Origin of the sequence: Caenimonas koreensis DSM 17982 (assembly GCF_009646335.1) — a bacterium.
In the GTDB taxonomy this organism is placed as follows: Bacteria; Pseudomonadota; Gammaproteobacteria; order Burkholderiales; family Burkholderiaceae_C; genus Ramlibacter; species Ramlibacter koreensis.
Window position 1 is genome coordinate 171,642 of the sequence record NZ_WJBU01000008.1, and the last position, 56,986, is coordinate 228,627.

Genomic DNA, 56,986 nt, shown 5'->3' on the forward strand with positions numbered 1-56,986 from the left:
ACATGCAGAACTTCGCAACGCCCGGCTACCTCATGCCGCGCTGGTACACGCTGCGCCAGCACATCGACTTTGTGCGCGCGCGCCTGTACAAGGGGCGCGGCCGATGAAATCCGCCGCCATGCTGCGCCTGTACCGCCAGCGGTGGGGGCTGTGCTACATCCCGATTCTGTTGACGTGCGCCCTGGCAATCTGGGTGGCCGCGCACTGGATCTACCCGTTGCCACCGAAATCCCTCGTGCTGGCCGCGGGTGTGCCGCAAGGCGGCTTCTCGCAGATGGCGGAGCAGTATCGCGACGAGCTCGAGCGGCGCGGCATTGCCGTGGACATCGTCAGCTCAGCCGCAGGCGCACTGGGCCCGTTGCAGCACCTGGCTGTTGCCAACGACCCGGTGCAGGCCGGGTTTGCGCACGGCCTGCTCGCCGAGCGCGGGGCCGAGGCGCGCGTGCAGGCGCTGGCCGTGATCGGCAAGCAGCCCGTGTGGGTGTTCACGCACCAGTCGGGCGCCACCAGCATCTCGCAGCTGCGCAACCTGACGATCGCGGCCGGGCCGCCGGGCAGCGCTACGCGCGAGGTGGCCGTGCAACTGCTGGCGCAGGCACAAGTCAAACCCGGCGAAGTGACCTGGGACGACGTCCATCAGGGCATGGCCGCTGCGAGCGAGCTGCTCGAGCACCGGGTGGACGCGATGATCACCATCGGCACCGGCGACGCACCGACGATCCGCCTGCTCAGCCGCTCGCCGGGAATTCACATGCTCGGTCTTGAGCGTGCCGATGGCCTGGCAGCGCGCGAGCCGCGGCTGCATCCGTTCATCCTGCCGCAAGGCGCCATCGAGCTGCGGGGCGATGTGCCGCCGCGCGACCTGACGATGCTCTACACCAGCACCAACCTGCTCGTGCGCGAGACTATGCATCCTGCACTGCAGCGCGCCATGCTCGATGCCGCCAGCGACATTCATTCGGTGCCGACCTTCCTGCAGCGGCTCAATGAATATCCGGACTACCAGTCAGACTTTCCGCTGTCGCCCACGGCCCAGCTCTACGCCACCGGCCAGCGGCCCTGGCTGGAGACCGCGCTGCCCTACTGGTGGGCACAGCTCGCGGGCCTGCTGCTCTACGCCGTGCTGCCGATCCTGCTGTTCACCGGCGCGGCGCTGGTCTGGATTCCGCGCCTTTTCAGCCTGCGCGTCGATGCTGTGCTGGCACATTACTACGGCGAGCTCAACTTCCTTGAAAACGATCTGGAAGCGGCCGCGAGCGAAGCGCCGATCAAGCTCAAGGGCATGCTCGGCAAGCTCGACCGCATGGAGCAGGAAGTGGCGTCGCTCGATCTGCCCGACCGGTTTTCAGACAGGTGGTACACGCTGCGCGAACACCTGGTGGATGCGCGTGAAAGGCTGTTGAAGTTGCGGTCGCGCTAGCCTCGCGATGGAACCAGTTGTCTCGGGCGGTCACGCAGTATTCATGTCAATACTGAAGGCCTGAAGGCATGAAGGCATGAATTCCAACACCGTACCCAGCCCGCGCGGCGCGCTTGCAGCGGCATACCCAAACGACCAAGCCGAATCCGGCGCAGTGCATCAAGCGACGACTCCATCGCAGGGCCCGCTTGAGATACCGCCGCGGGCACCGGGCCAGCCGGGCGATGTCATGCCGTTGCAGCAAGCGTCGGGCGAACTCACCGCTTCTGACTATGCCGCCGTGAAAGACGGCGTGGCCAGGAGAGCCGTGAGTGTCAACGACCCCAAAGCGAACAAGCGCGTGCATGAAGCGATAGAGGCCATGTACGAGTTGGCGCGGGCCAGCAAGAGCCTCTGCAGATTCGACGACGCATTGCGGTGGCTCGACAAGTGTGTGGATCTCTATTCGTTGATCGGTGATGTCGTCGGTTGCGCACTGGTCGATGAAACCATGAGGTCAGTCACTGAAATGGGTGTCGAAATTTTCACCGCTCAAGCGGTTGCCGACCGGTTTGGCAGTGGCGACCTGACGATCGATTGCGAGCTCTACCTGCGAAGCACGCTTTGGGATGCCTACCGTGGCATTGAGTGTCCGATCGATATTCGGCAGATCAACTATTTGGGTCGTCGATACACAGTGACCTTCCCATTTGAGAGCCTGCCGGATGTTTCCGCCCAGATGGCCCGGAAATTTCTTGCTGACGCCCGCTTCGCCAGGCAATTGCCCGAAGGCGAACCCCGCAATCGCGTCGTGGCTGCGCTTGAAGCTGTGGTGGGGCAGGCCAACGATCGCGAATCGGCGCGCGTGCTGATGAATGGATTGCTTGGCCCCGATGGCGGCCCGTTGATTCCACCTGCACATCAGCCCCTGCTCGGCACCGAACAACAGGCGACCTACGATGCCTCTGGCAATTTGCTAGAACGTCGTGTGCCGACGCCGCAAGTCGTTGCCGATTTGATTGCCGGCTACTTGGTTGGCGACTAGCCCGGGCCGCAATCGCTGCGGCTACAATCGCGCTCGTCAGGAGAGAGCTCTTCAACTGGAGCCACCGAAGGCGCAGGCACCCAGCCGAACGCTCAGGTAAAAAGGACTGACAAGGCGCTTCGAAGTCTGGAGCGTTCACCTTGCTGGAGAGAGGCTTCAACCATCAGGCTGGAGTCCACCGAAGGAGCAAACCTGCAGCGCATGCGCATGGCTGCAGGTGAATCTCTCAGGTAAAGCGGACAGCAGGGGCAACCCAAAGTGCACACGCCGTGTGCATGATGGTTCCGGGCCTGTGCGCAGGCCCTGCCCCTTGCGACGGAGTGCCGCTTTTTGTCTGACCTTCTCACCACGCCGCTTGCCGGCCTGCACGCCGAACTCGGCGCGCGCATGGTTCCATTTGCCGGCTATTCGATGCCGGTGCAATACCCCCAGGGCCTGATGGCCGAACACAAGCACACGCGCGAAGCAGCGGGCCTGTTCGACGTGTCGCACATGGGGCAACTCAAGCTGTCCGGCCCCGATGCCGCAGCGGCCTTCGAGTCGCTGATGCCTGTCGACGTGATCGGCCTGGGCGTCAACAAGCAGCGCTACGGGCTGCTGCTGACCGACGACGGCACCATCATTGACGACCTGATGTTCGTCAACCGCGGCGACCACCTGTTCGTGATCGTCAATGGTGCGTGCAAGGTGGGCGACATCCAGCACATGAAAGATCGAATCGGCGCGCGTTGCGACGTCACGCCGATGCCTGAACGTGGCCTGCTCGCGCTGCAGGGGCCAAAAGCTGTCGATGCGCTCGAACGCGTCGTGCCGGGTGTCAAAGCCCTCGTGTTCATGACGGGCTCGCCATTCCAGTTCCATGGCCAGGACATCTTCATCACCCGCAGCGGCTACACCGGCGAGGACGGCTTCGAGATCTCCGTGCATGAATCGCAGGCCGACGCATTGGCGCGCGAATTGCTCGCACAACCTGAGGTCAAGCCCATCGGCCTGGGCGCGCGCAACTCGCTGCGCCTTGAAGCCGGGCTGTGCCTGTATGGCAACGACATCGACACGACGACAACACCCGTGGAGGCCGGCCTGAACTGGGCAATGCAAAAGATTCGTCGCACCGGCGGCGAGCGGGCGGGCGGCTTCCCCGGCGCGCACAAAGTGCTTGGCCAGCTGGACGACGCAACACAAGTCAAACGCAAGCGCGTGGGCCTGATTGGCATCGACCGCGTGCCGGTGCGCGAGCACACCCAGCTGCGGGACATGCAGGGCAACCCCATCGGCGAAGTGACGAGCGGTTTGCTCGGCCCCACGATCGACAAACCCGTGGCTATGGCGTACGTCGATGTGGCACACACAGCAGTCGGCACACGCGTGAACGCTATCGTGCGCGGCAAGCCCGTTGCAATGGAAGTCGCACCCATGCCCTTCGTGCCGAACCGCTACTACCGCGGCTGATTGCCCAGCAACGCAAGCATCGAAATCGGAATCTGACCCCCATTTAAAGGAGAAGCGCCATGACCATGAAATACACCGAAGATCACGAGTGGATCCAGCTTGAAGACCATGAGGCCGCTGTCGTCGGCATCACGCTGCATGCGCAGGATGCGCTGGGCGATGTGGTGTTCGTTGACCTGCCGGAAGTTGGGCGCACTTACGCCAAGGGCGAAGTCGCGGGCGTGGTCGAGTCGGTGAAGGCCGCAGCTGACGTGTTCATGCCGATCGCCGGCGAAGTGACCGAGGTGAATGAAGACCTGCGTGCCGATCCGTCGCTCGCCAACACTGACCCGCTGGGCAACGGCTGGTTCTTCAAGATCCTGATCAAGGACATGGAAGAGTTCGACCAGCTGATGGACGAGCCCGACTACGTGAAATTCTCCAAAGCAAACGGCTGACCCTTCATGTTGATGCAATCTGCCCGCCCGCTCGTCGAGCTGGAAAACACATCCGAATTCATCGCGCGCCACATCGGCATTGAAGCGGCCGACGAGCAGCACATGCTGTCCGTGATTGGCGAAGCGTCGCGCCGCGCGTTGATCGAAAGCATCGTGCCGCGCTCGATTGCGCGCACGAACCCCATGCAGCTGCCGCCCGCCGCGACCGAAGCAGCCGCGCTCGCTGAGCTCAAGGCCATTGCATCGAAGAACCAGCTCTTCAAGTCGTTCATCGGCCAGGGCTATCACGGCACCCACACGCCTGGCGTCATCCTGCGCAACGTGCTGGAGAACCCCGCCTGGTACACCGCGTACACGCCCTACCAGGCCGAGATCAGCCAGGGCCGCATGGAAGCGCTGGTGAACTTCCAGACGATGGTGTGCGACCTCACGGGCATGCCCATCGCCAATGCGTCGATGCTCGACGAAGCGACCGCTGCGGCTGAGGCCATGACGCTCGCCAAGCGCAGCGTGAAGAACAAGAGCAACACGTTCGTCGTGGCGGGTGACTGCCATCCGCAAACGATCGAAGTGATCCAGACCCGCGCGAAGCCGCTGGGCATTGATGTGCTGCTGGCAAATTCGCATGACGAATGGACCAAGGCGCTGGAGGGCGAGTACTTCGCGGTGCTCGCGCAGTACCCGTCCACCAGCGGCCGTATCGACGACTTGCGCGCTGACGTTGAGAAGGCACACGCCAAGGGCGCCGCCTTTGCTGTAGCAGCTGACCTGCTCGCCTTGACGTTGCTCGTGCCGCCTGGCGAATTCGGCGCGGACATCGTTGTCGGCACGACGCAGCGATTCGGCATGCCGATGGGCGCAGGCGGCCCGCACGCGGCGTACATGGCCTGCCGCGACGATTTCAAGCGCTCCATGCCGGGCCGGCTGGTGGGCGTGAGCGTGGATTCGCATGGCAAGCCCGCGTATCGCCTCGCGCTGCAAACGCGCGAGCAACACATTCGCCGCGAGAAGGCGACATCGAATATCTGCACAGCGCAAGTGCTGCCCGCCGTGGTGGCGAGCATGTACGCCGTCTATCACGGCCCGCAGGGCTTGAAGCGCATTGCGCAGCGCATCGCCAGCTACACGGCGATCCTCGCGAAGGGCCTGGAACAGCTGGGCTTCAACGCACGGCGCGACAGCGCCTTCGACACGATCAGCCTGAAGACCGACGCGCAAACGCAATCGATTGCAGCCCGCGCGCGCTCGATGGGCGTGAACCTGCGCGTGTACTGGGGCGACTTCATCTGCATCTCGCTCGACGAAACGACCACGCGCGACGACATCGCCCTGCTGTGGAAGATCTTCGCCGCTGAAGGCCAGTTGCTGCCTTCATTCGATGCCTTCGAAAAGGGCATCGAGCCGATGATCCCGGTGGAGCTGCGCCGCACGAGCGCCTTCCTCACCCACCCGGTGTTCAACACGCATCATTCCGAGACGGGCATGCTGCGCTACATCCGCGCGCTCTCCGACAAAGACCTCGCGCTCGACCGCAGCATGATCCCGCTGGGCAGCTGCACGATGAAGCTGAACGCCACGAGCGAGATGATCCCCATCACCTGGCCCGAGTTCGCCAATGTGCATCCGTTCGCGCCGCGCGACCAGCAGCAAGGCTACGCACAGCTCGACGAGCAACTGCGTGCGTGGCTGTGCCAGGCCACGGGCTACGCGGGCATCAGCCTGCAACCCAACGCCGGCTCACAAGGCGAATACGCTGGCCTGCTTGCGATCAAGGCTTTCCACGAAAGCAAGGGCCAGGGGCACCGCAATGTGTGCCTGATTCCCTCGTCGGCGCACGGCACCAACCCGGCCAGCGCGCAGATGGTCGGCATGCAGGTGGTGGTCACTGCCTGCGATGCAAACGGCAACGTCGATCTGGCTGACCTGCAAGCCAAGTGCGAGCAGCACAGCGACAAGCTCGCCGCGGTGATGATCACGTATCCGTCCACGCACGGCGTGTTCGAGATGCAAGTCAAGGAACTGTGTGCGCTGGTGCACCAGCACGGCGGCCGCGTGTATGTGGATGGCGCGAACATGAACGCGCTGGTCGGCATCGCGGCGCCCGGCGAATTCGGTGGCGACGTGAGCCACCTGAACCTGCACAAGACGTTCTGCATTCCGCACGGCGGTGGCGGCCCGGGCGTGGGGCCTGTGTGCGTGGTCGAAGACCTCGTGCCCTTCCTGCCCGGCCATGAGGCCGGCGGCATCACCGGCCATGCTGTCGGTGCTGTCAGCGCCGCGCCGCTGGGCAACGCTGCCGTGCTGCCCATCAGCTGGATGTACTGCCGCATGATGGGCGCTGAAGGCCTGCAGCAGGCCACTGAGGTCGCGATCCTGAGCGCCAACTACATCAGCGCGCGCCTGAAGGACCACTACCCCACGCTGTACGCAAGTGCCAACGGCCACGTCGCACATGAGTGCATCCTCGACTTGCGCGCGCTCAAGGACACGAGCGGCGTGATGGCCGAAGACGTTGCCAAGCGCCTGATCGACTACGGCTTTCATGCGCCCACGCTGAGCTTTCCGGTGCCCAACACGCTGATGGTCGAACCCACGGAGAGCGAAACGCTCGATGAGCTCGACCGCTTCATCGGCGCGATGATCGCCATCCGCGAAGAGATCCGCTGCATCGAGCGCGGCGAGTGGCCGCAGGACAACAACCCGCTGAAGAACGCGCCGCACACGGCTGGCGCGCTGATGAAGGCCGATTGGCCGCACCCGTATTCGCGTGAAGCCGGCGCAGCGGGGCTGGGTGACATGCGGCACGCCAAATACTGGGCGCCTGTCGGCCGCGTGGACAACGTGTACGGCGACCGCAACCTGTTCTGCTCGTGCGTGCCGATGTCGGCCTACGAGTGAATTGGAGCCCTATCTCGCCATCGTTCTCGGGGCAGCCCTTGCCGGCTTCGTCCAGGGGCTGACGGGGTTCGGCTTCGGGCTCACGGCGATGTCGCTGTGGGCCTGGACGCTGGAGCCCCAGCTCGCCGCGGCGCTCTCGGTGTTTGGCGGGCTCACGGGCCAGGTCATCCAGGCCGTGACGGTGCGGCGCGGGTTCGACTGGCGGCGGCTGCTGCCCTTCATTGCGGGTGGGCTCGTTGGCCTGCCGCTCGGCCTGTGGCTGCTGCCACGGCTCGATGTGCCGACCTTCAAGGCGCTCTTTGGCGCCTTCCTGGTGGTCGTGTGCCCGCTCATGTTTTTTGCGGGCAAGCTGCCGCACATCGAACGCGGTGGCCGGGCGGGCGACGCCGCCGCTGGTGCGCTGGGTGGAGCGATGGGCGGGCTGGGCGGCTTCACCGGCATCGCGCCCACGCTGTGGTGCTCGGTGCGCGGCTTCGACAAGGACGAGCAGCGATCGGTCATCCAGAGCTTCAACCTCACGATGCTCGCGGTGACATTCGCCAGCTATGTCGGCACCGGCATCGTCAACGCCGGCCACCTGCCGCTCTTTGCCATCGTGGCGCCCGCCATGCTGATTCCGTCTTTGCTGGGCGCACGCGTTTACGTCGGCATCAGCGGCGCGGCATTCCGCCAGATCGTGCTGGGGCTGGTGGGCTTGTCGGGCGTGGCGCTGCTCGCAGCCTCACTACCGGTTCTTCTGTTGCGCTGGAACGGGTGATTTTCCTAGGCGCGCAGCCACCGCTGCACGGGCGATTGCGCTCACAATCGCAACAGGAGTTTCCAATTGAGTGTCAAAGCTTTTGTGGTGGAAGACAACGCCGCGATCCGCGAAGGGCTGTGCGAAGCTTTGTGGGAGATGGCCGGCATTGAGACTGCCGGCGTGGCCGCCAGCGAAAAAGCGGCCGTCGCCTGGCTGACCGACGAAGCGAACGACTGGGACATCGCCATCGTTGACCTCATTCTCGAGCCGGGCGGCAGCGGCTTCGGCGTGTTGCACGCCCTGCGCAACCGCTTGCCGGGCCGCAGGATGGTGGTGTTGACAGGCTTGGCCAGCGCGGACGTTCGCGCCAAGTGCGAGGCCCTGGGCAGCGATGGCGTGTTCGACAAGGCCATCGAGACGGAAGCCTTGATGGACTACTGCCGCAGCCTCGCCGAAGGCCACGCACCAGGGCCGGCACCGGCATCTGACCCTGCTTGAGCAGAACCCCGGTCACTCAATCCTTTGCTTATTCGCCTGCACCGCGCGCGCAACCCCGTGCGAGAATCCTCGCCCATCAGGGGAGATTCCGGCAACGCACCGGACAGCTGCGCAACCTACTGGGCACGTACATGAACCACCCCACGATCCTCGTGGTGGACGACAACCCCGATCACCTCGAACTCACGGTGATGGCTCTGGGCGAGTGCTGCGCCCCCGACAGCATTGCAACCGCCTGCGATGGGGTGGAGGCACTCGACTTCCTGTTCGGCCGCGCCAAGCACACCGGACGCAACCAGGACATCCAGCCGCGCCTCGTCATCCTCGACATGAAGCTTGTGCGGCTGCACGGCCTGGAAGTGCTCAGGGCCATGCGACAGAACCCGCGCACCGCGATGCTTCCTGTCGTGATGCATTCATCTTCAGTCGAGAGAAGCGACATCGCCGCCAGTTACGCCTGCGGCGCGAACAGCTACGTTCGCAAAGCGACCGACTACGACGAGCTGCGGCGCAAGATGCGGCAAATCTACGACTTCTGGGTGAATGCCAACGAGCGATGCGAGCCAGCCGGCGCCTGAAGTGCGACGCGCGTTGGCCTGCGTTGCGCGCTGCTAGGGCGCGATGCCCTCAGCCGCAATCTGCCTGAGCGCCTGCTCGAACACCTCGGGCGGCTGGCCGCCCTGTATGAGGTGGCGGTTATTCACGATCACTGACGGCACGGCGCTGATGCCGTGCTGCCGGTAGAACTCCTCGCGTTCCCTGACCTCGGCCGCATAGGCATCGCTGTCGAGGATGCCGGCGGCATGCCTGGCGTCCAGGCCCGCCTCGGCCACGGTTTGCAGCAACACATCGCGCTCCTCCAGCGCACGACCCTCGCCGTGATACGCCTTGAGCAACGCCATCTTCAGGTCGCGCTGCTGCTGCGGCCCCTGCAGGCCCGCCCAGTGCAGCAGACGGTGAGCGTTGAATGTGTTGTAGACGCGGCCACGACCTTCCTTGCGGAACTCGAACCCCACGGACGCGCCACGCTCGCGAATGGCTTCACGCGCGGTGGCTTGCTGCTGCGCGGTCGATCCGTATTTCTGCGTGAGGTGCTCCGTCACATCCTGGCCGCCCGGCGGCATCGCGGGGTTGAGCTCGAAAGGCTCGAAGTGCAGTTCGGCCTTGATCTCGCCGCCAACGCGATCAAGCGCCTGTTCGAGGGAGGCCAGGCCGATGGCGCACCAGGGGCACGCCACGTCGGAGACGAAGTCGATTTTGAGGTTCGTGGTCATGGGTGGATGCTAGTCAACTTTTAAGATCCCTGCGGTGTTCGGGGTGGGCCACGGCCGTCCGGTGGCCTGGACAGTGCGGTTGAGGCTCAACTCGGTCATTACCACTGCGCCATTTCCCTGCGGCAATGGTTCACAACGAGTGCCTGCGCAACGTGTGCGCGCATACATCAGGCAGAGCCGGTATCACCGAGTTGATCGTTCATCGCTCTGATCAGACTGCGAGCGGTGGGCGGCCTTTTCCCGCAGGTAAAGAAGGGAGCCCGGCCCCGCGCCAGTAGGGCGCGCTTCGCGCTTTGGCCGGCGGAATGACACGGAGGGAAAAGGCCGCCCACCGCTCGCAGTCCACCCCTGAACGCGGAGAGAACGCCCCCGCGTCATGAGAATTACAAACGCGCAGCAGGCACAACAGCAACAGGCGCAACCACATCGCCGTTCTGCGCACGATGACGCAGCGCGTGATCGATCACGACGAGCGCCAGCATCGCTTCTGCAATCGGCGTCGCACGGATGCCAACGCACGGATCGTGGCGGCCTTTGGTCACAACTTCGGCGGGCTGGCCCGTGATGTCGATCGTCTCGCGCGGCGTGAGGATGGAGCTGGTCGGCTTGATCGCAATCGACACCTCGAGGTCTTGCCCCGAGCTGATGCCGCCGAGCACGCCGCCCGCGTTGTTGGTACGAAAGCCTTCGGGCGTGGGGGAATCGCCGTGGGTGGACCCGCGCTGCGCAACGCTTGCAAAGCCCGCGCCGATCTCGACGCCCTTCACGGCATTGATGCCCATCATGGCGTAGGCGATATCGGCATCGAGCTTGTCGAACAGCGGCGCGCCCAGGCCCACAGGCACCGAAGACGCCATGACGCGGATGCGTGCGCCGCAGGAGTCGCCGCTCTTGCGCAGTGCGTCCATGTACGTCTCGAGTTGCGACACGTCGGCAACAGGCGCGAAGAACGGGTTGTGGGGCACGTGCTCCCAGCTCTCGAATCCGATAGCGACATCACCGATTTGCTGCATGCAACCGCGAAACACCGTGCCGTACTTCTGCGCGAGCCACTTCTTGGCGACTGCGCCCGCAGCCACCATCGGCGCTGTGAGTCGCGCCGACGCCCTGCCGCCGCCGCGCGGATCGCGCAGGCCGTACTTCTGCAAATAGGTGTAGTCGGCATGGCCGGGGCGGAAGGTCTTGGCGATATCGCTGTAGTCCTTGCTGCGCTGGTCGGTGTTGCGGATCAGCAGGCAGATGGGTGTGCCGGTGGTGTGGCCTTCGAACACGCCCGAGAGGATTTCGACTTTGTCTTCTTCCTGGCGCTGCGTCACGTAGCGGCTGGTGCCGGGGCGGCGGCGGTCAAGATCGGGCTGGATATCGGCTTCGGACAATGGCATGCCGGGCGGGCAGCCGTCGATCACGCAGCCTATGGCGGGCCCGTGCGACTCGCCGAAATTCGTGACTGCAAACAGGGTGCCGAAGGTATTGCCGCTCATGGGTGGCGATTATCCCAGACGCACTTGCAAGCCAGCCCCACGCCCTGCGCACGCTTCATGCTTTGACGTGCGCACGGTGCCCCTACCGCACCGAAGGAGAGCACATGCTGGATCGAACCACCACCGCTTTCTCGCACGTCAAGCCCGGCGACACGGGCTTTGTCTCGGGCGGGCTGCGCGACTTCTTTCTCTACCGCGACCTTGGCGTGGCCGATGCCACGCACGGAAAGGTGATTGCGCACCTTGTCAAGGCGAACGAAGCGCCGGAACAGGGCACGGGCTGGCACAAGCACGAGGCGGACTTCCAGATCGTGATCATGCTCAAGGGCTGGGCGCGCTTCATGTACGAAGACAAGGAGACGCTCGTGTCGGCAGGTGACTGCGTGCACCAGCGCCCGGGCATCCGCCATTACCTCTTCGACTATTCGCCCGACATGGAATACCTGGAGATCGTCTCGCCAGCGGATTTCAAGACGATTGACGTCGAGCCGGTGTGCGCAATACCGGCCCCGACGCCGTGGGCGAGCGCGTAGCGCTTTGCCCTAGAACTCCGCGTCGAGCTCGTCGATTTCGTCGGGCTCTGCCACTGCAGCCGCAACCCATTCCTTCATGGCGGGAAGCTCCATCACCCGCTTGCAATAAGCGGCTGCGGCCTTGTCGATCGCCACGTCGTAAGTGATGAAGCGCGTGACGACCGGCGCATACATCGCATCCGCAATGCACGGCTGCTTGCCAAAGAGAAACGGCCCGCCGTAGGTGGTGAGGCACACCTTCCATATGGCGAGCACACGGTCGATATCGCCCTGCGCGCGCGACCACACCTTGAACGACTTGAAGCGCGCCTTGATGTTCATCGGCAGCGCGCCGCGCATCGACGCAAAGCCCGAGTGCATCTCGCCGCAGATCGAGCGGCAATGGGCGCGTGCCTTCGCATCAGCAGGCAGCAGCCCTGCCTTGGGCTTGATTTCGTTGAGGTATTCGCCAATGGCCATCGAGTCCCACACCTGGATGCCGTTGTGCTCCAGCGCGGGCACGAGCACGGATGAGGACAGCAGCAGCATCTCGGCCTTCATCGCCGGATCGTCCGGTGGAATGACTTTCTCGGTGAAATCGAGCCCGGCCAGGCGGGCCATCAGCCAGCCGCGCAACGACCACGCGCCATAGTTCTTGCTGCTGATCGTGAGAACCGCTTTGCGGGTGGCCATGAAGTCTCCTGGGGCCGGTGCGGCCTGCACAAGGTTGGAGCAAGCCCTGTGCCACGGAAGGACAGTCATGGCCCGCATGGCAGCCAAACACTGGCGCGTAACTTGCCTGCACTCTTCGCATGCTCTACCACGCCTACCAGGCCCAGTCCGACTTGATGTCACCGTTGCGCCTGCTGGCGCAACACACGGGCGCTGCGCTATGGCTGCGGCAGACCGAGGGCACGGTGGTGCGCAAGATTGCTGCCATGTCTGAAGTGTTTTCGCGCATGCGCCTGACGCACAGCCGGCCCGCGTACAACATCGCGTCGGTTCAGGTTGCAACGGGCGAAACACGCGCCGTGGTGGAAGAAGCCGCCTTCACCCTGCCCTTCGGCACGCTGCTGCACTTTCGCAAACCGCACAGCGCGCCGCAGCCGCCCGTGCTGCTCGTCGCACCCCTGTCGGGCCACTTCGCCACACTCTTGCGCGAGACGGCTCGCACGCTGCTGGCCGACCACGACGTGTACATCACCGACTGGCACAACGCGCGCGACGTGCCCTTGCGCGACGGCGAGTTCGGTCTGGACGAGTACATCGACTACATGATCCGGTTCATCGAGGCGATTGGCACCGGCGTGCATGTGGTCGCGGTGTGCCAGCCGTGCGTCGCAGCGCTGGCTGCCGTTGCGATCATGGCTGAGGACGACAACCCGGCGCAGCCGCGCAGCCTCACGCTGATGGCAGGGCCAGTCGATTGCCGCATCAACCCCACGGGCGTGAACGCGCTGGCCACCAGCAAGCCCATCGAATGGTTCGAGCAGAACCTGATCAGCCATGTGCCGTTCCCGCACAAGGGGCACATGCGGCGCGTGTACCCCGGGTTTGTGCAGCTCTCGGCGTTTTTGAGCATGAACCCCGAGCGGCACAAGCAGCAGTTTCGCAACCTGTTCGACCACATCGTGCGCGGCGAGGATGACCAGGCCGACACCATTCGCGTGTTCTACGACGAATATCTGGCCGTGAACGACTTGCCTGCGAAGTTCTACCTGGAGACAGTCGAGAAAGTTTTCCAGACCTACGACCTGGCCGCCGGCAAGCTGATGTGGCGCGGCCGCAAGGTGGACCCGGCTGCGATTCGCCGCACGTGGCTCTTCACGGTGGAGGGCGAGCGCGACGATATATGCGCGATGGGCCAGACGCTGGCCGCGCACGACCTGTGCAGCAGCATCAGGCCGTACAAGAAATCACATCACATGCAAACCGGCGTGGGGCACTACGGTGTGTTCAGCGGCAGGCGCTGGAACCGGCATATCTACCCGCGGCTGCGGGACATCGTGCATTCGGCTTCGGAGTAGGCCTGCGCAACAGCCCCGGCTCAAAGATGCGTGCCGGGCGTCTGGTCTTCTTCGGCTGAAGGCCAGTCGCGGATGTAGGCCTTGAGCATCTTGTTCTCGAAATTCTGGCTGTCCACCACGGCCTTGGCCACGTCGTAGAAGCTGATCACGCCCATGAGCATGCGCTTGTCCATCACAGGCATGTAGCGGGCATGGCGGTCCAGCATCATGCGGCGCACTTCATCGAGTTCAGTTTCGTAGGAGCAGGTGAGCGGATGGTCGTCCATGGCGGTGCGCACGAGCGTCTTGCCAACGGTGCCGCCGTTCTTCACGACGCACAAGATCACTTCGCGGAAGGTGAGCATGCCGACCAAGTCGCCATGCTCCATGACGACGAGCGAGCCGATGTCGCGCTCGGCCATCACTTCAACCGCCTTTGACAACGGCTCGTCGGGCGATGCCGTGTAAAGGGTGCTCCCCTTCACGCGGAGGATGTCGCTGACTTTCATGCCTGTCTCCTGAAGTCCCTGCCCCCTGGCGGGTCTGCAATGAATATAGCCCACAATCATGGGCGGTTCCATAGCGATACAAGAGGAGACACAACGCATGCCCGGCTACTCCGACCCCGGCTTCGACACGCTGGCCCTGCACGCCGGTGCACGGCCCGACCCGGCCACCGGCGCGCGCGCTGTCCCGATTCACCTCACCACCTCCTTCGTCTTCGAGTCGAGCGACCACGCCGCCGCCCTGTTCAACCTCGAGCGCGCAGGCCACGTCTATTCACGCATCAGCAACCCGACCAACGCCGTGCTGGAGCAGCGGATTTCGGCGCTGGAAGGCGGCGTTGGCGCCATTGCTACGGCCAGCGGGCAGGCCGCGCTGCATCTGGCGATTGCCACGCTCATGGGCGCGGGCTCGCACATCGTCGCGAGCACGGCGCTCTACGGCGGCTCGCAGAACCTGCTGCACTACACGATGAGCCGCTTCGGTATCTCGACCACCTTCGTCAAGCCCGGCGACATCGACGGCTGGCGCAACGCGATACGGCCCGACACAAAGCTGCTGTTCGGCGAAACGGTCGGCAACCCCGGCCTCGACGTGCTCGACATTCCGGTGATCAGCGCCATTGCGCATGAGGCAGGTGTGCCGCTGCTGGTGGACTCGACCTTCACCACGCCTTACCTGATGAAGCCGTTCGACCTGGGCGCTGACCTCGTCTACCACTCGGCCACCAAGTTCCTGTCGGGCCACGGCACCGTGATTGGCGGGCTGCTGGTCGATGGCGGCAGCTTCGACTGGGACAAGTCAGGCAAGTTCGCGGAGTTGACGCAGGCCTACGAAGGCTTTCACAACATGGTGTTCAGCGAAGAGTCCACCGTGGGCGCCTTCTTGCTGCGGGCGCGCCGCGAAGGCCTGCGCGACTTCGGCGCATCGATGAGCCCGCACACGGCCTGGCTGATCTTGCAAGGCATAGAAACGCTGTCGCTGCGCATGGACAGGCACATGACCAACACGCGCAAGGTGGTGGAGTTTCTGGCCTCGCACCCACTGGTGGGGCGCGTCGGGCATCCGATGCTCGAATCTCACCCGAGCTACGCGCTGGCGCAAAAGCTGTTGCCGCGCGGCGCCGGCTCGGTGTTCAGCTTCGACATCAAGGGCCATCGCGAACAAGGCAAGAAATTTGTCGAAACGCTGAAGGTGTTCAGCCACCTCGCCAATGTGGGCGACTGCCGCTCGCTGGTGATTCACCCGGCGAGCACAACGCACTTCCGCATGAGCGACGACGCGCTCGTGAACGCTGGCATCACGCAGGGAACGATTCGCCTGTCGATTGGCCTGGAAGATGCCGACGACCTCATTGAAGACCTCAAGCGCGCGCTGAAGGCCGCTGAGAAGGCGGGCGAAAGGGCGGCCTGACATGTACCTCAACGTCAACGGCCACAACACCTTCTGCTACACGGGCGGCAAGCCCTTCGATGCGGCCAAGCCCACTGTGGTGTTCATCCACGGCGTGCTCAACGACCACAGCGTGTGGATCTTGCAGACGCGCTACTTCGCGCACCACGGCTGGAACGTGCTCGCACCCGACTTGCCGGGGCACTGCAAAAGCGAAGGCGAGCCGCCGCAGACGGTGGAAGAAGCAGCGCAGTTCATCCTCGCCTTGCTCGACGCAGCGGGCGTGAAGCGTGCGGCGCTGGTGGGCCACAGCTTTGGCTCGCTCACGGCGGTTGAGGCTGCCGCCATGGCACCGGATCGCGTGACGCACCTTGTGATGGTGGGCACTGCTTTCCCGATGAAGGTGTCGCCCGCGCTGCTCGACAGCTCGCTGAATTCGCCGATGAAGGCGATCGACATGGTCAACACGTTTTCGCATTCGATGCTGGCGCCGCCGCCGTCATCACTCGGGCCGGGCACGTGGCTGTATGGCGGCTCGCGCGCGCTGATGCGCCGCGTGCTGGCGAGCAATGCCAAGGTGAATGTGTTCCACCGCGGCTTCAAGGCGTGCGACGACTATCGCGGCGGTGAAGTGGCGATGGAGAAGGTGAAGTGCCCCGTGCTTTTCATCCTTGGCAAGAGCGACTCCATGACGCTGCCGCGCATGGCGCAGCCGCTGCAGGCGAAGGCGCCGGCTGCCGAAACGGTGCTGCTTGAAGCGGGCCACCAGCTGATGACCGAAGCGCCGGACGGCGTGCTGTTCGCGCTCAAGGACTTCATCAAGCCGTGACGACTCACGCAGCCGTCATCGCCACGCCCGCCATGCCAGCCGCGCGCGCGATCGAGATCGCGTCGGGTTTCGACTTGCGCGCACTGCCGGCCGACTTCTATGCGAATCCGTATCCGGTGTATGCGCACCTGCGCGAGCACGAGCCGGTGAAGCGCATGCCCGACGGATCGCTCTTTCTCACGCGTTATGACGACCTGGTGGCTGTGTACCGCGACGCGCAGCGCTTCAGCTCCGACAAGAAGGTGGAGTTCACGCCGAAGTACGGTGCGGGCTCGCCACTGCTGGCGCATCACACAACGAGCCTCGTGTTCAACGATCCGCCGCTGCACACGCGTGTGCGCAAGCTGATCATGGGGGCGCTCACCCGCCGCGCGATCAGCGACATGGAGCCGGGGCTCGTGCAGCTGGTCGACCGTTTGCTGGATGGCATTGAAGCCAAAGGCGGCGGCGACTTGATCGAAGACTTTGCGTCGGCAATTCCGGTGGAGATCATCGGCAACCTGCTGGGCGTGCCGCACGCTGACCGCGCGCCGCTGCGTGGCTGGTCGCTGGCGATTCTGGGTGCGCTGGAGCCGAAGTTGTCTGCACAGCAGGAAGCGTTGGGCAACCGCAGTGTCGAGGAATTTGTGCTGTACCTGAAGGGACTCGTGGCCGACAGGCGAAAACACCCCGGTGACCCGGAGCATGACGTGCTCACGCGGCTCATCCAGGGCGAGGCAGCGGGCGAGCAACTGAGCGAAGCGGAGTTGCTGCAAAACTGCATCTTCATCCTCAACGCCGGTCACGAGACGACGACGAACCTGATTGGCAATGCGCTCGTGGCGCTGCAGGAGTGGCCGCAGCAAAGGCAGGCGCTTTGCGCATCGCTCAAGGCCCACGCTGGCGACACCGCGGCGACGGAAGTGCTGATGACGCTGGCCGTCGATGAATTCCTGCGCTTCGAATCTTCCAACCAGCTGGGCAACCGCCGCGCGCTGGCGCCCTGCGACGTGGGCGGCGTTGCGCTGGAGGCCGGCGCGCTGGTCACGCTGTGCATTGGCGCGGCCAATCGCGATCCGGCGCAGTTCGCAGATGCAGACCAGCTGCTGCTCACGCGCGAGAACAACAGGCACCTGGCTTTCGGCTTTGGCATTCACCAATGCGCGGGCTTGAGCCTGGCGCGGCTCGAAGGCCGCATCGCGATCGGTCGCTTTCTCACGCGCTTTGCGGACTACCGCCTCACAGCACCGCCTGTGCGCGGCGGGCGGGCGCGGTTTCGCGGCTTCTTGCACGCGCCCTTCTCGGTCGCCTAAACTGCGTCGATCACCAGGAGACAGCCATGGACACAACGGCCACCGCATCCACCTCTGCTGCCACCGCGAACCCCGTGGACCCACGCAGCTTCGCGAGCTTTTCCGAGTTCTATCCGTTCTACCTGACGGAGCACAGCAACCTCACCTGCCGCCGGCTGCACTTTATCGGTTCCAGCCTGTCGCTGTCATGTCTTGCGCTGATATTCGTCACCGGCAGCGCCTGGTGGATTTTGGCGGGGCTGCTGTGCGGCTACGGCTTCGCGTGGATCGGGCACTTCGGCTTTGAGAAGAACAAGCCCGCCAGCTTCAAGCGGCCGCTCTACAGCTTCATGGGCGACTGGGTGATGTACAAGGACATCCTCACGGGCAAGGTGAAGATCTGAGGCTTGCGCACCCGGGCGTCAGAGCACGTCCTTGACCAGCACTTGCGACAGGCGGGCACTCGCCCACAGCTTGTCCGTCGCGTCGGACGACGTCACCAGCAGCTGGCGCATCAGCGCTTCGAGCGGGGTGGTCTGCACGTCAACCAGCAGCAGGTAGCGCGTGTTTTCTTCGTCTTCGATCTCGTTGAGGCGGCCAACCCAGTCGAGATCGACCAGCGCTTCCATCACCGGTTCGAGTTGCAACACCTCGACCTGCAGCGCCTGGCCCAGCCCCGCCAGGCTCAAGCCGCGATGCGGCTCGCCCCGTGCGTTCTCCAGTTCGCGCAACACCTCGATGGCAAGCTGGAACTGCCAGCCATTGACCAGCGGCCGGCGGCTCGTGCCGGCCAGCAGGCTCGGCATGTACGCGGTGAACACAGCACCCAGCAGCACGATGATCCACACCAGGTAGATCCACACGAGCAGGATTGGAAAGGTCGCGAACGCACCATACACCAGCGAGTACGTCGGCACCTTGCCCAGGTACGCCGCCAGCAACTGGCGCGCGAGCTCGATGCCAACGCCAGCAAAAATGCCGCCTGCCCACGCATGGCTGCGGCGCACCGGCGCGTTCGGCACGTAGCGATACAGCGCCGCAAGCGCCGATGAAAGCAGGACGAATTCGAGCACATCGAACAGCAGTTGCACCGTGCCCGGTATCGCCGCCACCACACCGCGCGACGCCGAAATCACATAGGAGCTGAAACTCAGCGATGCCGCCAGCAGCAGCGGGCCCAGCGTCATCACGGCCCAGTAAATCAGCACGCGCTGCCCGAGCGGCCGCGCACGCTTGACGCGCCAGATGTTGTTCAGCGTCCGGTCGATCGTGAGCACCAGCGCCAGCGCTGAGGCGAACAGCGCGGCCAGGCCCAGCGCGCCCAGCCTGCTCGCCTTGCCGGAGAACTGCGTGAGATAGCCGAGCACCTGGCGCGAGATCGAATCGGGCACCAGGCTTTGCACCAGCCAGGCCTGCAACGCGCCTTCGAGCTTGCCGAACATCGGGAACGCGGTGAACACGGCCAGCGCCACGGTGAAGAACGGCACGAGCGCCATCGTCGTGGTGAACGTGAGGCTGCTGGCGGTGAGCGCAATGCGGTCCTCACGAAAGCGCTCGCCCAGCGTCAGGGCGGTGGCCTTCCAGGGCACGTGGGCAAGATCGGCGAAGGCCTGACTCCATTTCATCGCCGCTATGATGCCATCGCACCTTATGACCGATTCCGCACAACCTTTGAGCAACGCCGTTTCCGCCACCCGTTGGCTTGCTGTAGGCAGCCTGCTCGGGCTGATCGTGCTGGGTGTGGCGTGGGAGCTGTGGCTCGCGCCTTTGCGCCCGGGTGGCACCTTGCTCGCGCTCAAGGTGTTGCCGCTGTGCATTCCGCTCGCCGGGATTCTGCGCAACCGCATGTACACCTACCGCTGGGTGAGCCTGGTGGTGTGGCTCTACTTCATCGAAGGCGTGGTGCGCGCATGGAAGGCGGATGCTGCGACCACGGCTTGCGCACTGGCGGAGGTTGCGTTGTGCCTGTGCCTGTTTGCCGCCTGCGCGATGCATGTGCGGCTGCGCCTTGCCAAGGCGCCAGCATGAGAGCGGCAACATGAAGGCACTGCTGGATCAATTGCGGTCCATCGCCGGTGAAGCAAATGTGCTGACCGAAGGCGATTTGAGTGCGTGGGAGCATGACTGGCGCAAGCGCTCGCAGGGCAAGTCGCTTGCAGTCGTGCGGCCAGCCACCAACATGCAAGTCGCGCAAATCGTCCAGGCGTGTGCTGCTGCCAGCGTGACTATCGTGCCGCAGGGCGGCAACACGGGGCTTGTGGTGGGATCAACGCCTGATGAGTCAGGCACGCAGATCGTGTTGAGCTTGCAGCGCATGAACGCCGTGCGCGAGATCGACGCGGCTAACCTCACCATCACCGTTGAAGCCGGCTGCGTGTTGCAGGCCGTGCAGCAGGCCGCGCAGGCCGAAGGCTTGCTCTTTCCGCTCAGCCTTGCCGCAGAAGGCAGCTGCACGATCGGCGGCAACCTCTCCACGAACGCAGGCGGCACGCAAGTCGTGCGCTACGGCAACGCACGCGATCTGTGCCTGGGCCTTGAAGTGGTCACGGCCGGTGGCGAGGTGTGGAATGGCCTGTCGAGCCTGCGCAAGGACAACACCGGCTACGACCTGCGTGACCTGTTCATTGGCAGCGAAGGCACGCTGGGCATCATCACGGCCGCGACGATGAAGCTGTACCCCCTGCCCGCGTCCACGCTCACGGCATGGGCCGCAGTGCCATCGCTGGAGTCCGCCGTTGAACTGCTCGGCATGGCGCACCGCCACCTGGGCGCGGGGCTGACGGGTTTCGAAGTGATGGGCCAGTTCGCATTGAGCCTTGTGGCGCGCCACTACCCGCAGATGCGCGTGCCGCTCTACAAGCAGTGGCCCTACTGCGTGTTGATCGAAAACTCCGACCACGAGTCCGACTTGCATGCACGCACGCAGTTCGAGCGCCTGCTGGAGTCGGCGATGGAAGAGGGCTTGGTCACGGATGCCGTCGTCGCCGAAAACCTCACGCAGGCACACCAGTTGTGGCACATCCGCGAGAGCATTCCGCTCGCGCAGGCCGAAGAGGGCTTGAATATCAAGCACGACATTTCCATTCCGGTGTCGCGCATTCCCGAGTTCTGCGAAGTGACCGACACCCTGCTTTCTGCGGCGATTCCCGGCGTGCGGCTGGTGAATTTCGGCCACCTGGGTGATGGCAACTTGCACTACAACGTGCAGGCCCCTGCGGGTGGCGACAACGCGGCCTTCCTGCGTGAATGGGAAGAGCGCGTGAACACGATCGTGTTCGACTCCGTGCACAACTTCAGTGGCTCGATCTCGGCGGAACACGGCGTAGGCAGCCTGAAGGCCGGCAAGCTGCTGGACCACAAATCACCGGTGGCGCTGGAGATGATGCGGTCGATCAAACGCGCGCTCGACCCGAACAACACCATGAATCCGGGCCGGGTGATCCGCGCTTGAGATAATCGCGCCATGACTGCCGACAGCCGCCCTGCCCGCTCGCAATACGAAGACTTCATGCGCCATGTGTACACGCATGGCACACCCAAAACCGATCGCACCGGAACCGGCACACGCAGTGTGTTCGGCTACCAGATGCGCTTCGACCTGAACGAGGGGTTTCCGCTCGTCACGACGAAGAAAGTCCACCTGAAGTCGATCATTCTTGAACTGCTGTGGTTCCTCAAGGGCTCGAGCGACAACAACTGGCTCAAGGAGCGCGGCGTTTCCATCTGGAACGAGTGGGCGCGCGAAGACGGCGACCTGGGTCCCGTGTACGGCGTGCAGTGGCGCAGCTGGCCCACGCCCGATGGCGGGCATGTGGACCAGATCGCCGAAGCAGTCAAGACGATCAAGACCAACCCGGATTCGCGCCGCATCATCGTGAGCGCGTGGAACGTGGCCGATATTCCGAAGATGGCGCTTGCGCCGTGCCACGCGTTTTTCCAGTTTTACGTGGCTGACGGAAAACTCTCCTGCCAGCTCTACCAGCGCAGCGCCGACATCTTCCTGGGTGTACCGTTCAACATCGCCAGCTACGCACTGCTCACGCACATGATTGCGCAGCAGTGCGACCTGGGCGTGGGCGACTTCATCTGGACGGGTGGGGACTGCCATATCTACAACGATCATGTCTCCCAATGTGAGCTCCAGCTGTCGCGCGCGCCCTATGCGTACCCGCTGCTGAACATCAAGCGCCGGCCAGCATCGATCTTCGACTATGAATTTGAGGACTTTGAGGTCCGCGACTACCAGTCGCATCCGCACATTCCAGGAAAAGTGTCCAAGTGACAGGCGCGACCCGAAAGCCTCGACTGTTCATCGGCTCGTCGGTTGAAAGCCTGGAGATCGCCTACGCCATCCAGGAGAGCCTTGACCACGATGCCGAATGCACCGTCTGGACACAAGGGGTCTTTCGTCCGACCAGGCAGGCGCTGGACAGTCTCATACAAACACTCGACACAGTCGATTGCGCGGTTTTCGCGTTTACACCGGATGACATCGCCATCATCCGGGGTGAGCAGCACCGAATCGTCAGAGACAACATCATCTTCGAACTCGGCCTGTTCATGGGTCGACTCGGCGCCGCAGGCTGCTTCCTTGTGGCGCCCCGCAGCAGCCCCGCCTTGCATCTGCCTTCCGATTTGCTCGGGCTGACCGTACTGACCTATAACGACCAGCGCAGCGACAAAAACAATTTCGCGGCTCTGGGTGCCGCCTGCAACGCGATTCGGCGTGAGCTGCCTGCCGTCGCCAGACTTCGTCGCGAGGCGTCGCTCGACGCGTTGCCGGTCGAAACCGTGCAGGATAAATACCTGCGCTTGGAAGCGCTTTGGAATGGCGACGAGCTCAAGCGCGACAGGGCGATCCTTCGCGCAGGAATTCCGCTGTCGGCGCTGGAAGACGAAGACGGTGTCGCTACCGCTGCGCTGGAACGTGTTTATTCGTTTCTCAACGCAGTCGCCGACACTCTCCTGAAAGACCCTGGCCTTGCGCTTCGAGCGCGACCTGTTTTTGCTCAAGCAGTGCGCTCTGTTTGGGAGCGCGTGTTCGCCTACTTCACGCCACCCTCCGCTGACTCCTCAGAGGTGTGGGGCTCAGACCTGCCTCCAGTTGCGAAATTGAATCTGCTATGGGCGCAATGAAACTCGGCCTGATCTACGCGCAATCGCGCAACGGCGTGATCGGCAAGGACGGCGTGATGCCGTGGCACTTGCCTGAGGATCTCGCGCATCTGAAGAAGATGACGATGGGCTGCCCCGTGATCATGGGGCGCAAGACTTGGGAGTCATTGCCACCGCGCTTTCGGCCCCTTCCGGGCCGCACCAACGTCGTGATCACCCGGCAGGCCGACTTCGACGCACCGGGGGGCACTGTTGTCGCATCACTGGACGACGCTATTGCGCACTGCAGGGCACTCGTCCCAGCGAATGACACGGTGTGGATCATCGGCGGTGCGCAGATTTATGCGCTGGCCGCGCCCTTCGCCGATATCGCTGTCGTCACCGAGATCGACGCTGACTTCGACGGCGACACGTTCGCGCCAACGCTCGGCTCGAACTGGGTCGAGACGCAGCGCGAGCGTCACGAATCGTCAACGGGCGTGCGCTACAGTTTCGTCACTTTCAAAAATACAAGTCGAGGAGACTGATATGTCCGGAGCCGGATTCCACGTGCATGGCCCGCACGACCACGAGCTGGAGCACGCCACGCAACATGCGGCGCATGAAGCGGGCGGCGGCATGATCAACCAGATTGCGATGTTCACTGCGGTGATCGCCACCATCGGCGCGATCTTCTCGTACATGGGCGGTGCAACGCAGGCGAACGCGGGGCTTTACAAGAACAACGCTGCGATCAAGAAGACAGAGGCGTCCAACCAGTGGAACTACTTCCAGTCCAAGAGCACGAAGCAGTCGCTCGCTGAAATCTCGCGTGACCTGACGCCGGTGCAGGCCGACAAGGACAAGTACCAGGCCAAGATCGATCGCTACGAGAAGGAAAAGAACGAGATCAAGCTGGTCGCCGAAGGGCTTGAGAAAGACTCCACGCAGTGGGACAAGCAAAGCGATGAGCAGATGCACTTGCATCATCGCTGGGCGCAGGCAACGACTGCGCTCCAGGTGTCTATCGCGCTCGCAGCCATCGCACTGCTCACGAAGAAGAAGTGGCTTGAGTACGGCATGTTCGCCATGGGCGCTGTTGGCGTAGCAATCGGCGCGGCGGCTGTGCTCCATATCTAGGCTGGTCGTGAAGATCACCACCTGGAACGTCAACTCGCTGACAGCGCGGCTGCAGCACGTGCTCGACTGGACCGCCGCAAACCCTGTCGATGTGCTGTGCCTGCAAGAGTTGAAGATGACGGACGACAAGTTTCCGTTCGAGGCGCTGCACGCGGCCGGCTATGAGCATTGCGCCATGTTCGGGCAGAAGACGTACAACGGTGTCGCGATCCTGAGCCGGCAGCCCTTGCGCGATGTGGTGAAGAACATCGTCGGCTTCGAAGACGAACACTCACGCGTGATTGCGGCGACTGTTGATGGCCCTGCAGGCGAGGTGCGCGTCGTCAACGGCTACTTCGTCAATGGCCAGGAGCCGGGCAGCGAGAAGTTTGCGTACAAGATGAACTGGCTGCGCGGGCTTAATGGCTATCTGCGTGACGAGCTGGGCAAGCACGAGCGGCTTGTGCTGCTTGGCGACTTCAACATTGCACCGGAAGACCGCGACTCGTACGACCCGGTCGGCTTGAAGGACACGATCCATCACACGGTGCAAGAGCGCGAGCACTTCAGGCAGTTGATTGAACTCGGCCTGGCCGACAGCTTCCGCATGTTCGATCAGCCCGAGAAGAGTTTCAGCTGGTGGGACTACCGCATGCTGGGCTACCAGAAGAACCGCGGCCTGCGCATCGACCACATCCTGGTGAGCGGCAAGCTCAAGCCCGAGGTAAAGGGCTGCACGATCGACCGCGTGCCACGGAAGTGGGAAAAGCCGAGCGATCACGCGCCAGTGACGCTGGAGATTTGATGTCTTGCCCCTTCCCCCTCCGGGGAAAGGTTGGGATGGGGGCATTTCAGCGGCTGGCGTGCCCCCACCCCTGCCCTCCCCCGGAGGGGGAGGGAGAAAGTCATTCCAGGCCCAGCTCCTGGATCTTTCGCGTGATGGTGTTGCGGCCAATGCCTAGCTTTTGCGCCGCCTCAATCCTGCGTCCGCGTGTATTGGCAAGCGCCGTGAGGATCAGCTTCGACTCGAAGCGCTTGGTGAGCGCTTCCCATACGTCGTGCCTGCCGCTCACGAGCAACGCGAGGGCTTCAGCTTCGAGGCCGGTTTCCCATCCCGCCGAACCGGTCGTTGCCACAGCAACTGCAGGCTCGCTGGCTGCCACATGAATTTCTTCAGCGGCGGCCCGGGGGATTTCAACTGGCGGCGCCGCAACGCGCACGCCTGAGGTTGAGGCCTGCGCATGCGCGGCGATCACTTCCGGCGGCAGGTCTTTCGGCTCGATCACCTGCGCAGGCGCCATCACCGTGAGCCAATGGCAAATGTTCTCGAGTTGCCGCACGTTGCCGGGAAAGCTGAACGTGGAGAGGCTGACGAGTGCTGAATCGGAGATTCGCTTCGGCTCGACGCCCAGCTGCTTGGCGCTGACTTGCAGAAAGTGCCGCGCGAGCATCGGGATGTCTTCAAGCCGCTCGCGCAAGGGCGGCAAGCGCAGGCGGATCACGTTCAGGCGGTGGAACAAGTCCTCGCGGAAGGCGCCTTCCTTGACGCGCTGCTCCAGGTCCTGGTGCGTCGCGGCAATCACGCGCACATTGGCCTTCACGGCGTTGTGGCCGCCCACACGATAGAAGTGCCCGTCAGACAGCACGCGCAGCAACCGCGTTTGCAGGTCGAACGGCATGTCGCCGATTTCATCGAGAAAGAGCGTGCCGCCTTCGGCCTGCTCGAAGCGGCCCCGCCGCATGGTCTGCGCGCCGGTGAATGCGCCGCGCTCATGGCCGAAGAGTTCGCTCTCCAGCAAGTCCTTTGGAATGGCGGCTGTGTTGATGGCAACAAACGGCCCGCCCGCGCGCGGCGAATGCTTGTGCAGTGCGCGTGCCACCAGCTCTTTGCCCGTGCCCGACTCGCCGGTGATCATCACCGTGACATTGCTCTGCGACAGCCGGCCGATGCCGCGGAACACGTCCTGCATCGCTGTCGCCTGGCCGAGCATTTCGGGGGCGGCGACCATTCGCTCTTCCGCGACTTCTTCGCGCTGGCTCTCTTCGACGGCGCGGCGAATCAGCTCGATGGCCTTGGGCAAATCGAAGGGCTTGGGCAGGTATTCGAATGCGCCGCCCTGGAAGGCGGACACAGCACTGTCGAGATCGGAGAAGGCCGTCATGATGATGACGGGCAAGCCGGGGTGGCGCTCCTTCACCTTCGTGAGCAAGTCCAGCCCCGAGCCACCCGGCATGCGGATGTCGCTCACCAGCACTTGCGGGCCATCGTCGTCATCGCCAGCGTCGAGTGCTGTCAGCACCTCGCGCGGGTTCGTGAAACTGCGCGTGGGCATGTCTTCCCGCAACAGCGCTTTTTCGAGCACGAAGCGAATGGACTGGTCATCGTCAACTATCCAGATCGGCTTCATGTTTTGCTTTGTCACCTCAGGTCACTGTCACTGTTTTTCATGGCAACGGAATCAACAACTTGAAGTCCGTCCGCCCTGGCACGCTGTCACATTCGATCAGGCCATGATGCTGCTGCACGAAGGTTTGCGCCAGCGTCAGCCCCAGCCCTGAACCACCCTCTCTTCCCGAAACCAATGGAAAGAAGATGCGGTCCCTGATCGAGTCCGGTACACCGGGCCCGTTATCGATGACATGCAATTCCAGTGCCAGTCGATAGCGCTGCTTGCCGAATGTCACTTGTCGCGCGATGCGCGTGCGAAATACCAGCTGTGCATCACCATCGGCGATGCGATCCGTCAATGCCTGGCAAGCGTTATGCGCAATGTTCAGCACCGCCTGAATCAGCTGCTCGCGGTCGCCGCGGAATTCAGGAATGGATGTGTCGTACTCGCGCACGACCTTCAGGCCGCGCGGAAACTCCGCAAGAATCAGTGAGCGGACGCGCTCGCACACTTCATGGACATTCACGTCGCCCACCACGTGCGGCCTGCGATGCGGCGCGAGCAAGCGGTCCACCAGCGTCTGCAAGCGGTCGGCCTCGTGGATGATGACGCGGGTGTATTCCTTCAGGTCCTTCGAGTCGATCTCCATCTCGAGCAACTGCGCCGCGCCGCGAATGCCACCGAGGGGATTCTTGATTTCATGCGCCAGGTTGCGGATGAGCTCCTTGTTCGCCTGCGCCTGTTCGAGCAGGCGCTCTTCACGGTCTTGCCTGGCTTGCGCTTCGAGCGGCAGCAGCTCGACGATGAATTCATCGGGGCGGTCAGTCTGGGCAACCACCACGTGCACGGGCAATGAGTCATGGCCCTGCCGCACGAGCCAGGCGTCATAGCGCAGCGCTGCAAACTCATTGCTGCTGGCGCCGCCCAGCGCGTTCTGCAGCACATGGGGCTCGGTGAAGCACTGCGTGAAGTTGGATGCCTCGATCGCGCGGCGCGAGATGCCCAGTGCATCCTCGAGCGCGGAGTTGGCAAAGATGACGGACCCATTGCCAGTGACCACGGCCACGAGTGTGGCCAACAGGTCCAGCGACTGGAATCGGGGATTGGGGGTGGGTGCCGGCTTGTTCAAGCCGACATTCTTACTTAACCCGGCTGAGCTCGCGGCGGATGCCGGCAATGTCGCTCTCGTTGCGGGTCATGCTGGCCTTCAACTCGGCAATGCGATCGATGTATTTCTGGCGGTTGCGGTGCTCTGGCCCGAGCATTTCGGGCTCGCCGTTGTTGTATTCCTTGACCAGTTCGGACTGGCGCGCCTCTGCCTTCTTGAGCTCGGCTTCGAGGATCGAACGTGCTTCAGAGTCGCGTGCTCGCTGGTCGTTGTCGTCGATGCGGGCGTTGGGTGAGTAGGGTGATTTTTCTGAGGCTGTTGCGACCTTCACACCGTTGGCGCCTGAAGGCGCGTTGCCGCTATTGGCCCGGGTGCCCTGCACGATGGTGATGTTGCCGCCTTCCATGATCTTGCAGCCCTTGGCCTTGGCCTCTGCTGCATCGTTCGTGTAGACGTTGCCCACGCAGCGATAAATCGTCTGGGCATGGCTGGCCGTTGCCATGGCGGCCAGGGTCAACGGGATCAACAAGTAGTGCTTCATGAATCAGCTCCTCGCGCCTGCGAACTGCGGAGACGGCCTGAAAGTATCGCGCAATCCTTCACAAAAGCAAATTAAGCCATTGATTTAAAAGACTAAAGCCTCTGGACGGCGTCGCTTTTTCACGCTCAGAACGACAAAAGGGACCCCGGAGGGTCCCTTTCAAATGCAAACGCTGTGGTTAATTACAGCGAGTAGTACATGTCGTATTCGACAGGGTGCGTTGCCATGCGGAAGCGCGTGACTTCCTGCATCTTCAGCTCGATGTAGGCATCGATCATCGTGTCGGTGAACACGCCGCCCTTGGTCAGGAAGCCGCGGCCCTTGTCGAGATAGTCGAGCGCCTGGTCGAGGCTGTGGCACACGGTCGGGATCTTCGCGTCTTCTTCGGGCGGCAGGTGGTACAGGTCCTTCGTGGCGGCTTCGCCCGGATGGATCTTGTTCTCGACGCCGTCAAGGCCGGCCATCAGCAGCGCAGCAAAGCCGAGGTACGGGTTGCACAGCGGATCGGGGAAGCGCGCTTCAATGCGGCGGCCCTTCGGGCTGGCGACGTACGGAATGCGGATCGAGGCCGAGCGGTTCTTGGCCGAGTAAGCGAGCTTCACCGGTGCTTCGAAGCCAGGCACGAGGCGCTTGTAGCTGTTCGTGCCGGGGTTCGTGATGGCGTTCAAGGCACGTGCGTGCTTGATGATGCCGCCGATGTAGTACAGCGCGTAGTCAGACAGGCCTGCGTAGCCGTCGCCTGCGAACAGGTTCTTGCCGTCTTTCCACACGGACTGGTGCACGTGCATGCCCGAGCCGTTGTCGCCAACGATGGGCTTGGGCATGAAGGTCGCAGTCTTGCCGTAGGCATTGGCAACGTTTTGCACCACGTACTTCAGCAGGATCGTCCAGTCAGCGCGCTGCACGAGCGTGGAGAACTTGGTGCCGATTTCGTTCTGGCCCGCGCCCGCCACTTCGTGGTGGAACACTTCAACCGGAATGCCCAGCGATTCGAGGATCAGCGAGATTTCTGCGCGCAGGTCTTGCGTGCTGTCAACGGGCGGAACCGGGAAGTAGCCGCCCTTGACAGTCGGGCGGTGGCCCTTGTTGCCGCCTTCGAGCTTGGCGCCGGTGTTCCACGGTGCTTCGTATTCCTCGATCTTGAAGAACGAGCCGGACATGTCGTTGCCCCAGCGCACGTCGTCGAAGATGAAGAATTCGGGTTCCGGTCCGAAGTAGGCCGTGTCACCCAGGCCGGAGGCCTTCAGGTAGGCCTCAGCGCGGCGGGCGATGGAGCGCGGGTCGCGGTCATAGGCCTTGCCGTCGCCCGGCTCGAGAACGTCGCACGACAGGAACAGCGTGGTTTCTTCGTAGAACGGGTCGATGTTGGCGGTGTTGGGGTCCGGCATGAGCAGCATGTCGGAGGCTTCAATACCCTTCCAGCCAGCGATCGACGAGCCGTCGAATGCATGACCGGCGGTGAATTTGTCTTCATCAAAATGCGAGACGGGCACGGTCACGTGCTGCTCTTTGCCGCGCGTATCGGTGAAACGGAAGTCGACGAATTTGACTTCGTTTTCTTTCACCATCTTCATGACGTCTGCGACGTTCTTGGCTGCCATCAAGTTTCTCCTGGTTGGACGGTTGCTTAAATGTTCTCGACTCGATCCGGAATGCAGTTTCTGTGCCAAAGCTGGTGCATCTGGCGAGCGACAAAGCCCGGCGATTGTCCCTGAATCTGATTGCTTTTCGCTACTGCAAACTCTCGCGGCAAGATGAGCAATGCACCTTTATTGTGCGTCGAAAAATAAGACCTGACTTGGTGCAATTTTTATCGCACCAGTTCGGGGCCAAGCTTGACGTCAAAGGACTTCAGGCCCGCCAGCAGCTGCTGGTAAGCAGGCTCCACCCGCACGGGCTCGCCTTTGACGCCCAGGTCGATGTGACGCCCGTGAACCGGGTGGTCCACGCTCGGCAGGCTGAAGACTTTGACGCCCGGATGGTCGCGCTCGATGGCTTCCATCAGCGGTGTGAGCGCGGCTTCCATCGCGCCGAAAACAATCACCGACTTCTCGATGTTGGGCTTGGCGTTGAACAGGTCCGCGTAGTAGGTCTGAAGCACCCACTCCATCATCGGCCAGGCCATCACCGGGAAACCCGGCACGAAATGCACGTCACGCACGGTGAAGCCTGGAATCTTGTTGTACGGATTGGGGATGAGCGTGCAACCCTGCGGGAACACGCCCATGTTGAGCCGATGAATGTTGTCGGGCCGATCAGGCTCGTAGGGCGTGCCCTGCTCACGCGCTACGTCCTGCATGCGCGAGCGAATGAGCGCCTGCGCCTCGGGATGCAACACGATGGGCACACCAAGCGCCTTGCCTGCGCTCTGGCGCGTGTGGTCGTCTGGCGTTGCGCCGATGCCGCCGCACGAAAACACGATGTCGCCCGAGTCGAACGCGCGCTTCAGGGTGGCCGTGAGGCGATCGGGCGAATCGCCCACGTAATCGGCCCACGACAGTTGCAGGCCGCGCGCGGCCAGCAGCTCGATGAGCTTGGGCATGTGTTTGTCGGCGCGCTTGCCCGACAGGATTTCATCGCCGACGATGATGAGGCCGATGGTGCGCGTTTCAGGTGTGGGGGAGCTGCTCATGGATAACTTCGGGTTCTGGCGCGGCAAGTTCAGGCGCTGGCGTGGGGGCAGGCGTTGCTGCGGTTTCCCGGCGCAGCTGGTCGAGCGCGGCGAGACAGTAGTGGGCGAACCAGAGTGCCGCGAAGGCGAACACCAGCGTGTAGATCCAGATGGCCAGCGGCACGAGGAAGACGAAAAAGACGGCCGTCATCACCACGCCGGACACCCAGATCAAACCAGGCGCTGCGCCCATGTAGCCGGCAATCACGCCAATGCCCAGCAGCCAAGGGCGATGCCTGCGAAAGACGGTGCGGCGCTCATCGCTCGTCGCATGCTCGGCGAGCGCGTCGTAGGCCATCACACGGTAAGTCAGCCAACCCCAGATGAGGGGCGGCAGGATGAGCACGAGTGGCGGCACGAGCCACAACGGCAGTGAGATCACGAGCGCAACGAGCGCCAGCAGTGTCGAGCCGAGCGACCACAGGATGCTGCGCACGAACGAGCCGCCATGCTTGCGTTCCATCTGCGGAAAGCGCCGCTCGGCCACGATGGCAGTGATGGCCGGTGCCATCAAAGCGGCGACGAGCACCAAAACAAAAACGACGATGACGGGTGTCAGCGTGAAGATCACGATCAGCGGCGCGACGATTGTTTTCAGCCTCGACAGGCCCAGGCCCTCCAGCCACGTGAGCAGACTGCTCATCAGCTGCGACGACTCCAGCATGGCCCTGACCCAGTCGATCGAAGGCTCCCAGAAGAAGTAGCCCAGCACGAAAAACAGCCCCACCATGATCACCAGGGGCAGGAAAGACAGCGCGATCACCCTGGGGTGCAGACAGTAGGCGACAGCCCGCCAGAACGAGTCCAGGAAAAGGCTCATGCTGCGCGCCCTTGCAGCGCAGGCTGTTCACGTAACATTTGGCGGATGGAACTGGTGCAGGTCAACGGCGTCAAGCTGGAAGTGGAGCGCATAGCGCCCGCGCATCAAATCGGTCTCGCGCCGATTATGTTCCTGCACGAGGGCCTGGGTTCGGTGGCCATGTGGCGCGACTGGCCAGGGCGCGTTTGCCGCGCAACGGGTCGCCCGGGCATTGTTTATTCGCGCCGCGGCTATGGCGCCTCGGACGGCGTGCCTGATGTGCGTGGTGCGGGTCGCCTGAAGGCCGACTACATGCACGTCGAAGCGCTGCAGGTGCTGCCTGAATTGCTCGACCGGCTTGGCATCGAGCGGCCTGTGCTGCTCGGGCATTCCGACGGGGGAACGATCGCACTGCTGCACGCGAGCGAAAGGCCCGTCACGGCGTGCATCGTGATGGCGCCGCACGTGATCGTTGAAGAAGAATCGATCGCGTCCATTAAACAGGCCGCCGCCACATTCGAGGGCGGGCCGCTGCGGGAGCGCCTGAAAAAATTCCACGCGGATGTCGATGTTGCTTTCTGGCAGTGGAATGACGTGTGGCTGAGCACAGCGTTTCGCGACTTCGATATTCGCAATGCCTGCCGGCGCATCGCCGCGCCTGTGCTGGCCATGCAGGGCGTCGATGATGCTTACGGAACGTTGCGGCAAATTGACGAGATAGCCCCGACGGCAGGCCCCTTCCGAAAGGAAGTGCTGCAGTCGTGCGGACACTCCCCGCATCGCGACCAGCCTGAGCTGACCTGCAGCCTCATCACTGAGTTTCTGTCGCCGCTGCCCTGACTGGCGCGCGCAGCGCCGCCAGGGTTGCGGCGTCGAGCCAGCGCCACTGCCCCGGCGCCAGGTCGGCCGGCAAGGCCAGGGGCCCGATGCGCGAGCGATGCAGGCCCTCCACGCGATTGCCCGCCGCAGCGACCATGCGCTTGACCTGGTGGTACTTGCCTTCCGTCAGCGTCAGGCTCAGCAGGCGTTCGCCGAGGCGCTCGCATGCGGCCGCCCGCACGGGCCTGGGGTCGTCATCGAGCACCACGCCAGCGAGCAGCCTGGCAATGAACTTGTCGTCGAACTCGTGCTTGGTCGTGACCTCGTAAACCTTCGGCACGTGGTGCCGGGGCGAATTCATTTTGTGGATGAACTGGCCGTCGTCAGTCATGAGCAATAAACCCGTGGTGTCCTGGTCGAGGCGGCCCACCGCCTGCACGCCCACCGCACCCCCTTTTTGCGGCCGCTGCCGCAGCGGCGCAGGCAGCAATGTGTAGACGCTCGGGTATGTCGACGGCTTGGCGGAACACTCGGTGCCTGCCGGCTTGTGAAGCATGAGGTAGGCGCGCTCGTGAAACTGCCACGGCTTGCCCTCGACTTCGAACGCGAGCCCCTCTTGCGCGAAATCCTGCTCAGGGTCGGTCACGCACTCGCCACCAACCTTGACGAAGCCTTGCTGCACAAGGCCGATACAGATCCTGCGCGTGCCAAAGCCTTGCGAGAAAAGAATTTCCTGCAACTGCATGGAGACGATGTCAGCGGGCGACGATCAACGCGCTTGGGCGTAGACGGAAATGCGTCGCTCGAGCGGTGCCAGTTCCCTGCCTACGCGATGCAGATCTTCGTAGAGCGCCAGGCGTGCGCCTGCGTCGCGCTCTACCGCTATGCGCGCGCGGATCGCATTTTTTTCGAGAGCCAGCTCGGCAATGCGCTGGTTGGCCTGCACCGCGCTCGCCTGGTCAGGCGCTGGCCGCGGCCGGGGATTGGTGGGGTCGTAGGTCCATGCGGCAGGCGGCACAACGGAGCAGCCTGCGAGCGCGGCAATGAGTGAGACGCAAAGCATGAGGCGCATGGCAAATCCTTGGTGGGTCACGATGTGAACGATCGTAGCGCAGCGCGCTGTGCGCTAACGGTCCATCAATGCTTCCAGCGCCTCGATGCGATGGCGGTGTGGCGTCGTGATGGCGTAGAAGCGCTCCTGCAAGGCAGTCGATTGGCCCACCTTCACAAGCACGCCCGCGCGCAATTCATCTTGCACCACCACCTCGGGTAACACAGCCAGCCAGCCGCTGTCACGCGCGATCAGTCGAAGCATGGCCATGTCGTCCACCTCGGCGCGCAGCCGGGGCGTTACCCCTGCCGACGCGCAGAGCCCGTCGAACTGGGCGCGCAACGCATGCCGCGGCCCGGGCAGCACGATGTCCAGGCCATCGAGGTCTTCAGGGATGCGCAGGCTCTTTGACTTCCACACAGGCGCCGGGCCTACCAGTGAGATCGACTGGCTGCCCAGGAAGCGGCAATGCAAGGGGCGGTCCGGGTCCGCGGGTACCGTTTCGTTCGCCAGCACCACATCGAGCTGGTGCTGCAGCAGGCGGGCAACCAGCCCTTCGAGCAGGCCCGATTCGAGCGTCAGCACCACCAGCGGGTCTGCCAGCAGAGGCCGTATCCAGTTCTCCTGGTAGTTGCGCGACAGCGTGGCCACACTGCCCACGCGCAGGCGGGTCACGCCTGCCGAGCGGCCTTCGAGCCGCCCCAGCATCTCCTGCCCCAGGCCGAAGATGTTCTCGGCATAGGCCAGCACCAGCTGGCCGGTGTCGGTCAATACCAGCCGGCGAGCCGCGCGGGTGAACAAGGCGCTGCCCATGCGCTCTTCCAGCAGCCGAATCTGCGCCGATACGGCTGATTGCGAGGTGTGCAGCTCCTGCGCTGCGCGCGTCAGGTGGCCCAGCTTGGCAACGCGCCAGAAGTAGAACAGGTGATTGAAATTGAGTTGGTCCAGCCGCATTGTTCGTTTTTTAGTTTCAACTTCAGATTATCAATGTAATTTACAGAACAAATTCTGTCTAGCACCATCGCGCCCACTGCTCCCAACCAAGGTTCGTGATGGATACAGCCCAGCTTTTCTTCCCGGCGATTGCGCTCGCGCCCGCCGTCCTGATGCTCGGCGTGGCAGCGCTCGCAGGCATCGCCCCAGCGTCGACGCCAGCCCTTTGGCGCTCATTCCAGGTTCTTTCCGCGACAGCGCTGGTCATGACCGGCTTGTGCGCGTGGGCTGGGCCTGCCGGCTTGCTCTTGCCACCCGCCTTCCAAGCTTCGGCGCTGGGCCTCGCGCTGGCGGTGCTGGTGCAACTGCTGGGCACCGTGATCGGCAAATTTTCTTCACGCTACCTGCAAGGCGAACACGGACAGCGACGTTATGTGGCCGCAATGGCCACCGTGCTCGCAGCGGTTCATCTGCTGCTGATGGCAGATCACTGGTTGGTGCTGATCGCATCGTGGGCGGTCGTGGGCATGGCGCTCCAGCGGTTGCTCTGCTTCTACCCTGACCGGGCATTTGCACTGCTTGCTGCGCACAAGAAGCGCATCGCCGACCGGATCGCCGACGTCCTGCTCGTGGCTGCTGCGGCGCTCGCGTGGGCCGAGGTTGGAAGCGGCTCGCTGTCCGCCCTCTGGGCGCATGTGGCGCGCGAAGGCCTGTCCTTCAATTTGCATCTGAGCGCGGTGACGCTCGTGCTGGCCGTGATCCTGCGCACGGCTTTGTTGCCGGTGCACGGCTGGCTGATTCAAGTCATGGAAGCGCCGACGCCGGTCTCGGCCCTGCTGCACGCGGGCGTGGTAAATCTCGGCGGCTTTGTGCTGATCCGCTTCGCACCGCTGCTGGAGCAGGCCGCACCGGCCCGCGGACTGCTACTGCTATTCGGTCTGATTGCCGCGGTGCTGGCCGGCATGGTCATGCTGACGCGCATCAGCATCAAGGTTCGGCTGGCCTGGTCGACCGTGGCCCAGATGGGTTTCATGCTGCTCGAATGTGCCCTGGGCCTGTACACGCTTGCCGCGCTCCACCTGATCGGCCATTCGCTGTACAAGGCGCACGCCTTCCTGTCTGCGTCGAGCATCGTGCGCACGACACGCTTGCAAGCCATGCACAGCGTCTCAACGCCTTCTGCACTCAACCTGGCGCTGGCACCGGCGCTGGCAATGGCTACCGTGCTGTCGATCCAGTCGGTCGCAGCTGCTGATTCGTGGCCGTGGTGGTGGAGCGCGTTGATGGGCCTGGCGTGGGCGCCGCTGCTGTGGCTGCCTGCCGCGCCTGACGGGACGGCTTCAAGGGCATGGCAAGTCGTGTCGGGCCTGCTGATGGTGGCGGGGCTGACAGCCGTCGCGTTGCTGGCGCACGCACTGCCACTAGGTATCCGCGATACGCCGCATCATGCATCAGGTGTGGTCGCGCTGCTTGGCATGGCTGCGCTATACCTCTGCCTCGCCGTGCTTCAACGAACGCCGCGCGCACTCACCAGTTGGCGGCGCTGGAGCTACGCCGGCTTCTACCTCGATGAAGCCTACACGCGACTGGCGCTCGCCCTGTGGCCCGCGCGTTGGACACACACCTCTTTCCACGGCGCCGCGGCCACGCCAGGCGCGCCGGCCCCACTAGCCAATATCCGGCGCTGAGCTGGGAACACGGAGAACAACATGATGGAAACCATCGAAGTCACCCAGCCCGCTCACGCCACTGCCGGCGATGACGCGCTGGACTCACGCATCGAGCAAGCCTGCCACGAGGCCTGCCAGACGATTGCACCGGCGTGGCCGCTCGATCGCGCCATCGCAGTCAATCCACATTGGTCACGCATCGGCATGCCAGTGCGCCGGGTGGCCGCGCGCATGGCCGTGCTGGGCGGCATCCACGTCTTTGCGCCGCGCGAGCAGATGCAGCGCTTCTGGAAGGAGGGGCGGATCCGCCCGGCAGATCTCGAGCAAGCGCTGCAACAGCTGCCGCAGGCGCAGGCCATGGGGCTGACCCCCCGGGGGTGCGTAGCTGCGCTGCAGGCCGCACCTGCCGCCACGCAGCTTCCGCTGCTGATCGACGTGCTCGACAACGATCCGCTGCGCCATGCGCGGCTGTCGTGGCGCCAGGCGATCACCCACCAGGTGAGCCAGACATGTGCGGCTTTCTTCGACGAACATCAGGCCGACTGGCAGCCCGAGCGCGACCAGGGCCTGTATGCCTTCTGGCGCGAAACGCTGCTGCACGACCACGGCATCGGACGGCTCATGGGCCTGCCGCAACTCGGCAGCGCTGTGAACGCGCTGCCCTTGACTGCACTCGACGCGGAGCACTGGGTGATGAAGCGGCTCGGTCTGCCCCCTGCGGTGTGGGCCGACTACCTCGAGTCCGTGCTGCTCACCGTCAATGGTTGGGCTTCCTGGTGCGCCTACCTCGGATGGGATGCACGACTGCAAGGGCGCAGTGATCCGCATCTGCGCGAGCTGCTGGCGATCCGGCTGGCGTGGGGCGCGCTGCTGCTGGAGTGCAAGGACGATGTAGCAGCCAGGCAGGCATTCGTTTCACTGCAGCAGGCATGGAGCGAAGCGCCTGCGGTGCTGAAGGATGCCGAAGAGGCGTTCCTGGTCGACGAGGTGTGGCAAGTCGCGCTGGAAGCCGGCTATCAACGGGGCTTGGTGCAGCGGCTCCTCGCCAGGAGTGGCGCCGGCATCGCGCAGCACGAGGTTGAAGTCCAGGCGGCGTTCTGCATCGACGTGCGCAGCGAGCCGCTGCGCCGCGCACTGGAAGCCGTATCGCCCTCCATGCAAACGCTGGGCTTCGCGGGCTTCTTTGGCTTGCCGGTGGCGTACACACCGCTTGCGACGCAGGCACGGCGCCCGCAATTGCCCGGCTTGCTCGCGCCTTCCATGGAGGTGAGCGACTGCATCGTCAGCGCGAAGGACTCAAGTGGTGCAGCTGACGCCGCACGCCAGCGCGCCGCGAGCCGGTCACGCCAGACGCGCTTCGCCCTGGCGGACCAATGGCAGGCGGCCAGCCGCTGGCCGGGCGCCGCGTTCTCGTTCGTGGAAGCTGCAGGCGTCGGGTACCTGGGCAAGCTGGTGAACTGGCTGGCCCCAGGCACCGGCAGCAGGCCCAGGGTCGACCTGGACGGCCTGCCCGCCCGCTATCAGCACCTGTGCCGGCCACAACTGAGCGGACTGGACCTGACGGCGAAGGCCAATGTGGCAGCGAGTGTGCTGCACGCGATGGGCCTGGAGCGGCGGCTGGCTCCACTCGTCTTGCTGGTGGGCCACGGCAGCCAGTCGGCCAACAACGCGCATGCCGCCGCACTGGATTGCGGCGCCTGCTGTGGCCAGACCGGCGAAGTCAACGCACGCAGCCTCGCGCAGTTGCTCAACGACGCGTCAGTGCGCGAGGCGCTGCAGGCTCGCGGCATCGACATTCCAGTGGGCACGTCGTTTGTCGCGGCGCTGCATAACACCACCACCGATGAAATCGAGGGCTTTGACATCGACCTGCTCCCGCCTGCTGCACAAACGCGGTGGGCCCAACTGCAAGCTGTGTTCGCACACGCCTGCGACCAGGTGCGGCGTGAACGCGCGCCCAGCCTCGAGCTTGACCCGCGTGCTTCCCACGACGCCCTCCTCACCCAGCTTCGCGCCCGTGCCAACGACGGTGCGCAGACGCGGCCTGAATGGGGGCTCGCGGGCAATGCAGCCTTCCTGATCGCGCCTCGCCACAGAAGCGCTGGCGTCGTGCTGGATGGACGGTGCTTCCTGCACGACTACGACGCAAGCCAGGACCCGGACGGCAGCGTGCTGGAGCTGTTGATGACCGCGCCAATGCTCGTCACGCACTGGATCAACTGGCAGTACCACGCGTCCACCTGCGAACCGCAGCGGCTGGGCAGCGGCAACAAGGTGCTGCACAACGTGGTGGGCGGCAACCTCGGCGTGTTCGAGGGCAACGGAGGCGACCTGCGGATCGGGCTGTCGCGCCAGTCACTGCATGATGGTGAACGCTGGGTGCATGAGCCGCTGCGCCTGACGGTGGTGATCGACGCGCCGCAGCCGGCGATCGATGCGGTCATCGCCAGACATGCGGTCGTCAGGCAGCTGCTGGACAACGGCTGGCTGCACTTGTGGCGCTTCGAAGAGGCGGGCTTTTCACGCTACGACGACGGTGTGTGGCGAGAGGTGCTCTGAAAGCAAGCGGCCAAGAAAAAAAACCCACCGCGAACGGTTGGGGTTTCAATTTCGGTGGGTTGGCCGGAGTTGAACCCTGGCGCAGCCCAGTATCGGCGTGGCTATGTCGATGCATGCGATTCACATGGGCTGGGCTTCATTGAGGAGAAGCGCTATTGAGGCACCTCACTTCGGCTGATGGGTGTGGCTTCGGCCGACCCGGGGCCAGCGTTCACGTTACCGCCCGGCGGACTACGCGCCCGATGGTCAGGCCCTGGACGAGGATCGAGAACACCACAATGCAGTAGGTCATCGCGAGCACCGTATCACGCGCAGGCCCTGCTGGCAGGGAAATGGCCAGTGCCACCGAAATGCCGCCGCGCAAGCCGCCCCAGGTCAATACCCAGCCAGCGCCTTTGGGCAGATTGAATGCGCGTTTCATGAGACTCACCGGCAGACCGACTGTGAGCGCGCGAGCCGCGAGCGTCACGATTATCGCCACCGCGGCAGCGACGAAAATACTGACCGAGAACGTCACCAGCAGCACCTCCATACCAATCAGTACGAAGAGCACGGCGTTCAGAATTTCGTCGATCAGTTCCCAGAAAAGGTCGATGTACTGCCGCGTGGTGTCAGACATTGCAAGGGCTCGCCCGCCATTGCCGACGATCAAGCCGACCACAACCATGGCCAGCGGTCCGGAAACGTGCAAACGGCTTGCAAGCGAATAGCCACCGGTGACAGCCGCCAAGGTCAGCAGGACTTCGACCTGATAGTTGTCCACGCTGCGCAGAAGCCAGAAAGTGATGTAGCCCAACACCAGGCCAAACATCAAGCCGCCACCGGCTTCGCGAATTAACAGCAGCGAACTCTGCTCGAATGTGGGTGTCGCACCACTGGCCAACATCCCTAGCAGCAGCGAGAAGATGACCACGCCGACGCCGTCGTTGAACAAGGATTCGCCCGCGATCACGAGTTCCAGATTCCTGGGCGCCCCTGCGGTTTTCAGAATGCCCATCACGGCGATCGGGTCGGTGGGCGAAATCAGCGCACCGAATAGCAGGCAATAGATCAACGGCAGATGCAGGCCCACCCAAGGCAACGCGAACCAGGTGCCAAATCCCACCGCAGCTGTGGACAGGACCGTCGAGAACACGGCCAGTGCTGCAACCTGCCACCGGTATTCCTTGAGTTCGGTCAAGTCGACATGCAGCGCGCCAGCGAACAGCAGCAACGAAAGCATGCCCTGAATCAGCACGGCAGAAAAGTCGATGGAATGCACGAGCGACTCTTCGTACTGCCGCAAGGCGGATGCAACCCCCAGCGCGTCTAACCCCACCAGGCCAAGCGACAGCAGCAGCGCTGAGACCATGACACCGATGGCAATGGGCAGTCCGATGAATCGGTGATTCAGGTACGCCAGAAGTGCTGTCAGGACCAGACAGGAGGCTCCGATCTCAAGCATCAGTATTGTCCTGTGTTGGCTGAGCCTGGCGAGCCCTCAAGAGGCTGGCAGGCAGGTGGCAGCGCGCCTGCCTGCCCGATGCGCTGCAAACCATTGCGAGGCGCTTGCATCGCCAAGGTAGTGGGTGCCTTTGCGCATACCGACCCAGTGATCACTTGGTGCCCCTATTGGTGTTGCCGATCGCCGAAGAGTCATTTTGACACTCGCTGCGCCTGATACGCGCCCGGCGCCGGTGCCGCGTGGCAGCGCACGGGATCGCAGACCGGATCGCTTCGCCCGTCTTCCGCCATTGTCCCGGTGCGACCGCCAACAATATTTGTACAAATGTTGATGTAATATCCGCGAGCAGCGGCGAGTTAACCGTCGCAGCTTTTGCCAGGATTGCTTTCCCGAGGTCCTCACATGAAACCTGCACATTTCGCTTTGCTGCTGAGCACCACCGTATTGCTGGCTGCGTGCAGTAGCACGCCCAATATGAATTCCGCGACCAATATGGCCCCCGTGGCGCAAGCACCGGTGCAGTCGCCACAGAGCAAGCCGGTGCCATCGAAGACAGCCGTCGCTCCCCTGCCTGCGTACCTCGATCCCGGAAATCCAGTTTCAATCGAACGCAGTGTCTATTTCGACTTTGATGACACGACGGTCAAAAAGGAATATTTCGCCGTGGTCGAGCTGCAAGGAAAATACCTCGCTTCAAACCCACGGCTGAACGTCAGAATTGAAGGCAACACTGACGAGCGAGGCAGTGCCGAGTACAACCTGGCGCTTGGGCAAAAACGCGCCGAGGCAGTACTTCGCGCGTTGAGGGTCCATGGAGTCAGCGCTTCGCAGATGGAAGCTATAAGCTGGGGCAGCGAAAAGCCGAAAGCCGCCGGTCATGACGAAGGGGCATGGTCCCAAAACAGGCGCGCCGATGTCGACTATCCGACACGTTGAACTTCATTGCTCACGTCTAAAGCTGGCCAAGAGGAACGTTCGCCGCGCGCTCGTCAGCCTCGAGAACGGCGATCAATTTGCCCAGGTCTTTATCGAGTCTTGATAACGTGGTGGCGTCCAGACTCGCAAGTGCGTCGGGCAGCACGCCGGTAAAGGGACCCGGTGCCGTGCGCAGAACCTTTCGACCTGCAGGGGAAATTCGCAAGGCGACTGTCCGGCGGTCGGAGCCAGCTTTGGTGACCGAGATCAGCTCACGTTCTGCGAGCGTCTTGACAAGATTGCTCGCTGTGGACTGATGCACGTCCATGGCCCGCGCCAGATCGTTCATTCCGATCCCGGGACTTTCCTTGACTACACCTAGCGCCCAAAGCTGTGCGCCCCCTATACCGGCGCCTTTCTCGACCTGGCGAAAATGGGTCTTGACTGCGTTAAACACGACGCGAAAACGACGCAATACGCGTGAGGGCAACTCTTGCCGTGGCGCAACTTCTGGTGCAAGCGCACCCTTGCGGGTCGAATTTTTTTTAACCTGGGACTCCATCCAAAGATGATAGCGAGGGAAACTAACAGGATTGCCCTTGAGCAACTTGGCCCCATGAACGAATCGAAACTCTGGCAATGAAGCACGACCACGATATCCGCGCCGCGCTGCGCAGAGAGATCGGCGACTGGCGCTTGTGGTGGGCTCGGGCAGTCGTGATAGCCATGGCTGCATTGGCGGGCCTGACTGTTGTGGGATTCACGTGGCTGACCGAGCGCGCGCTGGGCATTTTTTCCGGATTGCGAGGGATGTGGCCATGGATGCCGCTTCTCTGGACGCCAGCCTGGACAGTCGCAATTGTCTGGCTGACGCGGCGGTATGCCGCAGGGGCTTCCGGCTCCGGGATTCCGCAGGTCATGGCAGCCCTCGATTCGTCAGTGGATGCCGGTCGTCGCGGGCTGTTCGTTTCGATCAGACTTTCCATAGCCAAGATCTGGCTCACCGCTTGCGGGCTGCTTGCCGGCCTGTCGCTCGGCCGCGAAGGCCCCTCAGTCCAGGTCGCGGCGGGCGTGATGCTGGGTGCGCGCCGCTGGCTGCCCAACCGGTCTAAAGTGACCGATCATGGCCTTCTGGTTGCAGGGGGTGCTGCGGGTATCGCGGCGGCCTTCAATACGCCATTGGCCGGCGTGATGTTCGCGATCGAGGAGTTGTCGCGCGCGCCTGAAGAGCGCAACAGCGGGCTGATCGTCGCAGCAATCGTGCTGGCCGGGCTCATCGCGGTATCGATCTACGGAAATAGCACGTACTTCGGCGTGATCCGCGTGCCTGAAGTGGGACTCGAACTGATCGTTCCAGGCCTGCTGGTTGCTCTTGGCAGTGGGCTCGCGGGTGGCCTGTTTTCGCGCTTGCTCACCATCTCGATCGGTGGCCTGGGCAGCGACCCTCTCAGTCGTTTGCGCGGCCGCCGTCCGCTCGTGTTCGCCGCGGTCTGCGGGCTCGCCGTGGCGATCATCGGCGTGGTGACTCAGGGCGCGACCTTCGGCAGCGGCTACAGTCACACTCGCAACATGCTTGAGGGAACAGAGAACACGCTGGCGGTCTATGTTCTGTTCAAATTTCTGGCGACGTGGCTCACAAGCTGGTCTGGCGTTCCGGCCGGAATCTTCGCGCCGTCGCTCGCCATCGGGGCCGCTTTGGGCAACGACATTGCGCTGCTGACAAACTACCCCCATGCGCCGACGTTGATCGCATTGGGAATGGCCGGATTTCTCGCAGCTGCAACCCAGGCGCCTTTGACCTCGTTCATCATCGTGATGGAGATGATTGATGGCCATGGAATGGTTCTGAGCTTGATGGCCTGCGCTCTTGCCGGAAGCGCCATTTCGCGAGTCTTGAGTCATCCGCTCTACGGCTCGCTCGCCGCATTGCAACTGTCGCGCATGCATCAATTGCCTGCTGTGCCGCCGTCCCGGCGCCACTGCGCTGCGTCCCCGTCGTGAGCAGAATGCATCAAGGCCGGTTTCGGTTCTTCTGCCAGATCGCGTACAGGATCAAGAGGTAGCCGAGCAATCGGATCAGATACACCTGCGGCGTGTCGTCCGATGAGCCTGGGTGGAACGCTTCAGGAATGCGATGGACCCCCTCCAGGATGAATGCCACACCAAAGTAGATAAAGAACCGGTCGCGCGTCTGACGATAAAAGCGAAAGAAGATCAGTGCGGCGACAAAAGCCGTGGCCGCGATTGCACCAATCAGAAAGGACTGCATGTCAGTCTTCTCCCCACACCAGCCCAAAGACCAGCAGCAGCAGGCAAACCAGTGCCAACACAAGCCGTGGAACCGAAAGATCGACCGCAGGCAGCGCAATCCTGTCAGCAACCAGCAACGCATTGTTGAGGGTCATCCCGCCAAACGATAGTGCGCTCCAAAAGAGGATGCGATATCGACTCCGCATGAATGCTTTCCATAGCATGACGAAGCAAATTGCACATGCAAGGGCGCACAGCAGATAGATCAAGGCGGCCATTTCAACTCTTGCGCAGTTTGAAAGCGTCAGCAAAGACACGCGCCCTCTTGTCCAATTTGGTATGGATGAGATCGGTCACTTCGAACAAATTTGATGCATACGCCTGAGCAACCGCATCGAGCATCTTCGCAAGCACGGGATCGGCGGTGTAGCGACATGCCGTGCGTTCGGCGACCGGCATCGCCACCAGCGAATTCTGCAGGGTGTGAAGCAGATCCGCGGCTTCGCGCGGCTTGATGTAGAGGCGCTGCGCCAGTTTCGCCGCGTCCCACTCTTGCGTGGGCTCCGCTCGCAGCAGCAGTGCCGCCTCGAGGTACGGAACGGAGGGAACGTTGGCGATAACGTACCTTCGGACTTCGTCCGGAAGGCGGCCACCCTGCGTTTTATCGTTCACAAGTACGGCTCTTCAATGCTGCTGATGAGTTCGACGCGGGCCGGGTCTTCCCAGCGGCGCGCGCTCAAGTACATTTGCATAAATGTACAACATGCATGATCACTTGTTCTTCGTTTTCGGCACAACTGTCGCGCCTTTTGAAGGCGCCCCATTTGCGTGGAGACGCTCGTGAACACGGCATCGACGATACGCACGACGGGGACGTGGAGCATGAGGCTGCGAACGCTGCGTCTTCAACTCCGGTTCCTCCTGCCGCTTTTCATTGTCCTGGTGGTTGCCGCCTACCTGGCGGTGCCTCTGCTCGACAAGGTCACACTTCGTTGGTTCAGCCGGGATCTGAACAGCCGGGGCCTGCTTGTTGCAAACGCGCTTTCCGATTCGATCGCCGAAGCGCTCGCCGCAGGACGCCTGTCGCGTCTGCAAACGCTATTCGACCGCGCAGCCCAGGATGAGCGGCTGGTCGCCATCGGTCTGTGCAGCCCGGATGGCCGGCTGATCCAGAGCACTGATCGTTTCCCCGCAGACTTGTCTTGCGCCCGGTCCCTCGAAGTGGCACACAAGCCGGACCCACGTCTGGCGCTCTCGGGCGGAGCGGTTCATGTGGGCGTTCACGACGTGTTGGGACATCGGCCAGCCGCGCCCGCAGCACTGCTGAGCCTGGATGATTGGGCGCCCGGCGATGCTGGCGTCGAAGGCAACAAGAGCGCCGTGGCCGAAACGCCCGCATCGCAAATGCTCGTCGCGCGATTGGTGCTGTTGCACGATCTGAGCTTCATCGATCGCCGCAGCGAAGACAGCCGCAACTACCTCATCGGGCTGATAGCGATCCTCGGCCTTGTCATGGCTGTCATCACGATGGTGGTGGCGCAACTCAGCTGGCGCGGCTGGCTCAGTGGCGCTCGCGCACTGATGCGCGGCGAGGGCCTGGTCAGCCCTTTGATGCCTGCACCTGAACTCGCCCCATTTGCCGCCGATCTTCGCGCGCGGCTGCGCGACATGGAAGACGAGTACCGGCGTGCACAGGGGCCGGACGCCGAATGGACCGCGGATCGTCTTCGGACGTTGCTAAGCACCCAGCTCAGTGGCGACCAGGTCATCGTGGTCTCGAATCGCGAGCCGTACATTCATGAACGCACCGCCGATGGCATCATCGTCAAGCGTCCGGCGAGCGGGCTCGTCACGGCGGTGGAACCTGTCATGCGAGCGTGCTCCGGCACCTGGATCGCGCACGGCAGTGGAACTGCCGATCGAGAGGTGGTCGATGGCCGCGACAGGGTTCGGGTGCCGCCCGGGCACGAGGAATACTGGTTGCGCAGAGTCTGGCTTACTGCAGAAGAAGAAAAGGGGTACTACTACGGATTTGCCAACGAGGGGTTGTGGCCTTTGTGCCATGTTGCCCATGTTCGGCCAGTATTCCGTGAATCCGATTGGGAAGCCTATCGTGCCGTCAACCAGCGCTTCGCCGATGCCGTGGTCGCAGAAGCAACAGGTGACGATCCTGTAGTGCTCGTGCAGGACTATCACTTCGCTTTGCTGCCGGCAATGATTCGCGAGAAGCTGCCTGAGGCGACCATCCTCACGTTCTGGCACATCCCCTGGCCAAATCCGGAATCATTCGGGATCTGCCCTTGGCGGCGCGAGCTGTTGCAGGGCATGCTGGGCAGCACCATCCTGGGGTTCCACACGCGCTTTCACTGCAAGAATTTCACGGAGACGGTCGATCGCTACCTCGAGGCGCGAATCGAGCATGAGCACTCAACGATCGCTTACCGTGAAAAGGAGACGCTTGTCGAAAGTTACCCGATTTCGATCGAATGGCCAGCGCCCGAGCAGGTCGAGCGTTGGGGCTCGATTGCACAATGCCGCGAGCGCGTCACCGCGCGGCTCGGCCTGCCTGAAGACATGTGTCTTGCGGTTGGCGTCGATCGCTTCGACTACACGAAGGGCATCCTTGAGCGGCTCAATGCCGTTGAGCGGTTGCTGGAGAAACGGCCCCACTTGATCGGTCGATTCGTGTTCGTCCAGGTCGCAGCACCCACGCGAAACTCACTCGATGAGTACAGAAACTTCCAGGAACACGTTCAGCGCGTCACTGATCGCATCAATTTGCGTTTCGAGCGCGACGGCTGGCGGCCAGTCCACCTCCTCGCCCACCATCACGAACCCCATGCGGTGATGGAGCTGTTCAGGGCGGCCGACATATGCGTCGTCACCAGCCTGCACGACGGAATGAATCTGGTGTGCAAGGAGTTCGTGGCTGCCCGTGACGACTTGCAAGGCGTGCTCGTGCTTAGCCGCTTTGCAGGCGCGGTGCGCGAGCTGCCGGAAGCGCTCATCGTCAATCCTTACCACGTCGAAGAAACAGCTGATGCGTTGTACAGCGCCGCGACCATGCCACCCGGCGAGCAACGAGAGCGCATGGCCAGTCTTCGCAGCACGGTGCATGAATACAACGTGTTCCGGTGGGCCGGTCGCATGCTGGCCGATGCGGGCCGCGGCCGTCTGCGAAACCGCATCGAGGCGCGCGTCAGGCGCTATCGTGCCGACTGATACCACGTTGCAGCGATCGAGCCAGGCACCCGCCACGACAGCGTCAATCCAGAGACTCACTCCGAAGGATCGACCGGGCGCCGTGTCGATAAGGCAGTTGCCGTGTCGCTGGACAATTACATTTATACAAATATAATCTCTACGCCCTCCACCTGAGTCGAGCTAAGGCGAGGGGGCCCAAGACCAGAGAGCGATTGCGGGCCCAAACGGGCTCGCTTTTTTTGAGGCACCATTCGTGCCGGCCGGCAGGTCAATGTCGCTTGCGCAGACGGGACCCCCTCTTCATGCGACGAATTCCAGAGATTGATCGCCGTCACGGGAAAACAGGCGTGCGAAACGAACGCCAACAAACGACAGTGTCGGGCGCTTTAACGCGGTCCCTTGTTGCTATCGTCTATTGGCGTTTGCCGTAGATGGTGGTGGAGCTGGCGGGAATTGAACCCGAGTGCAGCCTAGCGGTGGCGCGGCATTCGGTTCATGCGTGCGATTCGCGTGCGAATAGCTTTCGGAAGGCAGGTCGATCTGATGAACGTCCCCAGACCGCCCGAGCCACCCCCAGGCATAGGCGAAAATACGTCATGGCAAACGTTTTCTTTTCCTACTCGCACGAAGACGAGGAACTGCGCAACCGGCTCGAGAAGCACCTCGCCCTTTTGAAGCGTCAGGGGCTGATCGAGGCCTGGCACGACCGCCGCATCCTCGCGGGGTCTGAGCTCGACGAAACGATCTCAGCGAACCTCGAGTCGGCGGACATCATCTTGCTGCTCGTGAGCGCCGATTTTCTTGCATCGGACTACTGCTACTCCCGGGAGATGGGCCGCGCGATGGAGCGCCACGCCGAGGGCGAGGCCGTCGTGATCCCGGTTATCCTCAAGCCGTGCGACTGGCACTCGGCTCCGTTCGGCAAGCTGCTGGCCACGCCCAGGGACGGCAAGGCCGTGACTTCCTGGGCCAATGTTGAAGAGGCTCTGGCAGATGTGGCAAGCCACATCCGCAAGCGCGTCGAGGACGCCAACCGGAAGGGAGGCAAGCCCGCGTCCGCGGTGCCCCCGCAAGCAGTACCTGCCAATGCCGCTGCTGCGGCCCTTAGCCCCGCGTCCCTTCGGTCCAGCAACTTGCGGCTCAAGCAGGAGTTCAACGAGCATGACCGCGACACGTTCCTGCACGACGGCTTCGAACTCTTTGCGCAATTTTTCGAAGGCTCGTTGGGCGAGCTGAAGGCCCGGAATTCAGGGATTCAGACGACCTTCCGCCGCATCGACGCGAACTGCTTCACCGCGACCATCTACAACGGCGGAAAGAAGGTCAGCGAGTGCGCCATCCGTATTGGCGGCATCGGCGGGCGGGGCATCACTTACTCAAGCGACGCGAATCCGAACGGCAACAGCTTCAACGGAAGCGTGTCGGTGGAGTCGGACGACCAAGGGCTGTACTTTTCCCCCATGGTCTTCGGCTTCGGCGAGGCTGAGAAGCGCATGACCAAAGAGGCCGCTGCGGAGCATTTCTGGGCGACTCTCATCCGCCCGCTGCAGTAGCGAGCCTGCGAGCGTGAATCCGCAGCGCTCAGCGAATGGGCGCCCTGAACGCGCCGGCGATACCCTGCGCCATTGACCTAGCCAACATGTGCCATTCAGGCTTCTCGATGGAGGCCTTTTGAAGACTCCATTGGGCGTATGGCATGAGGCACGGCTCGCCTGCCAACATTGGTCGGTTAGCAGGACTGCGAGCACCGTAACGCAGCATGTTGGCGTTCGCGAGAGTCGCTGTCGCCTGGAACTCCCCAGTGAGCCCCCCCGCTGCGGCAACGTTCGACATCAGCTTGAACGACTCCCCAAAAAAAGACTCGTACCAGTAAGCCATCGCCTTGGCGTTCTGCCCATCCTGCGCGGGCAAATCCGGGAAGTCCCACACGCCGGCAATCATGTGACCGTCCCTGTGGGCTTCGGTGAGCCAGATCGGACTTTCGGTGTTTGCCGTTGCGGTGATGCCGTGCAGGCTGTGAAACATGCGAATCGCCTCGAAGTGGTCCCAGAGGTTCCCGTTGCCGTCGCTATCTATCCCTTCGCGAAGAGCGTTGCGCACCTTGACGTCTAAGACCTCGAGCGATGCGGCTTGCACGGGCCTAGCCTGAACCACCAGGCCAGGCTTTTCGCCCACCTTCCAGTTGGTGAGTATTTCGTGCAAACGCAGAAGGAACTCCGGCTCCTTCTGGAGGCGCGTTTGAACGAGCTTGTCTTCCAAAATCATTTACCGCTCCAGTCGTGACATCGAAGAAGCACGCTTCTCACAAAGTGTTCATGCGGCCACGTGCTGAGGATGCTGTAATCGCTGTTCCATTCTGACCTCACCTCCATACGGAGATGACGATGTGCGTCTCGCCAAAAATAGCCTGCAGCTGCCATTCAAGTCGATACATTCTCGGGTGTGTCAACGTCATCATGTGTCGGCATGCTTTGCCTCTTTCAGCGCGCGATGATCTAGTTGCCGACTTCTAGTGACAAGTGACTTAGTACGAGCATGGTGACACGGCGGAGAGGACGAAGCAAAAACGGGGCGCTCGCATGCCACCCTACTTCTCGTCGGCCTTCCACTCATCGCCAGGTCGGCCTGCACCATCCGATACAACCGCCTCACCCCCGTGCTGAGCGTTCCAGAAGTTCGCGTAGACGAGCCGGAACATGAACCACCAGGCGAAGATGCCGGCAACGGATTGACATGCGCTGTCATCAAGGAGTCCATGCGCGAGTTCGTTGCGCAAATTAGGCCCGTATGGAGAGCAGAAAACGGCCTTGATGTCGAAGCAGACTGACGCGCCGAACACTTGCTCAGCCTGCGGCAACTCCATGAGCCTGCTCAGGCCGTTTTCCGTCTCGACGCCGCCTGGATCGAGGTGGGACGTCACTGCGCCAGCTGCCTTGAGGTGATGGCGCACGAGGTTTTCCAGTTGGGGCACGAGGATGTGCACGGCCGTGACGAAGTCACCTTCTAAGCCGAGGTAGAGGCCCTTGCCCACGATCGAGGCGCGGTCCTTCGGGACGATGGAAGCGTTGCGCGCGAGGGCGACGAAATCACCCAACAAAGGCTTGTGCTCCGTGGCCAGGACTTGGAACGCCGGAACGACCTGACCCTGCACCACGAGGGAAAGTGTCAGTTGGTGGTCCCTGACCATCGTGGCCCAGATTGCTTCTTGGCCTTCCGAAGAGTCAAGAGGAGCTAGTCCGAGGGCTGGCCTTTTGGCGACTACCCGCCCTTCTCGACTGAAGTGAGTCGAGCCGAACATAGCTTGGAATGGCGAGCTCTGTAGAGTGGATACCGCATCCGCACGTGCCTTGGTTACGTCTACGCCTTCGTACAGGGCTCCGAATTCGGCAAGCGCCTGAAGGACCGGTTTACCGGCCACGGCATCCCGAGCGTGGTTGACCAGCTCGGTGATGTTGATGCCGGGCGTGCGCACCATGCCCATCTCGCCGAGCGACCCCTCTCCGGCAACTGTCAGCCGGGCACGCAGTTCCTCAATTCGCTCATCGACGGCGAGGGCCGCGCGCTGAGCCCGGCCAATGGTTCGGTAGGTTTGGATGGCATTCTCGTACTGGGAGGTCGCAACAATCTGCGCCACTTGCCCTGACTGATGCGGACTATCGGCCAAGCTGACCCAGCATTCCGCTTCGGCCGCGGTCGTCCGGGCGGCGCCAACCTTGTCGCCGCCTGCCGCGAACCACGTCGCCGCAGCCTCGTAAAAAGACTTGGCACCATGAAAGTCCTTTGCGACTTCAGCATCCTTGCCAAGGCCCTCCAGCTTCGCTGCCGCGTCCAACCTGCGTTCGCGAGCCAAGCCCGTCTTCTGCATGGCGTCGGCGAGCTGTCTCGGGAAGAATCTATCGGCGGGCTTGGCGTTAAGAAGCGTATCCAGCATGGCCGCCTCCATCTCGGCCAAGCGGGTGCCAGCAGCCTCTCCGAGTGAGCGCGCGAGGGATAGCGCGCGGGACCAGCACTCGCGGCCGTCTGCCAGCCAGGAGTCCATCTCAAGCGGCAGTTCCCGGTATGCGTCTATTGCCACAAGCGCCATCGCTGGGACCCGAGGAGCCCTTTTAAGCAGCCACACTAGGTCAGCGATGCGTCCGCGCAGACGCGCATTCGTCACATCGTTGACCACCTGCAGGAAGAAGTCCACGTCTGTTTCGCTGAGGTCCTCGGGCAATGCCGAGCGCTGGTCTCCGAAGACCATCATGGGTTGAAACGGCCCGTTCGTGCTGTCCGGCGTCAACCGCATGGATGCGGCGTCGGATAGTAGCCACAACACCTTAGCGCGCTCTATGTCACCAGCGTCGATGGCGGCTTTCGCTGCGTCAGAGAGCGGCCGCCACATCGACGAGCATCGCTCGCCTGCCTCACCGGCAAGGACGTCGTACCAGCCAGATGCATCGAAGTCGGCCTTCGTGAGAACCAGGTCAGCGGGGAAGCGCGTGTTGCTCATGATTTTGGGCGACCGTCGTCATTCCCGTACCCGCGGCCCTCACTGCGTTGACGACGGAGCCGGCTCACCATCGACAAGTGCCCCGTCGAGATCTTTCCGCAGCGCTTGCAGCACCGGAATCAAAGAAGCGACATTTTTGGACAAATCGCGTGCTTTGGCTTCATTGCGATGAGCAAATTGCTCAGGCTCGGATTCCTTGCCGACCTCGACCAGGGAGGAAACCAACAGGACATCCCACTCCGACGGCGCATCGGCGAGCCTCCTTGTCAGTTCTACCCATTCGGTTAGCGCTGACTGGTCCTTAGTAACGACTTGACCAAGGCAGAAACGAATCAGCGTCCGGGCCGCCCGGTCCACAGCTTCGGCAGAGCGAAGCCATTTGACGTCTTCGACTGAGTCCGATTCATCGTGCCTGTCACGCAGGCGAAAATAGAAATTTTCCGGAACGGTCGGATCCAACTTCGTCAGTGTGTTCAAGGCGGATTCGGCATTTTCAAAGGGGCGAGAGCCGTTCGGCAGCACGCTCCGATGAGTCCAAAGTCTAAGGACACCTTCCATGCAGGCGCGCTCAGCTTCGGCCCGTGGGGGCCCCGGTTCCGCTCGCTCCGCTTCAGTCATCAGGCTTGCGATGTGGTGGGCCATCCACTTGGACAGCACGTCATCGCGACCTTCAGATGCCAGCGCGTCGACAAGCCGCCGCCCCAGCTCCATCACAGCGGGATTAAACGGTTGTAATGGTTCCATCTGCGTCAAAGAGGAAGTACTTTGCATAGGGAGGAGGATAGCCAACTGCGTCATCGTCATCCTTGGACTCATACGACGATGCCAAACGGCGACGGATGCTTACTTCGACGAGCAATTTCATGCCCGTCGAGACAAGTAGCTGCTGGATGAGATCCTTCGATGCCTCGAGCCGGCGCCCGCGGCTGGGTTCCTTGTCCTCACGCCGACCGGCTGGAGGCTGTGCCCATGTGCGCGATGACAACTCGACCACCCCAATGCCGGCTCTGCGCCACGCTCGCTGCTCGTCATCCTGTTGCAATGACAACTGCTCTTCTACGAACTTTGCCGGACAAAGCGGCGGATAGCGAATGTCGGCAGCCCAAGGGTCGAATTGGTCGAGTTCAGCCTCGCTGCTGTTGTCCACAATCCATCCCCTCAGAACGAATCCTTCGTCATCCAGCTCGTTGTCGCTGCCAGCGCTGGGCAGCGGTGGGTCGCGATCGATATCTGCACTGCACTGCCTTGAGCGAAGCAACGAGAGTGCGGTTTCCGGCGTGACCAAAGCGCTCGAAACGTCGACTTCTTCGCGCCTGGGCTCATGCGAGACAACCCAATGGCCCGCGACAACGACAGCTTGAGGCCCTTGAAACAGCACCCTGTCGAAGTCATCGCGACTGACGCACCATTTCCATTCCTGGTTGTCCTTGATCTCCGACCAGTCAACTTCTTCAAAGGGTTCCGGATCTCTCCGGTCTGCCAGCCAACCACCGTCCTTGCGCGTGAGCGAATGGCCCTGGAGCCAGTTCTCAAAGGTGTGCCATTCGTCCTCGACAGCCCGGAGCTGAATCTCGTCCACAAGCTGCCCTGCGACGGCGAACATCGCGTGATAGGAGTAGTAGAAGTGAAGATCGTCCGCTCTCGGATAGGTGCCATGCGAATGGCGAGTCTCATCACCGTCGAGAATTCGCTTTCGCGTCCGCTGGTCGTGGTCCCAAGTCTCGATCGGAACGCTCCAGTCATGGAGAATGACCTTCTCGACGCGCTCGCACATATCAGTCTCGTTCAGCCCGAAAATTCCGCCCAAGCGGTCGAACCAGTAGTGCGGCATGTCGATGCCAAAGTGAAGCTCAATTGGCCGCCGCGGTCCAGTCAGCTCTTCCCGATGCCACCTGTCTCTGGGGCCTTGAGTGCGGTCGATCTTCTCCTGGTTTACGCGGCGCAGCCGGTTCACTATGGATTCCTCAAGCGCCACGTTGGCGTGGTGATGCGCAGCGAGCACGGCAGACGCGGCGAAAGAGCGAATAAGTGCATGGGAACTTGGCTGCAGCGCAAGCCCCACGAGCTGCGGGACGTGTTTTGCAACCGAATCAGGCCGCTCGATTGCGGCGCGGGCCAATCCGATAAGCAACCACTGTTGCGCGTGGAGCTCGTAGTGCACCAGTCTGCTGTCGACAAATGGCCTGGGTATCGTGCCCGCCAGGCAGGACGTCAGCGTGTCAATGCAAACGTCGCACCGCAATTGACACAGCGCCCGCACCACGTGCGCGCCCTGCCATCGGTAGCTGGCTTCCGGCGCTGCAAGTGCCGCCCAAACATAGGAGGCGACAGCACTGCTCAGATCTCCGCCAGGAGCAAATGCGTCATGCCATGGACCATCGCCGTCGGCGTCTGACATCGCCTCTTCCATGCGGGTTAGTTCGTAATCCAGCGCAGAAGCTCCATCACGCGCATCCAGTCTCGTACTGAGGAGACCGACGAGGTTGAACAGCGACTCCGCCCCGAGCGGATCAGCAACATCTGCGATCGCGTGCACCGCCGCACCAATGACTTGGGCTCTGGGCAGGCCGCAGGCTCGCTCGACCACATCGAGCGGCAGCAGCTGGTAGGCAGTCCTGACGGTGATCCGAAAGCAGTGTCTCGCTGCTAGTTTCCGAACCAGCGACCGCAAGGCTTCCATCGTTGACTGTTGGTGAGCCCAGGGTGCAGGTGGGTCTTCCAAGAGCTGTCGCAACTCATAGAGTTCGAACCCAGGAAAATCAGTGAGCGCCTCAAAAAACTCGTGCTCATGGCCGACCGCTACTCGATGCGCAGCCCGAACGAAAACCTGCGACTTGGCGCCATACTTCGCTGTGAGTTCGCATCGCTTCTGCGCTTGCGCCAGGTCTGACAACGAATGCGGTTTCAGGCCGTCGAAGACTGCGTCCCAATTAACCTCCTGCTGCGGCGCTTGAACGTGGGTCCTGTGATCGTCGCTCCCTTTCGTTGCCCGCTCCTCCCGTCGCTCGGCTTGGTCCGCGAACTGTTCGGCTTCTGGGAAATCGACGCCAAACTCTTGAGCGAGCTTGAGAAGCTTTCGCCAGACGCGCGGCGAGTGCAAATCTAGTCGAATGTAGTTCCAAAGCAGGGCCGCAACTTCTTTCCGCTCGGGCCCGGCGTCCGTGCGGCTTAGCACGGCTGTCAAGAAGGTCTCGATCGACCAATCCGCTTGAAAGCAATACAGTGCTGCTGCCACTTTTGGTTTGAGGAGTTGCGCCTGCAATAAATGGTCGACCAGCACCGGAAGCAGTCGTTGACAATTGCCAAAGTTTCGGTCCCGCCACCGGCTCAGGATGGCGATGGCCGAAATCGGGCACACCCTTGCGATCGCTTCGACCGTTGCCTCCCAGTCGAAATGCTTGTCCCGGTAAACGAACTCATACGTCAGTTCCGCGGCTCTGGCAAGGCGGTAGGCTCGTTCCGGAGAAGGGCGCGCGGGGTCAGCCGCAGCCTGAGCAAGCAAGACTACGCTTTGCCACCGCGCCAGGTTCTCGTCACCGATCTTTGACGCGACGTCCAGCGCCTGCTGGAAATGGAGTTTCGCCTCGGCGTTGTGAAGCGGAAGCAAGGCACGACTCAGAGCAACGTATGAGTCTGCCATTTCAGCTGCTGCGGTACGTTGCTCGGCGAGCTGCCTCGCCGCCTTCGCCGCAAATTCAAGCGAGAGCGCGTTTAGATGCGCATTGCGCGCACAGGCTCCACTCAACCGGATCAGCGTTCCGGTGAAGGTGGATTTGTCGAGCGCCCGTTCACGCAGCCATGCCAAGTGCGGCGCTGCCAAAGGCCCGGCTGCCTCAAGCAACGATGCCTGGGCAAGCAGAACTTCGTTCTTGAGTGTTTCGACCTCCCAATAGACGATTGCTCGGGCGGAGTCGGATTCTCGCTGCGCTTGCGCCAGCCGTGCTGCGAGCTCCTCGGCTGCGAGGGGAGCTACGCAAACATCAGCCCAGAGTTGATACCAGGGAAGCAGCGCCCCGACGCGGGCACGAAACTCTCTCGCGTCGGAATCGTCGCCTGTGCGTCCTCCCTTGGCGAGTGCCGCGCGTATGTCTGGCGGGGCCAAAGTCTCCAACGTTGCACGCTGCCCGGCCAGGGTCGACGAAAGAACGTAGGCACCTACCAGGGAAGGACGGCTGTCTGTATGACGACTGGAAAGCATTCTGAGCCGATCAGTCCCCAAGTGACGCTGGCACGTGGCACCGATTGCAGCGGTGAGTTGCAGACCATGCTTGTGTGCAGCTAGCGCTAGCGCTGCCAGCGCATCCACCGTTTGATCTCGCGGACCCGAGAAGTGTTTGCCATCCTGGCTCGGAAGTCGGCGCACAACTCGCCATGTGCGCTCTACGGGTTCGCGCGGGAGCAGATGGCCAGCTGCGCCGACTGCCTCGGCGAGCGCTGCGATGAGAACGGCATCTGCCCGCCCTGCATTGGCTAGAGCATCAATATCCACCAGCCGCCCCGCGTCGGCAAGCCGTTGACCTATTCGTTTTGCAACCTCGTAGCGAAAAGTCGCTTGCAGGCAATTGCGAACGATCTCCGCAGCGCGCTCAGCGCCGTGCACATTCAAATGAGCAAGTCCGATTTCGGCGATGTCATCCGCTTCAATTCGCTCGCCGTCTCGTTCAGCCTCCGGCAACGAGAAGAGATTTCTCAACCACTCGTGTGCCATGCGCAGATGGCTTCTCGCGTCTGCATGGAACTCGGAGCGCTGGGAAAACAGCGCTGCGTCGTAGGCGTGATGGCTGCCGCGCCAATGACTTGAAAAGCTTCTTCGGGAAACGAGGTCCAGCACCTGCGTGGGCTCAAGAAAGCGTCCGGCCAGGTCGGTGTTATGTTGGAGAGTCTCCAGTTGCCGATCACCCGTAGCTGCAAGCCCGGCAGCTTTGAGCGCGAGCTTCGTTGCCTCAAGGTTTCTGTCCGACTTGATACTCGCGCGAAGTGCAAAATGCAGCCGTTGCGTTTCAATGTCCCGGCGGCCAATCGTGTCGGCTTCGGGGAGATCTTTTGACGCCAGGGCAATGTCGATAAGCTCATCGATCATTCCCGCGCCGAGCATCAGATGTGGAAGGGCCGCTGCAACATAGGTGCTCGAGGCAGCTTGTGGCCGCAAGGCCGCGATGAAGGCGACGAGTGACTGTGGGTTAGGCCGAAACTGCTGCTGAAACCAGGTCTCCGTCGGCTCGTCTCTGAACTGCACAAGCGAACCTTTGAGCAAGATCTCTTGGCCGAGATCGGACAGAAAAGAGCGAACGCTTGCCGCCTCAGTATTGGACACGGAAGCCAAGACCTCGAGTGGAATCATTGGACGCAACACCGCCAACCCCGTGCAGATTCGGTCGAACAGTGGATGCTGTGAAGCTGGCACTTCATCTCTCGCGCGACGGACGGCGAGCTGCAGCAGCCTGCCGATCATTTCGTCGACTGTCTTGGGCTCGGGGCCAAGATTCCGAAGAGTCTCAACCAAGTTCTGAGAGGTTCTCAGCGCCGTGGATTGCACACGAGGATTGCGCGAGCTCAGTCGATGAAATTCCGCTACGTCGTGCTGATTCGCCTCTGCGAATACGCTCCTGAGCTTCGCCGCCGTCTCGTCCAAGCTGAACGCACCCAGCTCCAGCTGAACAATGCCGGGCGGCGGAGTGAGTAGCTCGCGCCTATGCGTTCGACACAGCATGACAAGACGGACTCCGTCTGGAATGGCCTCACGCAGCAGCCGTTTCGCAAACGACGGGCCGTCGTCCGCTTCACTCGCGGCCATTTCCGCGTTATCTGCTGCATCGAAGACCAGACATACAAGACTCTCCGGGCAGGTGCGCCTGACGGTCGCGACCGCTTGCCGCAGGCGATGAGCGAAAGCTCTGAAGTATTGCGGGTCGTCAGCACGGCCCGAGGGAATCAATGGCTGGCAATACATTTGACCGGCAAGCTCGTTCGCGGTCTGAACCAGCGCCTGCCTAGGTCTGTGTCGTGGGTTGCTCGGCGTTCTGTACTCGCCGTTCCCAAAACAGTCGTAAACCACGCAAACGGAACCCTTTGGCAGGTGCGCGCCGATGCGGCTCGCGAAGATCGATTTGCCTACTCCTCCGTCGGCATGGACGATTACTGGCCGCGTCCCTGCGTCGATGATCGACTTGACTAGAGCCTGCTCTTGCTCACG

52 protein-coding genes and 2 riboswitches (2 of these 54 only partly in view) are annotated in these 56,986 nt (G+C 62.7%); of the genes, 29 read left to right on the forward strand and 23 right to left on the reverse strand.

The genetic code is table 11. The features are described from left to right. The 9 genes from GHT07_RS09290 to GHT07_RS09330 all read left to right on the forward strand — a co-directional run. A protein-coding gene (locus GHT07_RS09290; protein WP_153584792.1) for a TAXI family TRAP transporter solute-binding subunit crosses the window boundary here: on the forward strand, window positions 1–107 show its 3' portion. The gene continues 1,216 nt to the left of window position 1, outside the view; only the last 107 of its 1,323 coding nucleotides appear in the window; its start codon lies off the left edge, out of view; its stop codon occupies window positions 105–107. Further along, the gene (locus GHT07_RS09295; protein WP_153584793.1) at window positions 104–1,420 is read left to right on the forward strand and encodes a TAXI family TRAP transporter solute-binding subunit; all 1,317 of its coding nucleotides are present in this window, start codon (window positions 104–106) and stop codon (window positions 1,418–1,420) included. The genes GHT07_RS09290 and GHT07_RS09295 overlap by 4 nt, the downstream gene beginning before the upstream one ends. 76 nt (window positions 1,421–1,496) lie before the next feature. Then, entirely contained in the window at window positions 1,497–2,444 is a 948-nt protein-coding gene (locus tag GHT07_RS09300; protein WP_153584794.1) for a hypothetical protein, read from the forward strand. A gap of 27 nt (window positions 2,445–2,471) precedes the next feature. Continuing rightward, a riboswitch (glycine riboswitch) is annotated at window positions 2,472–2,563 on the forward strand. A 14-nt stretch (window positions 2,564–2,577) separates the two neighbouring features. Next, a riboswitch (glycine riboswitch) is annotated at window positions 2,578–2,697 on the forward strand. Window positions 2,698–2,774: 77 nt separating this feature from the next. Then, a complete protein-coding gene (gene gcvT, locus GHT07_RS09305; RefSeq protein WP_153584795.1) occupies window positions 2,775–3,893 on the forward strand; it encodes a glycine cleavage system aminomethyltransferase GcvT in 1,119 nt (372 codons plus the stop codon). 59 nt (window positions 3,894–3,952) lie between these two features. Further along, complete coding sequence (gene gcvH / locus GHT07_RS09310) at window positions 3,953–4,330, forward strand: glycine cleavage system protein GcvH (protein ID WP_153584796.1); 378 nt, start codon at window positions 3,953–3,955, stop codon at window positions 4,328–4,330. A 6-nt stretch (window positions 4,331–4,336) separates the two neighbouring features. Further along, on the forward strand, window positions 4,337–7,228 hold the full coding sequence (gene gcvP, locus GHT07_RS09315) for an aminomethyl-transferring glycine dehydrogenase (protein ID WP_153584797.1): 2,892 nt from the start codon (window positions 4,337–4,339) through the stop codon (window positions 7,226–7,228). Between the two features lies 1 nt (window position 7,229). Continuing rightward, complete coding sequence (locus tag GHT07_RS09320) at window positions 7,230–7,985, forward strand: sulfite exporter TauE/SafE family protein (RefSeq protein ID WP_153584798.1); 756 nt, start codon at window positions 7,230–7,232, stop codon at window positions 7,983–7,985. 66 nt (window positions 7,986–8,051) lie between these two features. Then, a complete protein-coding gene (locus GHT07_RS09325) occupies window positions 8,052–8,465 on the forward strand; it encodes a response regulator transcription factor (protein ID WP_153584799.1) in 414 nt (137 codons plus the stop codon). A 131-nt stretch (window positions 8,466–8,596) separates the two neighbouring features. Continuing rightward, on the forward strand, window positions 8,597–9,043 hold the full coding sequence (locus tag GHT07_RS09330) for a response regulator (protein WP_153584800.1): 447 nt from the start codon (window positions 8,597–8,599) through the stop codon (window positions 9,041–9,043). Window positions 9,044–9,076: 33 nt separating this feature from the next. Here the strand turns inward: GHT07_RS09330 and GHT07_RS09335 are convergent, their stop codons facing one another. Both GHT07_RS09335 and aroC read right to left on the reverse strand, forming a co-directional pair. After that, window positions 9,077–9,739, reverse strand: a complete 663-nt coding sequence (locus GHT07_RS09335) for a DsbA family oxidoreductase (RefSeq protein WP_153584801.1) — start codon at window positions 9,737–9,739, stop codon at window positions 9,077–9,079. Window positions 9,740–10,122: 383 nt separating this feature from the next. Next, window positions 10,123–11,220, reverse strand: a complete 1,098-nt coding sequence (aroC, locus tag GHT07_RS09340; protein WP_153584802.1) for a chorismate synthase — start codon at window positions 11,218–11,220, stop codon at window positions 10,123–10,125. A gap of 104 nt (window positions 11,221–11,324) precedes the next feature. Here aroC and GHT07_RS09345 point away from each other — a divergent pair, with 104 nt between their 5' ends. After that, a complete protein-coding gene (locus GHT07_RS09345) occupies window positions 11,325–11,753 on the forward strand; it encodes a cupin domain-containing protein (protein ID WP_153584803.1) in 429 nt (142 codons plus the stop codon). Between the two features lie 9 nt (window positions 11,754–11,762). On the opposite strand, the gene GHT07_RS09350 is transcribed toward GHT07_RS09345, so the two are convergent. Continuing rightward, window positions 11,763–12,425, reverse strand: coding sequence for a glutathione S-transferase (locus GHT07_RS09350; protein WP_153584804.1), 663 nt, complete (start codon window positions 12,423–12,425; stop codon window positions 11,763–11,765). Window positions 12,426–12,544: 119 nt separating this feature from the next. Here GHT07_RS09350 and GHT07_RS09355 point away from each other — a divergent pair, with 119 nt between their 5' ends. Then, window positions 12,545–13,759, forward strand: coding sequence for a polyhydroxyalkanoate depolymerase (locus GHT07_RS09355; protein WP_153584805.1), 1,215 nt, complete (start codon window positions 12,545–12,547; stop codon window positions 13,757–13,759). 20 nt (window positions 13,760–13,779) lie between these two features. Here GHT07_RS09355 and GHT07_RS09360 read toward each other — a convergent pair whose 3' ends face one another. Further along, on the reverse strand, window positions 13,780–14,247 hold the full coding sequence (locus GHT07_RS09360; RefSeq protein WP_153584806.1) for a CBS domain-containing protein: 468 nt from the start codon (window positions 14,245–14,247) through the stop codon (window positions 13,780–13,782). Window positions 14,248–14,344: 97 nt separating this feature from the next. Here GHT07_RS09360 and GHT07_RS09365 point away from each other — a divergent pair, with 97 nt between their 5' ends. From GHT07_RS09365 to GHT07_RS09380, 4 genes are read left to right on the forward strand one after another with little or no spacing between them, the layout of a single operon-like run. Then, a complete protein-coding gene (locus GHT07_RS09365; RefSeq protein WP_153584807.1) occupies window positions 14,345–15,655 on the forward strand; it encodes an O-acetylhomoserine aminocarboxypropyltransferase in 1,311 nt (436 codons plus the stop codon). Window position 15,656: 1 nt separating this feature from the next. Beyond that, complete coding sequence (locus GHT07_RS09370; RefSeq protein WP_153584808.1) at window positions 15,657–16,463, forward strand: alpha/beta fold hydrolase; 807 nt, start codon at window positions 15,657–15,659, stop codon at window positions 16,461–16,463. A gap of 32 nt (window positions 16,464–16,495) precedes the next feature. Continuing rightward, a complete protein-coding gene (locus GHT07_RS09375; RefSeq protein ID WP_153584867.1) occupies window positions 16,496–17,755 on the forward strand; it encodes a cytochrome P450 in 1,260 nt (419 codons plus the stop codon). A gap of 26 nt (window positions 17,756–17,781) precedes the next feature. Continuing rightward, window positions 17,782–18,138, forward strand: a complete 357-nt coding sequence (locus GHT07_RS09380) for a DUF962 domain-containing protein (protein WP_153584809.1) — start codon at window positions 17,782–17,784, stop codon at window positions 18,136–18,138. Window positions 18,139–18,156: 18 nt separating this feature from the next. On the opposite strand, the gene GHT07_RS09385 is transcribed toward GHT07_RS09380, so the two are convergent. After that, window positions 18,157–19,359: a YihY family inner membrane protein gene (locus GHT07_RS09385; protein ID WP_153584810.1), complete on the reverse strand. Its 1,203-nt coding sequence runs from the start codon at window positions 19,357–19,359 to the stop codon at window positions 18,157–18,159. Between the two features lie 25 nt (window positions 19,360–19,384). On the opposite strand from GHT07_RS09385, the gene GHT07_RS09390 reads away from it, so the two are divergent. From GHT07_RS09390 to xth, 7 genes are read left to right on the forward strand one after another with little or no spacing between them, the layout of a single operon-like run. Then, window positions 19,385–19,762, forward strand: a complete 378-nt coding sequence (locus tag GHT07_RS09390; RefSeq protein WP_153584811.1) for a DUF2069 domain-containing protein — start codon at window positions 19,385–19,387, stop codon at window positions 19,760–19,762. Window positions 19,763–19,772: 10 nt separating this feature from the next. Beyond that, window positions 19,773–21,185: an FAD-binding oxidoreductase gene (locus GHT07_RS09395; RefSeq protein ID WP_153584812.1), complete on the forward strand. Its 1,413-nt coding sequence runs from the start codon at window positions 19,773–19,775 to the stop codon at window positions 21,183–21,185. 12 nt (window positions 21,186–21,197) lie between these two features. Continuing rightward, window positions 21,198–22,016, forward strand: a complete 819-nt coding sequence (locus GHT07_RS09400; RefSeq protein WP_153584813.1) for a thymidylate synthase — start codon at window positions 21,198–21,200, stop codon at window positions 22,014–22,016. Beyond that, window positions 22,013–22,870: a TIR domain-containing protein gene (locus tag GHT07_RS09405; RefSeq protein WP_153584814.1), complete on the forward strand. Its 858-nt coding sequence runs from the start codon at window positions 22,013–22,015 to the stop codon at window positions 22,868–22,870. Before GHT07_RS09400 ends, GHT07_RS09405 begins: the two co-directional genes overlap by 4 nt. Further along, window positions 22,867–23,376, forward strand: a complete 510-nt coding sequence (locus GHT07_RS09410) for a dihydrofolate reductase (protein ID WP_153584868.1) — start codon at window positions 22,867–22,869, stop codon at window positions 23,374–23,376. The genes GHT07_RS09405 and GHT07_RS09410 overlap by 4 nt, the downstream gene beginning before the upstream one ends. A 1-nt stretch (window position 23,377) precedes the next feature. Further along, window positions 23,378–23,968, forward strand: coding sequence for a DUF4337 domain-containing protein (locus GHT07_RS09415; RefSeq protein ID WP_153584815.1), 591 nt, complete (start codon window positions 23,378–23,380; stop codon window positions 23,966–23,968). A gap of 7 nt (window positions 23,969–23,975) precedes the next feature. After that, window positions 23,976–24,752 (forward strand): exodeoxyribonuclease III, encoded by a 777-nt coding sequence (gene xth, locus GHT07_RS09420; RefSeq protein ID WP_323740861.1) that lies wholly within the window; start codon window positions 23,976–23,978, stop codon window positions 24,750–24,752. Window positions 24,753–24,852: 100 nt separating this feature from the next. On the opposite strand, the gene ntrC is transcribed toward xth, so the two are convergent. The 6 genes from ntrC to GHT07_RS09450 form a co-directional block, all read right to left on the reverse strand. Then, window positions 24,853–26,355 (reverse strand): nitrogen regulation protein NR(I), encoded by a 1,503-nt coding sequence (gene ntrC / locus GHT07_RS09425; RefSeq protein ID WP_153584817.1) that lies wholly within the window; start codon window positions 26,353–26,355, stop codon window positions 24,853–24,855. Window positions 26,356–26,392: 37 nt separating this feature from the next. Then, the gene (gene glnL / locus GHT07_RS09430; protein WP_153584818.1) at window positions 26,393–27,466 is read right to left on the reverse strand and encodes a nitrogen regulation protein NR(II); all 1,074 of its coding nucleotides are present in this window, start codon (window positions 27,464–27,466) and stop codon (window positions 26,393–26,395) included. 10 nt (window positions 27,467–27,476) lie between these two features. Further along, window positions 27,477–27,986 carry a hypothetical protein gene (locus GHT07_RS09435; RefSeq protein ID WP_153584819.1) on the reverse strand — a complete coding sequence of 170 codons (510 nt, stop codon included), beginning with the start codon at window positions 27,984–27,986 and terminating at the stop codon, window positions 27,477–27,479. 182 nt (window positions 27,987–28,168) lie between these two features. Continuing rightward, on the reverse strand, window positions 28,169–29,587 hold the full coding sequence (gene glnA, locus GHT07_RS09440; protein ID WP_153584820.1) for a type I glutamate--ammonia ligase: 1,419 nt from the start codon (window positions 29,585–29,587) through the stop codon (window positions 28,169–28,171). A 209-nt stretch (window positions 29,588–29,796) separates the two neighbouring features. Then, on the reverse strand, window positions 29,797–30,618 hold the full coding sequence (locus GHT07_RS09445) for a competence/damage-inducible protein A (protein ID WP_153584821.1): 822 nt from the start codon (window positions 30,616–30,618) through the stop codon (window positions 29,797–29,799). Beyond that, window positions 30,596–31,477 (reverse strand): EI24 domain-containing protein, encoded by an 882-nt coding sequence (locus GHT07_RS09450; RefSeq protein WP_153584822.1) that lies wholly within the window; start codon window positions 31,475–31,477, stop codon window positions 30,596–30,598. The genes GHT07_RS09445 and GHT07_RS09450 overlap by 23 nt, the downstream gene beginning before the upstream one ends. A gap of 45 nt (window positions 31,478–31,522) precedes the next feature. Between GHT07_RS09450 and GHT07_RS09455 the strand changes: the two genes are divergently transcribed. Next, window positions 31,523–32,296 (forward strand): alpha/beta fold hydrolase, encoded by a 774-nt coding sequence (locus GHT07_RS09455; RefSeq protein ID WP_153584823.1) that lies wholly within the window; start codon window positions 31,523–31,525, stop codon window positions 32,294–32,296. On the opposite strand, the gene GHT07_RS09460 is transcribed toward GHT07_RS09455, so the two are convergent. Genes GHT07_RS09460 through GHT07_RS09470 form a run of 3 tightly spaced genes read right to left on the reverse strand, consistent with a single transcriptional unit; the run spans window position 32,268 to window position 34,280 of the window. Continuing rightward, a complete protein-coding gene (locus GHT07_RS09460) occupies window positions 32,268–33,020 on the reverse strand; it encodes a pseudouridine synthase (protein WP_153584824.1) in 753 nt (250 codons plus the stop codon). The two genes, GHT07_RS09455 and GHT07_RS09460, sit on opposite strands and share 29 nt — an antisense overlap. A gap of 24 nt (window positions 33,021–33,044) precedes the next feature. After that, window positions 33,045–33,347, reverse strand: coding sequence for a flagellar basal body L-ring protein FlgH (locus tag GHT07_RS09465; RefSeq protein WP_153584825.1), 303 nt, complete (start codon window positions 33,345–33,347; stop codon window positions 33,045–33,047). Between the two features lie 54 nt (window positions 33,348–33,401). Next, a complete protein-coding gene (locus GHT07_RS09470; protein WP_153584826.1) occupies window positions 33,402–34,280 on the reverse strand; it encodes a LysR family transcriptional regulator in 879 nt (292 codons plus the stop codon). A 98-nt stretch (window positions 34,281–34,378) separates the two neighbouring features. On the opposite strand from GHT07_RS09470, the gene GHT07_RS09475 reads away from it, so the two are divergent. Next, the gene (locus GHT07_RS09475; protein ID WP_153584827.1) at window positions 34,379–35,947 is read left to right on the forward strand and encodes an NADH-quinone oxidoreductase subunit L; all 1,569 of its coding nucleotides are present in this window, start codon (window positions 34,379–34,381) and stop codon (window positions 35,945–35,947) included. 24 nt (window positions 35,948–35,971) lie between these two features. Then, entirely contained in the window at window positions 35,972–38,488 is a 2,517-nt protein-coding gene (locus tag GHT07_RS09480; protein ID WP_407646614.1) for a YbcC family protein, read from the forward strand. 211 nt (window positions 38,489–38,699) lie between these two features. On the opposite strand, the gene GHT07_RS09485 is transcribed toward GHT07_RS09480, so the two are convergent. Continuing rightward, window positions 38,700–39,932 carry a cation:proton antiporter gene (locus tag GHT07_RS09485; protein ID WP_153584829.1) on the reverse strand — a complete coding sequence of 411 codons (1,233 nt, stop codon included), beginning with the start codon at window positions 39,930–39,932 and terminating at the stop codon, window positions 38,700–38,702. Between the two features lie 402 nt (window positions 39,933–40,334). Between GHT07_RS09485 and pal the strand changes: the two genes are divergently transcribed. Next, a complete protein-coding gene (gene pal / locus GHT07_RS09490; protein WP_153584830.1) occupies window positions 40,335–40,868 on the forward strand; it encodes a peptidoglycan-associated lipoprotein Pal in 534 nt (177 codons plus the stop codon). A 16-nt stretch (window positions 40,869–40,884) separates the two neighbouring features. On the opposite strand, the gene GHT07_RS09495 is transcribed toward pal, so the two are convergent. After that, window positions 40,885–41,409 carry a MarR family winged helix-turn-helix transcriptional regulator gene (locus tag GHT07_RS09495; protein WP_153584831.1) on the reverse strand — a complete coding sequence of 175 codons (525 nt, stop codon included), beginning with the start codon at window positions 41,407–41,409 and terminating at the stop codon, window positions 40,885–40,887. A gap of 77 nt (window positions 41,410–41,486) precedes the next feature. On the opposite strand from GHT07_RS09495, the gene GHT07_RS09500 reads away from it, so the two are divergent. Next, window positions 41,487–42,848, forward strand: coding sequence for a chloride channel protein (locus GHT07_RS09500; RefSeq protein WP_153584832.1), 1,362 nt, complete (start codon window positions 41,487–41,489; stop codon window positions 42,846–42,848). A gap of 10 nt (window positions 42,849–42,858) precedes the next feature. Here the strand turns inward: GHT07_RS09500 and GHT07_RS09505 are convergent, their stop codons facing one another. Genes GHT07_RS09505 through GHT07_RS09515 form a run of 3 tightly spaced genes read right to left on the reverse strand, consistent with a single transcriptional unit; the run spans window position 42,859 to window position 43,769 of the window. Then, the gene (locus GHT07_RS09505; protein WP_153584833.1) at window positions 42,859–43,116 is read right to left on the reverse strand and encodes a DUF5985 family protein; all 258 of its coding nucleotides are present in this window, start codon (window positions 43,114–43,116) and stop codon (window positions 42,859–42,861) included. A gap of 1 nt (window position 43,117) precedes the next feature. After that, window positions 43,118–43,375 carry a DUF5985 family protein gene (locus GHT07_RS09510; RefSeq protein ID WP_153584834.1) on the reverse strand — a complete coding sequence of 86 codons (258 nt, stop codon included), beginning with the start codon at window positions 43,373–43,375 and terminating at the stop codon, window positions 43,118–43,120. 1 nt (window position 43,376) lies between these two features. Then, window positions 43,377–43,769, reverse strand: coding sequence for a hypothetical protein (locus tag GHT07_RS09515; RefSeq protein WP_194792892.1), 393 nt, complete (start codon window positions 43,767–43,769; stop codon window positions 43,377–43,379). A gap of 168 nt (window positions 43,770–43,937) precedes the next feature. On the opposite strand from GHT07_RS09515, the gene GHT07_RS09520 reads away from it, so the two are divergent. Next, window positions 43,938–46,319, forward strand: a complete 2,382-nt coding sequence (locus GHT07_RS09520; protein WP_407646612.1) for an alpha,alpha-trehalose-phosphate synthase (UDP-forming) — start codon at window positions 43,938–43,940, stop codon at window positions 46,317–46,319. A 413-nt stretch (window positions 46,320–46,732) separates the two neighbouring features. Further along, on the forward strand, window positions 46,733–47,854 hold the full coding sequence (locus tag GHT07_RS09525; protein WP_228488261.1) for a toll/interleukin-1 receptor domain-containing protein: 1,122 nt from the start codon (window positions 46,733–46,735) through the stop codon (window positions 47,852–47,854). 28 nt (window positions 47,855–47,882) lie between these two features. On the opposite strand, the gene GHT07_RS09530 is transcribed toward GHT07_RS09525, so the two are convergent. From GHT07_RS09530 to GHT07_RS09545, 4 genes are all read right to left on the reverse strand, one after another. Continuing rightward, complete coding sequence (locus tag GHT07_RS09530; protein ID WP_153584835.1) at window positions 47,883–48,566, reverse strand: hypothetical protein; 684 nt, start codon at window positions 48,564–48,566, stop codon at window positions 47,883–47,885. A gap of 322 nt (window positions 48,567–48,888) precedes the next feature. Beyond that, window positions 48,889–50,793 (reverse strand): DUF4209 domain-containing protein, encoded by a 1,905-nt coding sequence (locus GHT07_RS09535; protein ID WP_153584836.1) that lies wholly within the window; start codon window positions 50,791–50,793, stop codon window positions 48,889–48,891. A gap of 39 nt (window positions 50,794–50,832) precedes the next feature. Further along, window positions 50,833–51,591: a hypothetical protein gene (locus GHT07_RS09540; RefSeq protein WP_153584837.1), complete on the reverse strand. Its 759-nt coding sequence runs from the start codon at window positions 51,589–51,591 to the stop codon at window positions 50,833–50,835. After that, window positions 51,515–56,986, reverse strand: the 3' portion of a protein-coding gene (locus GHT07_RS09545; protein WP_153584838.1) for a P-loop NTPase family protein. 789 nt of this gene lie beyond the right edge of the window; only the last 5,472 of its 6,261 coding nucleotides appear in the window; its start codon lies off the right edge, out of view; its stop codon occupies window positions 51,515–51,517. The genes GHT07_RS09540 and GHT07_RS09545 overlap by 77 nt, the downstream gene beginning before the upstream one ends.

Bases quoted from the DNA above. Each gene is read 5' to 3' on its own strand.
- GHT07_RS09295 (WP_153584793.1), top strand. From the start codon at position 104: ATGAAATCCGCCGCCATGCTGCGCCTGTACCGCCAGCGGTGGGGGCTG.
- GHT07_RS09300 (WP_153584794.1), top strand. From the start codon at position 1,497: ATGAATTCCAACACCGTACCCAGCCCGCGCGGCGCGCTTGCAGCGGCA.
- gcvH (WP_153584796.1), top strand. From the start codon at position 3,953: ATGACCATGAAATACACCGAAGATCACGAGTGGATCCAGCTTGAAGAC.
- gcvP (WP_153584797.1), top strand. From the start codon at position 4,337: ATGTTGATGCAATCTGCCCGCCCGCTCGTCGAGCTGGAAAACACATCC.
- GHT07_RS09330 (WP_153584800.1), top strand. From the start codon at position 8,597: ATGAACCACCCCACGATCCTCGTGGTGGACGACAACCCCGATCACCTC.
- GHT07_RS09335 (WP_153584801.1), bottom strand. From the start codon at position 9,739: ATGACCACGAACCTCAAAATCGACTTCGTCTCCGACGTGGCGTGCCCC.
- aroC (WP_153584802.1), bottom strand. From the start codon at position 11,220: ATGAGCGGCAATACCTTCGGCACCCTGTTTGCAGTCACGAATTTCGGC.
- GHT07_RS09345 (WP_153584803.1), top strand. From the start codon at position 11,325: ATGCTGGATCGAACCACCACCGCTTTCTCGCACGTCAAGCCCGGCGAC.
- GHT07_RS09350 (WP_153584804.1), bottom strand. From the start codon at position 12,425: ATGGCCACCCGCAAAGCGGTTCTCACGATCAGCAGCAAGAACTATGGC.
- GHT07_RS09355 (WP_153584805.1), top strand. From the start codon at position 12,545: ATGCTCTACCACGCCTACCAGGCCCAGTCCGACTTGATGTCACCGTTG.
- GHT07_RS09360 (WP_153584806.1), bottom strand. From the start codon at position 14,247: ATGAAAGTCAGCGACATCCTCCGCGTGAAGGGGAGCACCCTTTACACG.
- GHT07_RS09365 (WP_153584807.1), top strand. From the start codon at position 14,345: ATGCCCGGCTACTCCGACCCCGGCTTCGACACGCTGGCCCTGCACGCC.
- GHT07_RS09370 (WP_153584808.1), top strand. From the start codon at position 15,657: ATGTACCTCAACGTCAACGGCCACAACACCTTCTGCTACACGGGCGGC.
- GHT07_RS09375 (WP_153584867.1), top strand. From the start codon at position 16,496: ATGCCAGCCGCGCGCGCGATCGAGATCGCGTCGGGTTTCGACTTGCGC.
- GHT07_RS09380 (WP_153584809.1), top strand. From the start codon at position 17,782: ATGGACACAACGGCCACCGCATCCACCTCTGCTGCCACCGCGAACCCC.
- GHT07_RS09385 (WP_153584810.1), bottom strand. From the start codon at position 19,359: ATGAAATGGAGTCAGGCCTTCGCCGATCTTGCCCACGTGCCCTGGAAG.
- GHT07_RS09390 (WP_153584811.1), top strand. From the start codon at position 19,385: ATGACCGATTCCGCACAACCTTTGAGCAACGCCGTTTCCGCCACCCGT.
- GHT07_RS09395 (WP_153584812.1), top strand. From the start codon at position 19,773: ATGAAGGCACTGCTGGATCAATTGCGGTCCATCGCCGGTGAAGCAAAT.
- GHT07_RS09400 (WP_153584813.1), top strand. From the start codon at position 21,198: ATGACTGCCGACAGCCGCCCTGCCCGCTCGCAATACGAAGACTTCATG.
- GHT07_RS09410 (WP_153584868.1), top strand. From the start codon at position 22,867: ATGAAACTCGGCCTGATCTACGCGCAATCGCGCAACGGCGTGATCGGC.
- GHT07_RS09415 (WP_153584815.1), top strand. From the start codon at position 23,378: ATGTCCGGAGCCGGATTCCACGTGCATGGCCCGCACGACCACGAGCTG.
- ntrC (WP_153584817.1), bottom strand. From the start codon at position 26,355: ATGAAGCCGATCTGGATAGTTGACGATGACCAGTCCATTCGCTTCGTG.
- GHT07_RS09435 (WP_153584819.1), bottom strand. From the start codon at position 27,986: ATGAAGCACTACTTGTTGATCCCGTTGACCCTGGCCGCCATGGCAACG.
- glnA (WP_153584820.1), bottom strand. From the start codon at position 29,587: ATGGCAGCCAAGAACGTCGCAGACGTCATGAAGATGGTGAAAGAAAAC.
- GHT07_RS09445 (WP_153584821.1), bottom strand. From the start codon at position 30,618: ATGAGCAGCTCCCCCACACCTGAAACGCGCACCATCGGCCTCATCATC.
- GHT07_RS09450 (WP_153584822.1), bottom strand. From the start codon at position 31,477: ATGAGCCTTTTCCTGGACTCGTTCTGGCGGGCTGTCGCCTACTGTCTG.
- GHT07_RS09455 (WP_153584823.1), top strand. From the start codon at position 31,523: ATGGAACTGGTGCAGGTCAACGGCGTCAAGCTGGAAGTGGAGCGCATA.
- GHT07_RS09460 (WP_153584824.1), bottom strand. From the start codon at position 33,020: ATGCAGTTGCAGGAAATTCTTTTCTCGCAAGGCTTTGGCACGCGCAGG.
- GHT07_RS09465 (WP_153584825.1), bottom strand. From the start codon at position 33,347: ATGCGCCTCATGCTTTGCGTCTCACTCATTGCCGCGCTCGCAGGCTGC.
- GHT07_RS09470 (WP_153584826.1), bottom strand. From the start codon at position 34,280: ATGCGGCTGGACCAACTCAATTTCAATCACCTGTTCTACTTCTGGCGC.
- GHT07_RS09475 (WP_153584827.1), top strand. From the start codon at position 34,379: ATGGATACAGCCCAGCTTTTCTTCCCGGCGATTGCGCTCGCGCCCGCC.
- GHT07_RS09480 (WP_407646614.1), top strand. From the start codon at position 35,972: ATGGAAACCATCGAAGTCACCCAGCCCGCTCACGCCACTGCCGGCGAT.
- GHT07_RS09485 (WP_153584829.1), bottom strand. From the start codon at position 39,932: ATGCTTGAGATCGGAGCCTCCTGTCTGGTCCTGACAGCACTTCTGGCG.
- pal (WP_153584830.1), top strand. From the start codon at position 40,335: ATGAAACCTGCACATTTCGCTTTGCTGCTGAGCACCACCGTATTGCTG.
- GHT07_RS09495 (WP_153584831.1), bottom strand. From the start codon at position 41,409: ATGGAGTCCCAGGTTAAAAAAAATTCGACCCGCAAGGGTGCGCTTGCA.
- GHT07_RS09500 (WP_153584832.1), top strand. From the start codon at position 41,487: ATGAAGCACGACCACGATATCCGCGCCGCGCTGCGCAGAGAGATCGGC.
- GHT07_RS09505 (WP_153584833.1), bottom strand. From the start codon at position 43,116: ATGCAGTCCTTTCTGATTGGTGCAATCGCGGCCACGGCTTTTGTCGCC.
- GHT07_RS09510 (WP_153584834.1), bottom strand. From the start codon at position 43,375: ATGGCCGCCTTGATCTATCTGCTGTGCGCCCTTGCATGTGCAATTTGC.
- GHT07_RS09525 (WP_228488261.1), top strand. From the start codon at position 46,733: ATGGTGGTGGAGCTGGCGGGAATTGAACCCGAGTGCAGCCTAGCGGTG.
- GHT07_RS09530 (WP_153584835.1), bottom strand. From the start codon at position 48,566: ATGATTTTGGAAGACAAGCTCGTTCAAACGCGCCTCCAGAAGGAGCCG.
- GHT07_RS09535 (WP_153584836.1), bottom strand. From the start codon at position 50,793: ATGAGCAACACGCGCTTCCCCGCTGACCTGGTTCTCACGAAGGCCGAC.
- GHT07_RS09540 (WP_153584837.1), bottom strand. From the start codon at position 51,591: ATGACGCAGTTGGCTATCCTCCTCCCTATGCAAAGTACTTCCTCTTTG.